Origin of the sequence: Povalibacter uvarum, from assembly GCF_014202975.1 — a bacterium.
Lineage (GTDB): Bacteria > Pseudomonadota > Gammaproteobacteria > Steroidobacterales > Steroidobacteraceae > Steroidobacter > Steroidobacter uvarum.
This window is the reverse complement of record NZ_JACHHZ010000001.1, coordinates 115343-173013: the sequence shown is the minus strand read 5'-3', so window position 1 is coordinate 173013 and position 57671 is coordinate 115343. Positions and strand designations below refer to the sequence as shown.

Annotated in this window: 52 protein-coding genes (2 of these 52 running past the window's edge); 8 read left to right on the top strand and 44 right to left on the bottom strand. The window is 62.9% G+C overall.

What is annotated here, in order from left to right; all coding sequences use genetic code 11:
• The 3 genes from HNQ60_RS00675 to HNQ60_RS00665 all read left to right on the top strand — a co-directional run.
• On the top strand, positions 1-924 hold the 3' portion of the coding sequence (locus tag HNQ60_RS00675) for a parallel beta-helix domain-containing protein (protein WP_184329097.1). It extends 594 nt beyond the left edge of the window; 924 of the gene's 1518 nt are visible here — the last part of the coding sequence; its start codon lies beyond the left edge, outside the window; it ends in the stop codon at positions 922-924.
• 23 nt (positions 925-947) lie between these two features.
• Positions 948-3368, top strand: a complete 2421-nt coding sequence (locus HNQ60_RS00670) for a TonB-dependent receptor (protein WP_184329096.1) — start codon at positions 948-950, stop codon at positions 3366-3368.
• A 129-nt stretch (positions 3369-3497) separates the two neighbouring features.
• Complete coding sequence (locus tag HNQ60_RS00665; protein WP_221303950.1) at positions 3498-4934, top strand: aldehyde dehydrogenase family protein; 1437 nt, start codon at positions 3498-3500, stop codon at positions 4932-4934.
• Positions 4935-4942: 8 nt separating this feature from the next.
• Here the strand turns inward: HNQ60_RS00665 and HNQ60_RS00660 are convergent, their stop codons facing one another.
• The 4 genes from HNQ60_RS00660 to HNQ60_RS00645 form a co-directional block, all read right to left on the bottom strand.
• Positions 4943-5752: an aspartate dehydrogenase gene (locus HNQ60_RS00660; RefSeq protein ID WP_184329095.1), complete on the bottom strand. Its 810-nt coding sequence runs from the start codon at positions 5750-5752 to the stop codon at positions 4943-4945.
• Between the two features lie 5 nt (positions 5753-5757).
• Positions 5758-6717: a dihydrodipicolinate synthase family protein gene (locus HNQ60_RS00655; RefSeq protein WP_184329094.1), complete on the bottom strand. Its 960-nt coding sequence runs from the start codon at positions 6715-6717 to the stop codon at positions 5758-5760.
• A 37-nt stretch (positions 6718-6754) separates the two neighbouring features.
• Positions 6755-8191, bottom strand: a complete 1437-nt coding sequence (locus tag HNQ60_RS00650; RefSeq protein WP_184329093.1) for an NAD-dependent succinate-semialdehyde dehydrogenase — start codon at positions 8189-8191, stop codon at positions 6755-6757.
• A 366-nt stretch (positions 8192-8557) separates the two neighbouring features.
• Entirely contained in the window at positions 8558-9706 is a 1149-nt protein-coding gene (locus HNQ60_RS00645; RefSeq protein WP_184329092.1) for a hypothetical protein, read from the bottom strand.
• A 220-nt stretch (positions 9707-9926) separates the two neighbouring features.
• Here HNQ60_RS00645 and nhaA point away from each other — a divergent pair, with 220 nt between their 5' ends.
• The 3 genes from nhaA (at position 9927) to HNQ60_RS28220 (ending at position 11767) form a co-directional block, all read left to right on the top strand.
• A complete protein-coding gene (gene nhaA, locus HNQ60_RS00640) occupies positions 9927-11156 on the top strand; it encodes a Na+/H+ antiporter NhaA (RefSeq protein ID WP_221303949.1) in 1230 nt (409 codons plus the stop codon).
• Between the two features lie 150 nt (positions 11157-11306).
• Positions 11307-11564, top strand: a complete 258-nt coding sequence (locus HNQ60_RS28225; protein ID WP_184330140.1) for a TlpA disulfide reductase family protein — start codon at positions 11307-11309, stop codon at positions 11562-11564.
• Positions 11495-11767 (top strand): FAD:protein FMN transferase, encoded by a 273-nt coding sequence (locus tag HNQ60_RS28220; protein WP_184330141.1) that lies wholly within the window; start codon positions 11495-11497, stop codon positions 11765-11767. The genes HNQ60_RS28225 and HNQ60_RS28220 overlap by 70 nt, the downstream gene beginning before the upstream one ends.
• A 26-nt stretch (positions 11768-11793) precedes the next feature.
• Here HNQ60_RS28220 and HNQ60_RS00625 read toward each other — a convergent pair whose 3' ends face one another.
• From HNQ60_RS00625 to HNQ60_RS00595, 7 genes are all read right to left on the bottom strand, one after another.
• Positions 11794-12690, bottom strand: a complete 897-nt coding sequence (locus tag HNQ60_RS00625) for an SDR family NAD(P)-dependent oxidoreductase (protein ID WP_184329091.1) — start codon at positions 12688-12690, stop codon at positions 11794-11796.
• 30 nt (positions 12691-12720) lie between these two features.
• A complete protein-coding gene (locus HNQ60_RS00620; RefSeq protein ID WP_184330139.1) occupies positions 12721-13338 on the bottom strand; it encodes a TetR/AcrR family transcriptional regulator in 618 nt (205 codons plus the stop codon).
• Between the two features lie 167 nt (positions 13339-13505).
• Entirely contained in the window at positions 13506-15092 is a 1587-nt protein-coding gene (locus tag HNQ60_RS00615) for an AMP-binding protein (RefSeq protein ID WP_184329090.1), read from the bottom strand.
• Complete coding sequence (locus tag HNQ60_RS00610; RefSeq protein WP_184329089.1) at positions 15089-16726, bottom strand: carboxylesterase/lipase family protein; 1638 nt, start codon at positions 16724-16726, stop codon at positions 15089-15091. Before HNQ60_RS00610 ends, HNQ60_RS00615 begins: the two co-directional genes overlap by 4 nt.
• A complete protein-coding gene (locus HNQ60_RS00605) occupies positions 16726-18069 on the bottom strand; it encodes a spinster family MFS transporter (RefSeq protein WP_184329088.1) in 1344 nt (447 codons plus the stop codon). The genes HNQ60_RS00610 and HNQ60_RS00605 overlap by 1 nt, the downstream gene beginning before the upstream one ends.
• Position 18070: 1 nt before the next feature.
• Positions 18071-20221, bottom strand: coding sequence for a TonB-dependent receptor (locus HNQ60_RS00600; RefSeq protein WP_184329087.1), 2151 nt, complete (start codon positions 20219-20221; stop codon positions 18071-18073).
• A gap of 215 nt (positions 20222-20436) precedes the next feature.
• A complete protein-coding gene (locus tag HNQ60_RS00595; RefSeq protein ID WP_221303947.1) occupies positions 20437-21816 on the bottom strand; it encodes an alkaline phosphatase PhoX in 1380 nt (459 codons plus the stop codon).
• A 351-nt stretch (positions 21817-22167) separates the two neighbouring features.
• Between HNQ60_RS00595 and HNQ60_RS00590 the strand changes: the two genes are divergently transcribed.
• The gene (locus HNQ60_RS00590) at positions 22168-22380 is read left to right on the top strand and encodes a hypothetical protein (RefSeq protein ID WP_184329086.1); all 213 of its coding nucleotides are present in this window, start codon (positions 22168-22170) and stop codon (positions 22378-22380) included.
• Positions 22381-22441: 61 nt separating this feature from the next.
• Here HNQ60_RS00590 and HNQ60_RS00585 read toward each other — a convergent pair whose 3' ends face one another.
• A complete protein-coding gene (locus tag HNQ60_RS00585; RefSeq protein WP_184329085.1) occupies positions 22442-22642 on the bottom strand; it encodes a DUF3562 domain-containing protein in 201 nt (66 codons plus the stop codon).
• A 265-nt stretch (positions 22643-22907) separates the two neighbouring features.
• Between HNQ60_RS00585 and HNQ60_RS00580 the strand changes: the two genes are divergently transcribed.
• On the top strand, positions 22908-23312 hold the full coding sequence (locus HNQ60_RS00580; protein ID WP_184329084.1) for a hypothetical protein: 405 nt from the start codon (positions 22908-22910) through the stop codon (positions 23310-23312).
• A 67-nt stretch (positions 23313-23379) separates the two neighbouring features.
• On the opposite strand, the gene HNQ60_RS00575 is transcribed toward HNQ60_RS00580, so the two are convergent.
• From HNQ60_RS00575 to HNQ60_RS00420, 32 genes are all read right to left on the bottom strand, one after another.
• Complete coding sequence (locus tag HNQ60_RS00575; protein WP_184329083.1) at positions 23380-23937, bottom strand: VPLPA-CTERM sorting domain-containing protein; 558 nt, start codon at positions 23935-23937, stop codon at positions 23380-23382.
• Between the two features lie 19 nt (positions 23938-23956).
• Positions 23957-25408: a PhoX family protein gene (locus tag HNQ60_RS00570; RefSeq protein WP_184329082.1), complete on the bottom strand. Its 1452-nt coding sequence runs from the start codon at positions 25406-25408 to the stop codon at positions 23957-23959.
• Between the two features lie 246 nt (positions 25409-25654).
• On the bottom strand, positions 25655-26071 hold the full coding sequence (locus HNQ60_RS00565; protein WP_184329081.1) for a hypothetical protein: 417 nt from the start codon (positions 26069-26071) through the stop codon (positions 25655-25657).
• Positions 26068-28056, bottom strand: coding sequence for a hypothetical protein (locus HNQ60_RS00560; RefSeq protein ID WP_184329080.1), 1989 nt, complete (start codon positions 28054-28056; stop codon positions 26068-26070). Before HNQ60_RS00560 ends, HNQ60_RS00565 begins: the two co-directional genes overlap by 4 nt.
• Positions 28057-28150: 94 nt before the next feature.
• Positions 28151-30553: a tetratricopeptide repeat protein gene (locus HNQ60_RS00555; RefSeq protein WP_184329079.1), complete on the bottom strand. Its 2403-nt coding sequence runs from the start codon at positions 30551-30553 to the stop codon at positions 28151-28153.
• Positions 30554-30688: 135 nt separating this feature from the next.
• Positions 30689-32332: an MraY family glycosyltransferase gene (locus tag HNQ60_RS00550; protein ID WP_184329078.1), complete on the bottom strand. Its 1644-nt coding sequence runs from the start codon at positions 32330-32332 to the stop codon at positions 30689-30691.
• A gap of 9 nt (positions 32333-32341) precedes the next feature.
• Positions 32342-33925 (bottom strand): VPLPA-CTERM-specific exosortase XrtD, encoded by a 1584-nt coding sequence (xrtD, locus tag HNQ60_RS00545; RefSeq protein WP_184329077.1) that lies wholly within the window; start codon positions 33923-33925, stop codon positions 32342-32344.
• A 49-nt stretch (positions 33926-33974) separates the two neighbouring features.
• A complete protein-coding gene (locus HNQ60_RS00540) occupies positions 33975-34937 on the bottom strand; it encodes a glycosyl hydrolase (protein ID WP_184329076.1) in 963 nt (320 codons plus the stop codon).
• Positions 34930-35640, bottom strand: coding sequence for a WecB/TagA/CpsF family glycosyltransferase (locus HNQ60_RS00535; RefSeq protein ID WP_184329075.1), 711 nt, complete (start codon positions 35638-35640; stop codon positions 34930-34932). The genes HNQ60_RS00540 and HNQ60_RS00535 overlap by 8 nt, the downstream gene beginning before the upstream one ends.
• Positions 35633-36814 carry a glycosyltransferase gene (locus HNQ60_RS00530; protein WP_184329074.1) on the bottom strand — a complete coding sequence of 394 codons (1182 nt, stop codon included), beginning with the start codon at positions 36812-36814 and terminating at the stop codon, positions 35633-35635. Before HNQ60_RS00530 ends, HNQ60_RS00535 begins: the two co-directional genes overlap by 8 nt.
• Complete coding sequence (locus HNQ60_RS00525) at positions 36811-38082, bottom strand: hypothetical protein (protein ID WP_184329073.1); 1272 nt, start codon at positions 38080-38082, stop codon at positions 36811-36813. The genes HNQ60_RS00530 and HNQ60_RS00525 overlap by 4 nt, the downstream gene beginning before the upstream one ends.
• On the bottom strand, positions 38079-38834 hold the full coding sequence (locus tag HNQ60_RS00520) for a glycosyltransferase family 2 protein (RefSeq protein ID WP_184329072.1): 756 nt from the start codon (positions 38832-38834) through the stop codon (positions 38079-38081). The genes HNQ60_RS00525 and HNQ60_RS00520 overlap by 4 nt, the downstream gene beginning before the upstream one ends.
• A complete protein-coding gene (locus HNQ60_RS00515; protein WP_184329071.1) occupies positions 38835-40256 on the bottom strand; it encodes a glycoside hydrolase family protein in 1422 nt (473 codons plus the stop codon).
• The gene (locus tag HNQ60_RS00510) at positions 40253-40816 is read right to left on the bottom strand and encodes an acyltransferase (protein WP_184329070.1); all 564 of its coding nucleotides are present in this window, start codon (positions 40814-40816) and stop codon (positions 40253-40255) included. The genes HNQ60_RS00515 and HNQ60_RS00510 overlap by 4 nt, the downstream gene beginning before the upstream one ends.
• A gap of 2 nt (positions 40817-40818) precedes the next feature.
• A complete protein-coding gene (locus HNQ60_RS00505; RefSeq protein ID WP_184329069.1) occupies positions 40819-42168 on the bottom strand; it encodes a lipopolysaccharide biosynthesis protein in 1350 nt (449 codons plus the stop codon).
• Positions 42165-42956 carry a hypothetical protein gene (locus HNQ60_RS00500; protein ID WP_184329068.1) on the bottom strand — a complete coding sequence of 264 codons (792 nt, stop codon included), beginning with the start codon at positions 42954-42956 and terminating at the stop codon, positions 42165-42167. Before HNQ60_RS00500 ends, HNQ60_RS00505 begins: the two co-directional genes overlap by 4 nt.
• The gene (locus HNQ60_RS00495) at positions 42950-43948 is read right to left on the bottom strand and encodes a glycosyltransferase family 4 protein (protein ID WP_184329067.1); all 999 of its coding nucleotides are present in this window, start codon (positions 43946-43948) and stop codon (positions 42950-42952) included. The genes HNQ60_RS00500 and HNQ60_RS00495 overlap by 7 nt, the downstream gene beginning before the upstream one ends.
• Entirely contained in the window at positions 43945-44853 is a 909-nt protein-coding gene (locus HNQ60_RS00490; RefSeq protein ID WP_184329066.1) for a glycosyltransferase family 2 protein, read from the bottom strand. Before HNQ60_RS00490 ends, HNQ60_RS00495 begins: the two co-directional genes overlap by 4 nt.
• A gap of 103 nt (positions 44854-44956) precedes the next feature.
• Positions 44957-45808 carry an ExeA family protein gene (locus tag HNQ60_RS00485; protein ID WP_184329065.1) on the bottom strand — a complete coding sequence of 284 codons (852 nt, stop codon included), beginning with the start codon at positions 45806-45808 and terminating at the stop codon, positions 44957-44959.
• A gap of 10 nt (positions 45809-45818) precedes the next feature.
• The gene (locus tag HNQ60_RS00480; protein ID WP_184329064.1) at positions 45819-46625 is read right to left on the bottom strand and encodes a CpsD/CapB family tyrosine-protein kinase; all 807 of its coding nucleotides are present in this window, start codon (positions 46623-46625) and stop codon (positions 45819-45821) included.
• A 10-nt stretch (positions 46626-46635) separates the two neighbouring features.
• Positions 46636-48405 carry a GumC family protein gene (locus HNQ60_RS00475; protein ID WP_184329063.1) on the bottom strand — a complete coding sequence of 590 codons (1770 nt, stop codon included), beginning with the start codon at positions 48403-48405 and terminating at the stop codon, positions 46636-46638.
• Positions 48378-49529 carry a hypothetical protein gene (locus tag HNQ60_RS00470; protein ID WP_184329062.1) on the bottom strand — a complete coding sequence of 384 codons (1152 nt, stop codon included), beginning with the start codon at positions 49527-49529 and terminating at the stop codon, positions 48378-48380. The genes HNQ60_RS00475 and HNQ60_RS00470 overlap by 28 nt, the downstream gene beginning before the upstream one ends.
• The gene (locus HNQ60_RS00465; RefSeq protein ID WP_184329061.1) at positions 49526-50113 is read right to left on the bottom strand and encodes a polysaccharide biosynthesis/export family protein; all 588 of its coding nucleotides are present in this window, start codon (positions 50111-50113) and stop codon (positions 49526-49528) included. Before HNQ60_RS00465 ends, HNQ60_RS00470 begins: the two co-directional genes overlap by 4 nt.
• A gap of 26 nt (positions 50114-50139) precedes the next feature.
• Positions 50140-50673 (bottom strand): VPLPA-CTERM sorting domain-containing protein, encoded by a 534-nt coding sequence (locus tag HNQ60_RS00460; RefSeq protein ID WP_184329060.1) that lies wholly within the window; start codon positions 50671-50673, stop codon positions 50140-50142.
• Positions 50670-51200: a HipA domain-containing protein gene (locus tag HNQ60_RS00455; protein WP_184329059.1), complete on the bottom strand. Its 531-nt coding sequence runs from the start codon at positions 51198-51200 to the stop codon at positions 50670-50672. Before HNQ60_RS00455 ends, HNQ60_RS00460 begins: the two co-directional genes overlap by 4 nt.
• A 257-nt stretch (positions 51201-51457) precedes the next feature.
• Positions 51458-52231, bottom strand: coding sequence for a DUF4114 domain-containing protein (locus tag HNQ60_RS00450; RefSeq protein ID WP_184329058.1), 774 nt, complete (start codon positions 52229-52231; stop codon positions 51458-51460).
• A 458-nt stretch (positions 52232-52689) separates the two neighbouring features.
• On the bottom strand, positions 52690-52983 hold the full coding sequence (locus tag HNQ60_RS00445) for a hypothetical protein (RefSeq protein ID WP_184329057.1): 294 nt from the start codon (positions 52981-52983) through the stop codon (positions 52690-52692).
• Between the two features lie 221 nt (positions 52984-53204).
• Positions 53205-53462 carry a hypothetical protein gene (locus tag HNQ60_RS00440; protein ID WP_184329056.1) on the bottom strand — a complete coding sequence of 86 codons (258 nt, stop codon included), beginning with the start codon at positions 53460-53462 and terminating at the stop codon, positions 53205-53207.
• 80 nt (positions 53463-53542) lie between these two features.
• Entirely contained in the window at positions 53543-54565 is a 1023-nt protein-coding gene (locus tag HNQ60_RS00435) for a CorA family divalent cation transporter (protein ID WP_184329055.1), read from the bottom strand.
• 167 nt (positions 54566-54732) lie between these two features.
• A complete protein-coding gene (locus HNQ60_RS00430) occupies positions 54733-56322 on the bottom strand; it encodes an alkaline phosphatase D family protein (RefSeq protein ID WP_184329054.1) in 1590 nt (529 codons plus the stop codon).
• Between the two features lie 106 nt (positions 56323-56428).
• Positions 56429-57334, bottom strand: a complete 906-nt coding sequence (locus HNQ60_RS00425) for an arginase family protein (RefSeq protein ID WP_184329053.1) — start codon at positions 57332-57334, stop codon at positions 56429-56431.
• A 92-nt stretch (positions 57335-57426) separates the two neighbouring features.
• Positions 57427-57671: the final stretch of a hypothetical protein gene (locus HNQ60_RS00420; protein WP_184329052.1), read on the bottom strand. Its footprint extends 400 nt past the window's final position; the window shows 245 of its 645 coding nt (coding positions 401-645); its start codon lies beyond the right edge, outside the window; it ends in the stop codon at positions 57427-57429.

The following is a 57671-nucleotide window of genomic DNA, read 5'->3' as shown; positions in this document are numbered from 1 at the left end:
GCGATTTACATCGGCATGAGCGACAACATCCTGGTTGCGCACAACGACGTGTTCGACAGCGTCGCCGGCATCGAGATCGAGAACAGCCGCCATGCGATCGTCGAGAACAACTACGTGCACAACAACTCGGGCGGCCTGCTCGCGTTCGTGACGCCGGGGCTGCCGATCAAGGACACCGTCGATGTGATCTTCCGCAACAACTTCGTCGTCGGAAACAATCACCCGAACTTTGGTGCTCCCGGCTCCACTGTGTCCGGCATTCCGGCCGGCACGGGCATCCTGATCATGGCGGCTGATGACGTCGTCGTCGAAAGCAACATCATCTCCGACAACAAGGTGGCCGGCATGATCATCACGGATCACGCCAACGCCTCGAACATCACTGCCGATCCCGAATCGGATCCGAACTCGGATCGCGTGAAGATCCTCGACAACGTGATGCTGAGGAACGGCTACGACACGATTCCGGAAGCGAAGGCGCTGCTGCTCGCGGATGGCAAAGTGGGTCGCAAGAATCTCGACATCGTGCGCGTTGGCCCGAGCCCGGGCAGCTGCATCGTCAATCGCCATCAGTACATCACTGCGGGCGTCGACGACTTCGCCGAGTGCGACTTCACCAATACCGCCGCCACGGTGAACTACCTGCTGCCGCCCGTACCGCCGCGCGAAATCAAGCCCGGCGAACGCGGCAAGGTCGTCTACCTCGGCATCTGCACCGGCTGTCACACGTACAACGGCCGCATGATCGGCCCGCCGGTGCAGGTGATCCAGGCGCTCTACATGGACAACCCCCAGGGCCTCGCCGACTTCATCGCGAAGCCGACCAAGAAGCGCGATGACTATCCCGAAATGCCGCCGCAGGACTATCTCGACCCCGAGACCCGTCTCGCGGTGGCGCAATACATGCTGCAAGTGACCAATTGACCTGACGACGGAGACGAAGACTCATGAATAATCGCAGGAACAGGCTCGCGTACGCGGTGATGACGGTGCTGACGGGCGCGGGCTTCGCGGCCACGACGCCCGGCGTCGTAGTGGCGCAGGAGACCAGCAACGAGATCGAGGAGATCCTGGTGACAGCGCAGCGGCGTACCCAATCGCTGCAGGATGTCCCGATCGCGATGCAGGTCGTGGACAGCAAGCTGATCGACGACGTCGCAGCGGAAAACCTTGGCGACCTGAACGGGTTCGTGCCCGGGCTGGTGATCTCTGATGGTAGCCCCACGCAACCGCGCTATGAGATCCGCGGCATTGCGACCGACGACTTCGGCATCGGCACCGATCCCGCGGTGGGCGTGTACGTCGATGGCATCTATGCAGCACGCTCCGGCGCTTCGCTGCTCGCCTTCAACGACATCGAGCGGATCGAAGTTCTGAAAGGGCCGCAAGGCACCTTGTTCGGCCGCAACAGCGCCGCCGGCGCAATCTCGATCGTCACTCGCCAGCCTGAAGACGAGTTCCACTCGTTGCTGCGCGTGCGCGTCGGTCAGTACGGCAAGCAGTACTACGAAGGCATGTTGAACACACCGATCGGCGACAGCCTCGCGCTGCGCATCAACGGCGTCTACAACAAGAGCGACGGCTGGATCCAGGATGCGGCCACCGGCCAGGACCTCCTGCCTGAGGAGAACTGGGCCGGTCGCGTCGCGCTGCGCTGGGCGCTTTCCGACAACACGAGCGCGACCCTCTCCTGGGATCATGACGATCTCGATCAGCTCGCGCGCCCGGCGATCGGCATCATCCCTGTAGCCGCGGGTCAGACGACGATCCCCTACCCTGCGGACCCTGCGACATACATCGACCCTCGCAACGCACCGGTCTACAACGACGTCGTCGGCAACGAGGAGTCGCGCAAGCTCGACCAGGTGAACCTGTTCATCGATCACACGTTCGGCTCGGCGGACTTCCGCTCCAGCACGTCGTGGCGTCAGTTCGATACCGTCAACCGTGAAGACGAAGACGGCACGAACCTGATCGGGGTGTACTTCGACACGGCGAACATCGAGAGCAACGAGAGCTTCTACCAGGAGTTCAAGTTCTCCGGCAGGACCGACCGGATCGACTGGGTCGCGGGCGTGAGCTATTACCAGGAGAAGGCCGACCAGATCAGCGATACGCACACGTACACGGATGGCATCGACACGCTCGGAACGAACCTGGGCATCTGGGACGGTCTGGGTATCCCCTTCCCGCTGTACGGCGGCACCACCGCCTTCCTCGCGGATCTGGGGATCCCGGTCTCTCTGCTCGGCATGCCGTGGCGCGAAGCGATGTACAACAACGGCGACTTCGAAGCGTACGCCGCATTCGGCGACGTGATCTGGCACCTCAACGACAAGACCAACCTGACGTTCGGCTTGCGCTTCACTCGCGACACCAAGAAGTTCACGTGGACCAATGGTCCGCATGAGACGCCGGAGCTCGATGAAGCCATCGCAGGACTCGAGCAGGCTGGCTTCTTCACGATGTGGCCAATCCCGGCGGAGGCCTACCGCTTCTCAGACATCATCTTCACTACGGACACGCCGCCGGGCGGCTACACGGACAAGGACTCCTGGGACGACGTCAGCCCGCGTTTCGTGCTCGACTACAAGATCAACCCGAACGTCATGGTGTTCGGCTCGCTCGCCAAGGGTTACAAGGCCGGCGGCTACAACAGCGTCGAGGTCGCATCGCAGTTCGAGAACGAGGACGTCTGGAACCTCGAAACGGGCATCAAGAGCGTGATCCCGGATGCGGGTGTGGTGCTGAATGCCTCCGTCTACTACTACATCTACGACAACAAGCAGGCGATCACGCTGGACGACGGTTCCTCCGGCGAAATTCCGCGGTATGTGATCGACACGAGCGACGAGGAAGCGTGGGGCATCGATGTCGACGCGCAATGGCGGCCGCTCGACCACTTCACGCTGTACGCGAACGTCGCGTATATCGACTCGACGTACAAGGAAAAGACGACGCTGGGCGACGATCCGATCGACCTTTCCGGCCAGCCGACGGGTGAGCCGCATCTCAGCGCTTCGCTGGGCGCGAGCTACGAGTGGCTGCTGGGCAATGCTGGCGATCTGCAGCTGTCGGGCCGTTACGCCTATCGCGGCGAATCGCGTTGCAATGCCGACTCCGAGCGCCAGGGAGACTGCTCGCTGCAGACTTCCTTCCAGGTCGGCGAAGATACGCAGCGTCTCGACATGCGGCTCGGCTGGACCAGCGCGAACAACACGTTCGGCCTCGCGGGCTACGTGACCAACGTGCTCGACGATCAGTACGTGACGGGCATCAACAACATCACGCGTGACACGTTCGGGACGCCGTTCGCGTCGATCTCCGAGCCCCGCATGTGGGGGCTGGAAGCGACATTCTCGTTCTGATGTAACCTGGGCGCGCCTGCGATTGCGCAGGCGCGCCCGATCTTGTCACTCCCGCGCACGCGGGAGTCCATGCCTTGATCCAGATGGATTCCCGCTTGCGCGGGAATGACTGACTCCCGGAGCCCGCCCATGAGTGCCATGCCCGACCGCGACCTCACCTCCGTGTCCGTCGACAGGCTGTTCGAGTCTCACGCCGCAACGGCATTGAGACTGAGGCAATCCACCGCGGCGGAGCGACGCCTCAAGCTCACGAAGCTGCTCGACGCCATTCTCGCGCGTAAGGACGCGATTGCTGAGGCGACGCAGCGAGACCTGGGCAAGCATCCGACTGAAACAAATCTGACGGAAGTGCTGCCTCTCGTCGGCGAACTGAAGCACTCCATCTCGAATCTGAAACGCTGGATGAAGCCGCACCGCATTCGCCCGACGATGGCGGCGCTCGGCACGACTTCCCGCGTGGTGTATCAGCCGAAGGGCCGATGCCTGATCATCAGCCCCTGGAACTATCCGCTGAGCCTGGCCCTGGGACCGCTGGTCTCGGCGGTAGCCGCGGGCAATACGGCGATTCTCAAACCGTCGGAGTTCACGCCGCACACGAATCGCGTCGTGCAGGACATCGTCAGCGCGGTATTCGCCGTCGACGAGGTCGCCGTCGTGGAAGGCGCGGCTGAAACGGCCACCGCCCTCCTCTCGCTCCCGTTTGATCACATCTTCTTCACCGGCTCCCCGGGCGTCGGCAAGAAGGTCATGGCCGCAGCCGCGACGCATCTCGCTTCGGTAACCCTCGAACTGGGAGGCAAGTCGCCAGTCGTCATCGACGCCACTGCGAACCTTCATAACGCTGCCGAACACGTCATGTGGGGCAAGCTGGTGAATGCCGGCCAGACCTGCATCGCCCCCGACTATGTGTACGTACATCGCGATGTCGCGGACCGCTTCGTCGAACTTTGCCGCAGCACGATCGCAGGGCGTTACGGCGCCACTGATGCAGCGATCAAGAGCAGTGCGGACTTTCCCCGGATGATCCACCGTCGACACGCTGAGCGCGTCGGCCGGCTCATCGACGACGCAGTGAAGTCGGGCGGCAAGGTTGCGTACGGCGGCACCTACGATGTCGATTCGCGCTACGTGGCGCCAACGCTGCTGCGCGATGTGCCGCCGAGTGCGTCGATTCGTGGAGAAGAAATCTTTGGACCGGTACTGCCGATCCTGACATTCGATTCGCTCGACGCAGTGATCGCGGAGATCAACGCGGGAACGAAGCCTCTGGCGCTCTACGCGTGGACGAAGAACGATCGCACCGTCGAAGCGCTCAGGACGAACACGAGCTCCGGCAGCCTGTGCGTCAACCTGTGCCTGCAGCAATTCGCCCAGCACAATCTGCCGTTCGGCGGCGTGAACAACTCGGGCATCGGCAATGCCCACGGCTTCTTCGGCTTCAAGGCGTTCTCTCACGAACGCGCAGTGATGTCCGCCGGGCCGCTGTCAGCGCTCGAAATGCTCTTCCCTCCCTACAACGAGCGGAAGCGCCGCCTGAGCGAGATGCTCATCAAGTACGTGACTTGAGCCTCGAGTCAGCGTACCAGCGCTCTTGCGTGATTCTCGACGATTCTGACGAGGCTTAGAGCCGCCATCTCCGAAGACTTCGGATTGGCGGCCAGCGGCTTGTTCTCGATGCGGATCTCGAGCTTGCCGAACGCACCGACTGCTTTGAGCACATGAATGTTGTCCTGGACGTCCGGGTCCGCGACAAGCTCAACGGTTGTTCTGTCGAGCCCGACTCCCGCGAGCGCCGAGATCACGGTGACATTCGCATTCTTGGGAAACTGCGCTGCCGCTTCTCTGGCGGTGCCTGAGTAGAACGTAGCGGCCCGCGTCAGACCATCGAGCGCGATCAGGGATTCCGCAGCTGTGCCGCGCCACGCAGCGGGTGGCTTGACGATGCGGTGAATCACGCTTTCGAGCGGCAGCGCAGATGCCGCGACGAGCGCATCGACCCCCGCGAGCGCTCCCGGCGGAATGATGAGCTGGCTGCCGTGCTCCTCTGCCGATCGGACCAATCCATCGAGCAGACTCGTGTCGCAGAACGCGCTCGTTGAAGCGACTACGAACGCTCTCGAACTCCGCAGCGCAGCCTCACCCCAAAGGGCGACAGCTTCACGGCTGGCGGCTTCCACGACCATATCGAGATCGAGTCCCGCGAGCTCTTCCGTCGTAGTCACGACGGCCGCGTTCGCAGGCAGCGACGTAGCCGCAGCCGCATCGCGTTTGGCGATCGCCACGATGGAGACCGAACCCGCCGAACGCAGCGACAACAGCTCCGCTACACGCCGGCTGATGGCACCCCAGCCAATCAAGGCGATCCGAAGGGATTTCCTGCGCATGGCCATCAAGTCAGCTTCAGTCCGCACGCTTCGAATGCGGCTCGCGTCGCGCGCTTCTCAGCGTCAGTCAGTTCCAGCAGCGGCGCCCTGACTCTTCCGCCCACCTGGCCGAGAAGCTCCTGCCAGTATTTCTGGTGCGAGTGAGGCTTCTCCGCCGGGCGCGTGGAACGCAAGGCCTCACGTACCGGATTCAGGCTGTCACGAACGAGGCGGGCCTGTTGAACCTTGCCGCTGAAAGCCAGCTCGGTGTACTCCTTCATCCTGCGATCCACGAGTGTCTGCGTCAGATACGGCGGCGACGAGCACAGGTAAACCTGCCAGTTCAGCTCGACGATGTTGTCCAGCCACTCTTCTTCCGAAGCGGTGCTGACGATGAGCCGATCGCCCGCAAGTCGCGTCAGCTCGGTGTACATGGGGCGCGGCACGCTGTACTTGATTGCAACCACGTTCTCGATGTCGGCGAGGCGATTGCAGAGTTGCGGCGAAAGCAGGTAGCCGCTGTCCGGATGGCTCCACAGCGCGATCCCGATGTCGACGGCCTTCGCGATGGCGTTGTAGTAAGCAAGAACCGTTTCATCCTGTGCTTTGTGGAAATGCAGGATCGGCGCGTGGACGACGATGAAATCAGCCCCGATCGCCTGCGCATGTCGGGCGAGGTCAATGACCGTATCCAGATTCTGATCCGAGCACGACAGGATCGTGTGATGCCCGCCCGGTGTGGCCTCGACCGCCAGCTCGAAAGTGCGCTTGCGCTCCTTGAGCGACATGGAGAAGAACTCTCCCTGCTTGCCCGCGATGAAGAGCCCATCGATGCCGAGGCCTTGTGTCCAGTGGCGGATGTTTTCGCGGAAGCCGTCTTCGTCCAGGTCGAGGGTCGCGGTGAAAGGCGTGAGCGCGGCAGCCCAGATGCCCTTCAGGTGAGCTCGCGCGTAGGCCTTTGCGTCTTTTCGTGCGTATTTGCTCATGGCTGCTTTCGCGGGAATGACGAAGCCGGCTTCTTCCCTAGACGATCGTCATGCTGTGCGAAATATTCTTCACCACAGTGTAGTTGAACAACCCCTCCGTCCCACCCTCTCTTCCGTAGCCGCTCTCCTTCACGCCTCCAAACGGGGTCTCGGCCACGGAGGCCTCGAGCGTATTGATGGAGAAGTTGCCCGCCTCGATACGCTCAGCCAGCTCATTGGCTCTTTGAGCCGAGTGCGTAAACGCGTAGGCAGCGAGGCCGAACGGCAGCGAGTTCGCTTTCTGGATTGCTTCGTCGATGGACGACACGGGGTTGATCACCGCAAGCGGCCCGAACGGCTCTTCACGCATCACGCGTGCGCAATCCGGTACGTCGGCCAGAACAGTCACCGGGAAAAAGTATCCAGGTCGATTGAGACGCTTGCCACCGGTCAGAACACGCGCGCCTTGCCCGTCGGCATCGGCAATCAGTGTTTCCATCGCCTTGATGCGTCGATCATTGGCGAGCGGTCCCATCTCGGTCGACGATTCGAAGCCGTCTCCAACGACCACCGCACGAGCTCTCTCGGCGAAGGCTTTGACGAACGCTTCGTAGATGCGCTCCTGAACGAAGAACCGCGTCGGTGAGGTGCACACCTGCCCTGCGTTGCGCGCCTTTCGCACAGCCGACACCACCGCAGCCTCGACTGGGTCGACGTCATCGCACACGATGACCGGCGCATGCCCGCCAAGCTCCATGAGCACAGGCTTCATGTACTCCGAGGCAATCCGGGTCAGCCGCTTTCCGACAACGGTCGACCCCGTGAACGCAACGAGCCGGATCGGCGCCTGCGGGATCAGATACTCGGAGATCTCCGAAGGAACTCCGAAGACGAGATTCATCACCCCGGGCGGCAAACCGGCATCGTGAAGTGCGCGAGCAATGTGCATCGCGCCAGCGGGCGTCTCCTCCGACGCCTTCATGATGATCGAACAACCTGCCGCGAGTGCGCCGGCAATCTTTCGCGCGGGCTGACTCAGAGGGAAGTTCCAGGGCGAGAACGCGGCCACCATGCCGATCGGCTGGTGATGCACGATGTACTTGATCCCCGGTTCGCTCGGGATGACGCGTCCATAGAGTCGCTGTCCTTCGGCCGCATCCCATTCGAAGAATTCGCAACCCCGGATCACTTCCAGCCGCGCGGCCTTGAACGGCTTGCCGTGTTCGAGCGTTATGGCGCGAGCTATCTCGTCGGAACGCTCGCGCATCAGCGCAGCGGCTTTGAGCATGATCTCGCCGCGCCTTCTCGGAGAGAACTGCGCCCATACTTTGAATCCGTGCTCTGCCGCCTCGAGAGCGTCGTCCAGATCCTGCCGCGTTGCGACCGGCACATGGCCGATGACAGCTTCCGACGAAGGATTCAGTACAGGCTGCGAAGACGCCGTCTTCTTCCAGGCGCCACCGATATGCAAATGAAGATCAGGATATTCCGTCACGGATGATCCCCCGATCGATGTCAGTAGGTATCTGCGCACCTTGCAGTCGCAGCACGAAGTGAGCGTTGCTTGCTGCGCGGGAATGTGTCGCGAATTGTAGCCGCATCCCCGGGTCGGCACTGCTGTATACCAGTGCGGGTTTACGCAGGTTTACTTCGCGTGCTGCATCAGCGAAGTGCTGCACGATCAGCGGCAATCGTCGTGAGTGTGCGCGGTGGATCGGGGCTGGCTTGTGGATGAGCCGCCCCCCGCGGCGGCGTTGCTCACATCGACGGGATACAAGCTCGTCCGGCTGGATTCGATTTACTGTTCGTGATCCTTCACCAGCGCGGACGCTCCATGCGCCGCGCGGTGACAAAGTCTCCGTTATTCCTTCTGCCCCGCCTTTGCCCGCTCTTCCTCACGCGCCCCCGCGAGGATGCCCGGAAGCGCGTAGTTGCCTTCGTGGCAGGCGTACTCGTAGATCGCTTCGTTGATGCGGTTGAAAGGCAGCTCGCCCGTGTAGGGCGCGGTAAACGTTCCTGGATCTTCGACCGTGAACTTGTAGAGCAGCACATCCGGACCCGTGCGCGTGAATCGCTCCGTCACCTTCATCTGGTCGGAGGCTCCGCGATAAGGGCCGAGCGGTGATGACTGCGCCAATTGCGTCGGATGGATATTCGTCGTCTCGACGACGAGCGTGTCGCCTTCCCAGTGGCCGATCGAATCGCCGTACCAGGGACGGATCTGCGCTGGAACGTGCTGCGTCGCTCCCAGACGGACGATGCGTACGTCATGGACCATCTCCGTCATGATCATGACGTGGTCCTTCGTCTGAACGATGGTGTAGTTGTTGTTGTAGAAGTAGTTCGGCAGCATCGGCGGACCGGCGTTCGATCCGAATGAAGAGAGACAGCGATCGGAGAGCGAGCGAACTTCGGGGCCGTCGAATTCACCGATGTTCTTCGCCCGCGCTGCACGCTCGGACGCACGTTGCTTGGCGGCTGCGGTCAACGGCGGAAGACGGCCGTTGGCCGGATCGACGATGATCGAGCTGCGCGCAACGCCATTGATACGCACGACCCGGTTGCCCGGATCGAGCCAGAAACCGTTGTAACCGCCGACTGCGCCGCCCGCCGCCTGGGCGAGCCGCTCGACGAACGTCGGTTCTCCCGGCACATCGGCCAGTTCGTTGCCCACGCCGCCTTTCTTCGCAACGTCCCCGGGTTCGGTGGGCCGATCGCGGAATTCCTCAACGTCCTGGGCGCGCCTTTCGAGCGCGATCGCCTGTTCTTCTGTCAGTGTGGCCCCCTGATTCCCCATCCGCTCGAAAGGTGTCTGGGTCTCGTTGCTCCAGTTGCCTTGCAGATCGGGCTTTCCCTCAGGAGTACGCGGCAGGACCCAGGGTTTGCTGGGCGCAGCGGCCGGCGTTTGCGCACCTGCGGAAGCGAGCGGGATCACCGAAAGACTCATCGCCAGGGCGAGTGCGCCCGCCGGAGAATGCTTAACAGATCGTGAGGATGATGTTGTTTTCATGGTGATGCGCCTGCATTGGCTTTCGCAGTCCTGATGCTAGTGCGCCTCGGGCTGACGAACAAGAACGCCCAGTGTCAAGCTTCGCAATGCAGAGATGAAATGCGATGCAGGTTGCTGCCGCAACCTCCCTCCTGTCTAATCGCACCGGGTGTCGCACTGCACTGCGCAGTTGGACAGGTAACGGACTGGTCGGGCCGCCAGTCGCGGAGTGCGTTCACCCGTGCGGTACCGTCCACGTCGTGCGGCGCTGCTTCCTGCCGAAGCAGTCGCCAGATTCTTCAGCGCGCTGGAGCGCTTTCTCCGCGTCGAAGCAGCGAGCGGCTTCATTCTGCTCGCCGCGACAGCAGCTGCCCTGCTCTGGGCCAACTCCCCTTTCACAGATTCCTACCATCGTCTCTGGGAAACGCGCCTGACAGCCGATGTCAGCGGAGTGTCCCTGAACTGGTCGCTGCGCTTCGTCGTGAACGATGTGCTGATGACCGTGTTTTTCCTCGTCGTCGGCATGGAGATACGCCGGGAGATGCACGCCGGCGCGCTCTCCGACACGCGGGTTGCGCTGCTGCCGCTTGCGGCCGCGGCCGGTGGGATAATCGTTCCAGCGTTGCTCTATCTTGCGATCGCCCACAAATCTTCACTCAGCAGCGGCTGGGCGATACCGACCGCGACCGATATCGCCTTCGCCGCGGGTGTGCTGGCGATCCTCGGCAGATCGATTCCGGCCGCAGCGCGCATCTTCCTCCTCGCGCTTGCCATCATCGATGACGTTGCCGCGGTGCTCATCATTGCACTGTTCTACTCCGATGGTCTGGACACCCGAGGCCTGCTCGTAAGCGGCGTGGCACTGGCGATCATCGCAAGCCTGCGGATGGCGGGCGTCGGGAAGGCGCGCGCTTATGTGATTCCGGGCGCCCTGCTTTGGGCGGGCATGCTGATCGGGGGCATCCATCCGACATTGGCCGGCGTCGTACTCGGCCTGCTCACTCCGGTCACGCCGATGAATGGCGCGTCGGTCGAGATCGCCCCCGTGATCCGACTGCAGGACCTGCTGCATCCCTGGGTCGCCTTCGCAATCATGCCGTTGTTCGCGCTGGCCAATGCCGGCGTTTCCTTCGCCGGCGTGACACTCGATGCCCCATCCTCGCGAACACTCATCATGAGCATCGCGGCCGGGCTCATCCTCGGCAAACCGCTGGGAATATTCCTGGGAACATGGTGCGCAGTGCGTCTTCGCTTGTGCGACTTGCCGCCGACGATCACCTGGCGCGCCGTGTGGCTCGTGGGTTGCCTCGGTGGCATCGGGTTCACGATGTCGATATTCATCGCGATGCTGGCCTTCGATGACGAGCAGCTTCTCGCTGCGGCAAAGGTCGGCGTCATCGGAGCCTCGGTGGTTGCCGGAGCGATGGGGCTGCTGCTTGGCCGACTGCAGACCCGTGAAAGCCAGACGTGAGGTATTGAGGTGCCATAACGACACCACTCCGGGAATCCCCCAAGCAAGGGCGAGTCGCCTGCTCCGCGACTGATTCCCTCTGTCCCGCCCGTCCAACAGTGCGATGAACCGAATGGCGGCGCCCGGAGGCTCTTGGTGCGACCTGTGTCGATGCTGATTCGTTCGCTGACCGCGTGTGCGGTCTTCGTCTGTCTCGCGGTTGCTTCGCAACCGACGCAAGCTTCCGACTCCCTTGATCTGTCCGCATACCGCGGCAAAGTCGTGCTGCTGGATTTCTGGGCGTCATGGTGCGAACCCTGTCGCCGCTCATTTCCATGGCTCAATGAGATGCGCGCGAAATATGGCGACCGCGGTCTGGTCGTGAGCGTGGAGCCATCGCGACGAGCGGAGATTCACGCCGCTTTCTGATCAGCAACGGACGCCGCTATTCGCACATTCTCGATGCACGTACGGGCTGGCCGGTGCGCAACGCGCCGCGCTCTGCAACAGTCGCCGCGGACACCTGCACGCAGGCAGGCAGCATGACGACATTGGCGATGCTTCAGGGCGCAAATGCAGAAGCGTTCTTGAAGGGCAGCGGCCTGCGCTTCTGGGTGCAGGCTGCGCGGTGACTGCATTCGTCGCAGTGAAAGCCTCTCTATGAATGAGCAACAGCCATCGCCGGCGCCGCGCACCCTGCACTGGCGAGTTCGCGCTCAGCCTGCCTGAACCCATACACCGGCACGATCTCTTCGGTGCGATCGCCGATTTCGTCCCAGAGCTCGATGACGCGCTCGCCCGCATCGGCACCGCCGCCGACATAGCGACCTTCGGTCAGCGTGACGTGTGCACGAGCGAAATGCCCCGCACCGGCGCACAAGATTGCTCGCGTGGGCGCTTCGTCTGCGACGAGTGCGAGCAGGCCGGGGCTCACCAGCTGCGGCGCAAGCTGCTGGAGCGCCTCTTTGGAAAGGACACCGTCCGTCATCTGGGTCGCCGCGGTGGGCGCAAGGCAATTGACGCGGACGTTGTACTTCTCGCCTTCGAGCGCGAGCGTCTGCATCAGTCCGACCAGCGCCATCTTCGCCGCGCCATAGTTCGCCTGGCCGAAGTTTCCGTAGAGACCGGACGACGATGTCGTCATGACCACGCGACCGAAGCGTTGCTGGCGCATGATTTCCCACACGGCCTTGGTGCAGATGACCGCGCCCATCAGGTGAACGTCGAGCACCTGGCGGAAATCAGCGAGGCTCATCTTCACGAAGCTCTTGTCACGAAGGATGCCCGCGTTGTTGATGAGAATATCGACGCGGCCCCACGTCTTCATCACATGGTCGATCATCGATGCAACCTGCGCCTCATCCGTGACCGAGGCAGCAATCGCCATTGCTTCGCCTCCCGCTGCGACGATCTCATCGGCGACACGTGCGGCAACGGTCTGATCCATGTCGTTCACGACCACTTTCGCGCCGTACGTTGCCAGCGCGAGCGCATGTGCCCGCCCCAAGCCGCCACCGGCTCCCGTCACGATCGCGACACGCGTCTTCAGGATCATTGGTCCTCGCCTCGATGATTGAACGAATCTCTATGGCTTCCCGCACACGGCGAGGAAGCCGCCCGCCATGAACTTCGCCATGCGCTTTTTGACGGCACTGAAGTCCTCCGACTTGCAGACGCCACCAGACAACTTGTCGATGCGGCCGGTGCGCGCGAGCGTCAACAGCAGCGCACCGGTCACGAAGTGATAGCCCCAGAAGATGTCCTCTTCCGAGCACTTCGGCAGCGCACGTTTCAACAGATCGATCAGTCGCAGCACGACCGGGTCGAAGTGCTTGTCCATGAGCTCCGCGCCCCACTCCGGCGTGTTGGCAACCTGTGCACCGAGTGCGCCGTAGTTCTTCCAGCGCTCGCCGCCCTGGATGTACAGATCGAGGTCGGTATCGAGAAACGCCCGCAGCGCGCCCTCGACCGTCGGCTTGCCGTTGGTCGCCTGGTCATACTCGTCCAGCGCGGTCATCCGGCGCGTGCTCGTCACCACCGCACGACGCGCGAACACTTCGTCGAAGAGCTTTTTCTTGTCTTCGAAGTAGTAGTTCATGAGCGTGTGGTGAACTCCGAGCCGTTTGGCGACGTCCTTCAACGTGACGCCATACAGCCCATGCTTCGAGAACAGTTCCTCGGAAACATCGAGGATCTGTTCCATCATCTCCGCTCGCTGCGCTGCCTTGGTCACGCGCTTCGACGGCGCGGCCTTCGGCGACTTCGCTTTGCCCGGTCGTTTGCGCCGGGGCTTCACATCTACAGGCACGATCGAACCTCCAGGGTCTTACCGGCGAGGCGGAGCGAAGGCTCCACCATGGAGCCCAGGGCTCAACCGCTGCCGTATTGTGTCCTGAGACGCATTTTGTCGATCTTTCCGGTAGATGCCAGAGGCATGTTGTCGAGCCGGATCACCGTGTCGGGGATCCACCAGGGAGCGACCCGCTGACGGAGGGCCGCGAACATCGCTTCGTCGCTGATCGCCTGCTGCTCGCGCAGTTCCACAAACAGTACCGGCCGCTCGCCCCATTTCGCGTCCGCCCGCCCGATCACGGCTGCCAGGGAGATTTCCGGCAATCCGCCCACGATGGCTTCGATTTCCGCCGGATTGATCCACTCGCCACCTGATTTGATCAGGTCCTTGGAACGCCCGGTGATGATCAGGTTGCCGTCCGAGTCGATGCGCGCCAGATCACCGGTGTTGAACCAGCCGTTCGGATCGGTCGCGGAACGCTCCTCGCCAAAGTACCGGTCGATGACACTCGAGCCGCGCACCCGCAGGTGCCCCTCGACGTTCCGCTGTTCAGGTAACGGGCGACCTTCGGCGTCCGTGAGCAGAAGATCGACCCCGACAGCGGGCCGACCCGATACCGCGGCGGAACGCTTCGGGTCGCCGGGCGCGGACATCGTTCCCGACGGCGACAACTCGGTCATTCCCCAGCTCGTCTGCACAGTGACGCCGAGGCGCCGTTCGATTCGCTGCATGAGCGCCGGCGGCAAAGGCGAACCGCCCACCAGTATCCGCTTGAGCGATGGCAGTTCGCCGCCAGTTGCATCGAGATGCTCGACGAGGCCGAGCCAGACAGTGGGCACACCGACTGCGATGGTCACAGCTTCATCGGCTATCAGGCGCGCGAGGCTTGCGCCATCGGTGTGACGTCCTGGCAGCACCAACTTCGCGCCAGCCGCCGGCACAGCGAAAGGCAAGCCCCAGGCATTCGCATGAAACATCGGTACGACCGGCAGCACGCTGTCGGCAGCGGTGATGCCTATCATGTCGGCCTGAAGAAGTCGCATCGCATGAAGAAAACTCGACCGATGCGTATACGTCACGCCCTTCGGCGCACCGGTCGTACCCGACGTGAAGCAAAGTCCGCAAGCCGTGCGTTCATCGAAGTCGCCCCAGACCGCCGGGTCGCGAACGACTTTCATCGCCTCTTCCAGTTCGACGACGCTCACATTGCCAACGCTCGGTGTGTCAGCCAGGCCATCGATGACCAGAATCCGCTCGATCGACGGCGCGCGTTCGACGATCTGCCTGGCGAGCTGCAGAAGATCCGCGCTGACAACCAGAATGCGGCACGAGGACTGAACGAGCATCGCAGCGGTCTGCACCGCTGTCAGTCGCGGGTTCAACGTGTGGCACACAGCGCCCATGCCCATGACGGCGTACCAGGTTTCGACGTGAGCCTGTGTGTTCCACGCGAGCGTCGCCACGCGATCGCCGAATCCAACACCGAAGCTCTTCAGCATCGCGGAAATGCGCTGGCTGCGCGCCCGCAATTCCGAATAGCCGACGCGATCTGTCCGAACACCGTCGCGCCCGGTCACGACCTCCGCCCGTGGGTGCCACTTGGCGGCGTGATCGAGAAACCTGTTCAGCGTCAGCGGGAAATCCTGCATCGCCCCATCGATCATCGTCGGCAATCCTCACGGGGCGGAAGAGCGGGCGAGACGATGCCGACGTTCCAGTTCCAGGGCTGCCCGCCTTTCGCGCGGCGCCTGCAGACCACTTCTTCGTTCAACTCGTACATGCCCGGGGACAAATGGGCGGCCGGCTGGGGCTTGTCCGCGAAGTGCATGTAAGTGCGAGTGGATCCGTAGGCAGGCCAGTCCGGCTGATTCGATGCCCGGGGATCGCCGGTGCGCGCGAAACTCGCCCAGTAGTCGATCATTGCGTTGGACAGCGAAGCCTCGGCCTCGGTCGCGGGAATCTTCGGCCAGAAGGCCGATGTTCGATCGGCGGTGCCAAAGACATACGGCAGCTCGGACGCGTGGAATGCATGCAGACCCGCGTCGTTCGCAGCGGGATAGCCGTGATCGAAAAGATAGAGGTAGCCCGGCCGTCCCATCGCTGTTTGTCTGGCGACGAGCCGCTCCGACGTCCATCCGTACAGCGCGTCCCGCGTCGTTGCGAGGATGCTCTCCTCCAGGGTTGATGCCGGATAGAGTTTCAGGAAATCGTCGGCGAGATCGTCATAGCGGCTGCGAATCGCGGACTCATACGTTGCTGCGTCGGCTGGCGCGGGCGGCGCTAGAAAGCGCAGCGATCGAATCTCGCCACTATTGAATCCCGCAATCATGGGTACTTTCGCCTGCTCGCCGCGATCGAACACTTCGACCAGCTGCCGCGGCAGGATTGCGCCGTCGATGGTGCCGAGCGGGAAATAGCCCAGGCGGCCTGCCCCCTCCACGAGCTTCGTCGCGTCCATCGAACGCAATGCGGCGACGTCCGGCGCACCCAATGCCGTTGCCAGCCGCGACCCGATTCCCTCCGCCGCCTGCTCGCCGAACTTCGGTCGCTTCAGCTCGGGCGTGGAAATCATGTACGCACTCTGGGCGATCGCCTTCGCGAACAGATTGTGCGCGGGCGGCGACGCCATCAGATACATCACGCTCAATGCGCCGGCCGATTCGCCCGCAATCGTGACGTTGGCAGGATCGCCACCGAACGCTGCGATGTTGCGATTCACCCAGCGCAGGGCTTCGATCTGATCGAGCAGCCCGTAGTTGCCCGAGACCTTCAGCGGTGACTCAGCGCTCAAGCCGGGATGCGCGAGATAGCCCAGGATGCCGAGCCTATAGTTGATCGACACCACGACGACGCCGCGTTCCGCGAGCTTCGTGCCGTTGTACAGCGTCTGGCTGCTGAAGCCGGTCGTCAGTGCGCCACCGTGAATCCAGACCAGCACGGGCGCGTTGCGGACTTCCTTCGGGGCCCAGACATTGAGCAAGAGGCAGTCCTCGCTCGTCGCGGCAGGTTCATCGGCATACAGGCTGCCGGGTCGCGACTTGGGTTGCATGCAGGCCGGACCAAACTGCAGCGCGTCGCGCACATCGTTCCATCGCGGCAACGCCACTGGCGGCTTCCAGCGTCCCATACCCACGGGCGGCACCGCATACGGAATGCCCTTGAACACCTGAACATCGCCGACGCTCTCACCGCGCAACTTGCCTGCGGGTGAATCGACGACGGCGTCAGCTTGCGCTGCGATCGGCAACATCATGGACAGGCCGGCGATCAGCACCGGTACGAATCGATACAGAGCCATCACAACGAACTCCGGTTCGCGCTCTCACGTCGCAGTGCACGCACGAGCCACAAGTGAGCGAGCACAGCGATGACGTAGAACGGAACGAGGGTATAGAACGCCATCTGCAGAGAATTTTCCGGATGTTCCGGGCGGAAGTAGTCGCTGACCGCGCCGAGATAAGTCGGCCCCAACCCCAGCCCAATCAGGTTCATCACCAGCAGCAGGAGCGCACCGGAGAGCACACGCTCGTTCGGCCGCACTTCTTCCTGCACGAGCGTTACCGCAGGCGAGAGATAGAAGTAGTTCAGGAACGTCGGCACTGCCAGGAACAGTAGTGCGAGCTGCCAGGTCGGAGCCCAGACGAAGCCGATGAAGAACGGGATGGCCAGTGCGAGCGCTACGGCCGGGAGATACCCATAAGCGCCCCTCGACTTAGGTGCGAAACGATCGATGAGCCGCCCGGAGACGTACATACCGCCGCCAATGGCGATGCCGATCAGCAGTGCGTAGTAGATGGCGACCTCCTGCAGCGTCATGCCCTTCTCTCGCATCAGGAACAGCGTCGTGAAATTGAGGAGTGCATACGTAACGAACTGGGTCGCACCGCTTGCGAGCGACACGCGCAGCAATACGGGATGCGAGAAGAACATGCGGCACGTTGGCCAGAACGCAGGCTGCTCGGACCTCACTGGCGCCGCGTCACCAATGGCGGTATCGAGACCGCCGCGCACCGGCTCGCGAACGCAAAGCACGACGACGAGTGCCGTAACGATACCGAGCGCACCGAGGAAGATGAACGCAGATCGCCAGCTATACGCGGCTGCAATCGATGCGCCGAATGCCACACCCAGAGCGAGTCCGATCGGCGGCCCGAGGTTGTAGATGCTGAGCGCCGTGCCACGCGTGCCGGGCGGGAAATAATCCGAAACGATCGCGTATGACGGCGGGACTCCGCCCGCCTCGCCTACGCCGACCGACATTCGCGCTATGGCCAACTGTGCGTAGCTCGATGAAAGTCCGCATGCCACCGTCGCCGCGCTCCATAGCGCGCACGAGAACGACAGCACCTTTACGCGATTGGTCCGATCGGCCAGCCAGCCGACAGGAATCGCCAGCACGCAATAGAACAGCGCGAAGTAAAGGCCGCTGATCATTCCGAGCTGGCCGTCGGTCACACCGAGCTCGTCCTGAATCGGCTTCGCGAGAATCGACAGCAATTGCCGATCGAGGAAGTTGAGCACGTACACGAAGCACAGGATCGCCAGTGCCGACCAGGCGCGCGCGTCCGGCCGCGCATGATGCGCGACCGGACTAGCTGCAACTGCCGAATGCAACGGCGAGGTCTCGTTGCTCGCGTGCATGTCAGAACGCTTTCAGGAGCCGCAGGCCGAACTGCCGGGGCGGTCCCATGAAGCGCAGGCCGGAGTTCAGTGCGCCGACGTACTGCTGATCCGTGAGATTGGTGCCGTACAGCGTCGTCACGAGATCGCCATGCCGCCACGCGATCTGCGCATTGAAGATGTTCCGCGCCTCGATGCGATCGCCGCGCGCTTCGTTCTGGAACAGCGTCGCCCACTGCTCGGACACGTGACCGTAGTTCACCCGCGGCGTCAGAATGTCGCCGCCCGCGAATGTGAACTCGTATTGAGCGCCGAGATTGAAAGTGAAGTCCGGAGCGTAGGTCTGGTCGTTGCCTTCCAGATCGATGCAGGACGGGCTCGCCGGTCCGGTCGCTGGATCGCAGGCGCCGAAGCTCGGCACGCGCGGATCGACGGCGAAGAACTGACCGAGCTCGCTTTTCATCCAGCCCACGCCGGCATCCATGGAGAACTGGCCGAAAACCGCTTCGATCTGCGCTTCGAGACCGTAGATCTCCGTCGCGTTGGGGTTGTTGAGCTCGAATCCGAATACCGGAATATCCGGGTAGCCGACCGTTACCTGGAAATTTTCGTACTCGTTGTAGAAGGCATTGAGCTGCGTGCGGAGATTTCCGTCCAGCCAGCCGGCCTTCCAGCCGATCTCGTAGTTCGTCACCTTCTCTTCATCGAACGGCGCGGGAATGCCGAGGCCCACCGGCACGTTCAGGCCACCGGGACGGAAGCCTGTCGCGACGAACGCATAGAGGAAGTTGTGCTCATCGACAGTCCAGTTGAGCGCCACTTTGCCGGAGAGATTCGAGTACTCCGCGCGCTGATCCTGAGTCAGCGGCAGGCCGTACTGATTCACGAAGATATGATTCTCGGTGCTGCTGTCGGAGTAGCGTGCGCCGACCTGAAGTTCGACGCTCTGTGTCACATGGAAACCGATCTGTCCGAAGAACGCCGTGGTCTCCTTGGGATTCGTGCCTTCGAGCAGGTACTGGCCCGTGGGAATTCCGATGTAGAACTCACCCGGAGGGAACTCGTACTCATCATGCTGGTAGTACGCGCCCAGGATCCAGTTGAACCGGCCCGTGTCCGTCGAGATGAGATTGATTTCCTGCGAGTAGATCTCTTCATCCACGGCGTCGCCGAAGATGTTGTTGCCGATGCTCGTCCCGTCGAGATCGGCGCGGTATTCCGTCCGGCCCTTCTGGTAGCCTGATACCGATCGCAGCGTGGTTCCGTTGTCGAACTCGTAGTCGATCCTGAGGACGGAGCGCCCGAAGCGGTCGAGCGCGTGAATGTCGGCGTTCGCCGTGATCTCGAACGGGTCGTTCGTCGCATTCACCGGATCGGCGGGGTAGCCGCTCAGGTCGAGATAGCTGTAGTCCGCCTTCAGCAGTACTGACAACTTCTCGCTCGGCTCCCAGAGCATGCCGAGACGGAAGCTGCCGGTCTGCACGCCGTCGTCGCCCGTGTATGGACCTTCGATGTCGTACAAGCTGTCGCGCTTCAAGCCGTTGAACGCAACGCGGGCGGCGAATGTATCGCTGACCGGCAGATTCAGTGCACCCTGTGCTCCGAACTCATCGTAGTTGCCCACGTGACCCTGCACGTAGCCGTGATGACCGCCGTTGATGATCGGATCATTCGACGTCACGAATACCGCGCCGCCAGTGGCGTTTTGTCCAACGAACGTGCCCTGCGGCCCGCGAAGGATTTCAACTCGGGCAATGTCGTAGTACGGCTCAGCGGTGAAGTAACCGGGGAATGTCGCCACGCCGTCGCGATACGTGATCACGCCTGTGGTGGTCTGAGTGTTGTGCTCGGCCTTGCCGATACCGCGAATGTTGAAGTCGATGCCCTGGCCGAAGTTGTTCACGGTGGCCGCGGGCGAGATGAACTGCAACTGGTCCACGGTAGTGACGCCACTGGCCGCCAGGCTCTCGCCCGTCATGACCGTTGCGGCGATGGGCGTGCGCTGCAGACTCGTGCGACGCCGTTCTGCCGTCACCACGATTTCTTCGAGCACCGATTCTTTCGGTGCGGCGGCTGACTCTCCGCTCTGCGGCGCCGCGGCCTGGGCGTGCACTGCCATGGATGTTGCGAGTTGCGCGGCGGCGCACCCGATCGCGAAAAGTTTCGTCTTCATCGCTCCCCCTCTCATGCCGATCATTGTTGTCGACGCTATGGGGCGGAGAATGAGCCGGCCGGAGTGACCTGTCAATACTCACTCACTCGCGTGTGAGTATCTTTGAGAATATGACCGGCAATGAGGACGGCCTGCCGTCAACGGACGCCGCCCTCGCGGCGGCGTCCTGTTTCGCCATCATGTTCGTGGCCGTTGCTTTCGGCCGCTCCCGCGAATCAAAGGCAACCGCGCTCCCACGGTCCCGTGATTGCGTATGTCGTCCCTGGGTACTGCAGGTGACAGAAGAGCCAGATACCCGCGGGCGAGAACTGAACACCGGTGAATTCGCTGCGACCGATGCCCGTTTCGCCGAAGGGCTCGAGATCGAGCGGTGTCGTGTTCTCCGCGAAGGGAAAGATCTCGCCGTCGAGCGACAGTCCGCGCAGTCCATTCGTGCCGCCATCGATGTCTTCGCCATCGCCGTCCTCAGCGATCAGCAGACCGGTGCCGCGCGGGCTTGCGCAGATGTTGTCGCCCTCATCGAAGATCACAGGGTCGCTCGACTCGAAGATCAGCGTGAGCTCGCCGCGATTCATGCCGCGCGGTCGAAAGCGCCAGACCTGACCGAGCTCTGCGTTACCGCCGCTCGAGCAGACGAAGTAGACGTCACCGCGCGCATCGATCGTCACACCCTCCCCTCCCAGGAACGCAGCACCGCCTTTCGCATAGCCCTGATTGAAGACCGCGGAAGGATCGCTCTCAGCATTCACAGGATCCGGATCCTCGATCGTCACCCAGCGCACCGGCAATTCCAGACCGATAGTCTGATCCGTCAGCGTCGAATACTGCGGGCAACCTTCGATCGCGAGCATCTGCAGCACCCCGCCGTTCGACAACCGTCCCGGCCGTTTCGGGACGAAACGATAGAAGCCGTCCAGAGGCTCTCCGTTGTCCTCGGTGAGATAGACGATGCCGCTCTTCGGATCGACTGCAGCTCCTTCGTGAACGAATCGCCCCATCGCCTTCAGCGGCTCGGCTTTCACGGGCCGCTGCGCGTCCGCGGGAACTTCGAAAACATAGCCGTGCGGTTTCTCGAGGCCAGCGAGCACGCCAGCCGTCGTTTCCTCGCAAGTGAGCCAGCTTCCCCACGGAGTCGCACCACCACTGCAATTGACGATCGTGCCTCCCAGCACCGGCCAGCTCTCGCCAAAGCGGCCGCGCCATGGATCGAACTCGAGGATGGTGCAGCCGCCATTCCCGAGTCGATCGTACGCAAGCGCACCGACATTCAGTGGCGGGACGAATGAGAAATCTTCCGGATCGAGCTCATGGTTGCGGACGAGATGCAGCCGGTTGCGCACCTGGAAGACGCCCATCGAGTCGTGGGCGGGCGGCGTGGCGGTGCCGTCCCGCATTGCGCTTCCTGCAACTCCGCCCTTCACATACGTGAAGCCGCGCGGCAGTGCCATGTCCGGCTGTGAGGTGAGCAACTGACCGTAGCCGCGTCTCACCGGACGATCGTGTGGCTTGCCGGCCAATGCCAGGCCGCTGAAAGGACCGAGACCGCCCAGGACCGCTGCTGAGCCGGAAATCATGCTGCGCCGTGAAATCGTCATGACACACCCTCTTGTAGTAGTTGCGACGATCGCTGGAGGCTGTCACTGCAACGTTGCGACTGTATTTCCGACGTCGTGCAACGACTATGCGACGGATGTCTTCGGCCTGTCACAGTCGTCCTTTAGCATCCTTCGCAGGTCTCATCCCCCTCTGCCCCGCTGCGTCGGGGCTTTTTTTATGCGCCCTGCTTCCCTTTGTACGCTTGAGATGTCGGCGGACTATGCCTACGATGTCGACCCCTCCAGCGTCGACAAAAAAGAATTCAGAAACGGGGAACTGCAATGCGCACGCGCCAGGCCCGGGCCCGAACTGATCGGAAAGTTCCACTCACCATCATGCTGGAACCGTCGATGCTGGCGTTCATCGAGCAATGCGCGCAGACGCGCCGCTTCCGCTCGGTCGATGCGTTCTTCGATTCAGCGCTGAATGTGTTTCGCAGGCACGTCGAAGCGCTGGACACCTACATCCAGCACGAGCAGGCCAAAGGTCATTCCCTGGAAGAGATCGTCAGTTCCACGCAGTGTGAGATCGTGGTGACGCGGCAGCTAGACGCCGCCGAGTAGTTGCGCGCCCGCGAGGCACGCGAATCGTTACGATTGAAGCGGAGCGCCGACTTGCGGCGTATCAGTGCTGCTGCAGTCGCAGCTTCACGCGACGACTCGCGATGACGCCGACGTACTGGGTGATCTTCGCGTTCGCGCTGATGGCGTCGAACTCTTCGTCGTAGATGAGCTTGACCACTTCGACCGGCGTGTCGGTTTCTTTCGCGATTGCTTCAGCCAGTCTCGAATCGGTCTTCAAAGAGACCTGGGTATTGCTCGCCATCGCCGACCTCCCGTACGCACTCATCCGGTCATTTGCGGCGGAGTGTAGCGCTATCACCCGCTCGCGGCAGCGCTTGTTTGACTATCGAAGGCCTTCCGGACGGCTACGCTGGATTCTTGATCGCACGGATGATATCCATTCGCTAGGTCACTGATCCTGCTCGCTTTGCAAGTATTCCAGGGTGCACCCCCCGCGCTTGGACCGCGGACGACGGCGCGGCTGTGAGCGTGTATGGTGGACGTCCGAATCAATCAGCGAGCGAACCATGGTCGCGAAGAAGAAAAAGAAGGATGAGAACGGCCGCGGTGCGCCGGCGCGAGGCAAGTTGGCTGAACTCGGCAAGGCGGTGGCCGCCGCCGAATCCGCATGGAAAGCACGCCGCAACGACGTCCGCGATGCCAAGGCCGCGGCGAAGACAGCAAAGAAGACGCTGAAGAAGCTGCGCAAAGAACTGAAGAAGCTCAAATCGGCAGCGAAGGCCGCCGCTCTTGCGCGGAAGGCGAAGCCGGCAGCGCCGGCTCGCAAGCCGCGCGTAGCAACACCGAAGCGGCCCGCGCCAAAGCGCCGACGCGCCGCACCGAAGAACGCTGATCCGGTAACCGTGCTCGTGGCAAACGAAACGGACCTGTCGCAAATCAGCTCATCACCTGACCCGACAGAATCGACCTGAACGCCCGTCGATTCCGAAGGAGGCTGCGCCCGCACGGCGCAGCCTCCTCACCTACCCTCTCTTCACTTCAAACGGCGCGTCGGCGCAGTGCACCCATTCCGAGTAACGCGGAACCGAGCAGCCACACCGCGGCCGGCAGCGGCACCGGTGCAACTGCGACGTCCATGTTGTACGCGTAGCTGGACTCGAAGCCGAACCCTTCACCGCCGACGGCAATCGTGTAGATCCCCGCGAAAGGCAGCGTGATGTTCAGCAGGCTCGTTCCCGCCGCACCGAACGACGGCGTGCCGGCGACGAACACGTTGTCGCCGAAGTCACCATCATTGGCGAAGCCCGGAATGAGAAGCTCCAGCGGCTCCACCACACCCTGGTAGACGCTGACGCCGAACTCGAGCTGCGACGACGACACGATGATCGACAACAGGTCGCCCGCATTGCCCGTGAGCGTCCAGAAGTTCACTTCGGTGCCGTCCACCGGGTTTGCCTGAACCCATGCACCAGCGCTCGTCACCGTGCCGGAGAATGAGCCGCCGCCCGTGACGTCGCCGCTCAGGTGCTGCGAGAACGCCGGGAAGGGTGCCGCAACGATGAGAAGCGCCGCTGCAAGACGCATGATCGTTTTCATAGTTGTGTCTCCTCGCTGGTTAGAGCGCGCCGTTGTCCCACGGACCAGTGATTGCGAACGTGATGCCGGGGGTCTGGATGTTCACGAACATCCAGCGCTCGTGGAAGCACGCACCCGCCCACTCGATGCCGGTGTAGTTGCCAGCGGGGAAGTTCGCAATGATGCTGCCGTTGGCGTTCAGAGCCGCATCTGCCTGCGCAACGTTGGCTGCCGACAGCTGCATGCGGTTCTCGGCGAAGATGAACGTGCCGCCGCTCTGCGTGAGTCCGCGCAGACGCTGGATGCTGTTGCCGCCGTCTTCGCACAGGACGATGCCCCCTCGCGGGCTGACTGCGATGTTGTCGGGGTTGTTGCACTCCTGGCTCGTCGTGCCAGCACCGAGCGAGTTGAAAACCATCGTCAGCACTTCGCGGCGCGGATCGTAGACGAACACCTGGCCCTGACGGGCGACACCGCCGCTGGTGCAGGTGAAGTAGATACGACCGCTGTCGTAGTACGCACCTTCCGGCCGGGCGAAGCTCGCGCGTCCCGGTGCCGAGTTGTAGGCACGGCCGTTGATCGCTTCCGGATCGGTGACAGTCACCCATTCCACATCCCAGGTCGAACCCGCGGCGAAATCCTGATACACGCCGTTCAGGCCGCTGAAGTTGAAGTCGTTGGTGCCGACCACGCGCAACGCCTGGAGCTGGCCGCCAGCCGCGAGGTTGCCGTACTGGTTCGGGACGAAGCGATAGAAACCACCGGGCGTCGCATCTTCGGTCTCGTAGACGATGCCTGTAGCAGGATCGACGGCGCAGGCTTCGTGTGAGAAGCGCCCCATGGCAGTGAGAGGCTGAGCCGAAGCAACGCCGTAGCCCGGCACTTCGAAGACCCAGCCGTGACGCACGCCGGCCGGCGAGGTGTAACCGGTTTCTTCGCAAGTAAGCCAGGTGCCCCACGGGGTGCGGCCGCCGGCGCAGTTCGTGACGGTGCCGCTGAGCGAGCCGTACGAGCTCTGCCACCGACCGGTCACAGCGTCGAACAGCACGTTCGTCGTACCGCCGCGGCCGTTGGCGTTGTCATAGCCAGCCGCTGCGATGAACGGGTTGATGCCCGAGCCGCTGCCCAGCTCGTGATTGCGCACCATGACGATCTGGTTGCCCTTGGAAGCCACGACATCCATGCCGTCGTGCGCGCCCGGCGTCACGCGACCGTCCGCCATCGGCTGTCCACGCCAGCCGAAGCTGCGATACGTGAAGCCAGCCGGCAGCGCAATGAGCGGCAAGCCTGTCGTGAGGTCATTGACCGGCGCGACGGGACCATAGTCATCCGAGTACGGAAGTTCGACGGCGCCCGCACGACGCGCAAGCAGCGCTCCGAAAGAAATCGACGCAGCGCCTGCAACGCTGCCCTTGATGAAGGAGCGGCGATCGACGATGGGCTTGGGAGACTCGGCGCCCTCTGCGGGGGCATTACGATCAATGATGCTCATTGCTGGCCTCTGGCTGGCTGAACTTGAAACAAATGCAGCGCAGCGACCTGCCGCGACTTACGCACTTGCAGCGTGAGCAGCGCCAATTGCATGTAAATGTAGCGACATCGACGCTTGGATGACGAAAACGTAAGGCAGCCGCAGCTGCGTGCTCGCATGCGCCTGCGTTTGTTGGTCGATGCGACTACAAGCGAATGACACGGCGCACTGCCGGAAATTCTCGCGCAGCGCGAGCCGAGGCAAGGCCTAGTCGGCGTACAACTCGAAGGCGTGCGTCACAGGATTCTCGCGTACCTCACCGCGGATGACGGCGGACGCAAAGTGCATGACCGACGGAAGCTCCGTCTCGTCGAACGGTTGGAGCAGCCGACCGAGTGCGCAATCGGCATGATGACGAGCGCGCTTCTCGTCGCTCGTCGCGAGAATGACCGGGACCGACAACTCGGACTGCAACTGGCGAGCGAGCCGCGCGCCCGCGCCTTCGGTTTCGAGATCGATGTCGATCAGCGCCAGCGCGGGGCGACGGCTGCGCGCGAGTACGATGGCTTCTCCAGAGGAACTGGTCGGTCCAACGACGGTGTGACCGTCCAGTTCCAGCTCCACAGCGGCGCGAAAAGCATCCAGGCGGCTCGACTGTGCGATCAGGATGATCATCTCGTTCACGCGCGCTGCTGACGAACTGCTCGCCGCGTCGCGACTGCGATGCCGAGCAGCACACAGAACAGCGCGCCGAACGCACCGCCACCGCCATCTCCGCCGCCGCCACCGCCCGAGCCCGGTTGCGTCACGCTGACGCTCGCCGATGCCGTCGCGCTGCCGCCAGCGCCTGTGCAGGTAATGGTGAACGTTGCTGCAGCAGTCAGTGCATCCGACGTCTGAGTGCCGTTCGTCGCTTTCGCACCGCTCCAGCCGCCGGAAGCAGTACAGGCAGTTGCGTTGGTGGCAGTCCATTGCAGCGAAGTCGTCTGACCCGACGTCACGGACGTCGGAGTCGCCGTAAGCGTGACCGTCGGAGTCGGCGCTGCATCGGCAACGCGCAAGCCGTAGAGCCCAAAGCCCGCGCCAAGCGCTGGCTGGCCGAGGAAATACAGAGCGTAGGTGCCCGCTGTGAGTTGCTGGCGTGGAATCACACCGTCACCCAACACCTGGCCGATGACCGTCGAGCCTTGAGTCACCGCAAGCGCGGCGCTTTGCAGCTCGCTCGGGAACTCCAGATCCGTAAGCGCGATGTCATATACACCAGTCGTCGCGACCGTGAGCGGGAGCGATTGGAACAATCCACCCACGCCCTGGGTCCCCTGCACGACTGCCTGCCCCGTGGGGGGCAGCAAGCGGACAGAGAACAATCCATTGCCACTCGCAGCCGGAGCACGTGTGGCGACCAGCACCTGACCGTCTCCCGCAGCGAGCGTGACGTTCGCAACTCCCGCCGCATTCTGTTCGTGAATCACGGTGGCGTTCTGAATGACCGCTGCCTTCAACAACGGCAGCGGCGCCGGGAATCGCAAGTCTTCCAGATTCAGCGAATGCACACCCGCGGCGACGGAAGCTGCATCAAAACGATAGATCGATGGCTTCGCCGGATCATCGCTGTTGTCCACCGTGCGCAGGCTGGAAGCGATCACTGTGCTTCCCTGCTTCACCGCCACAGCGAAGGCGCCGACCTCGTCGATCGCGGACGCAACGCCAATGGAGAAGAGCTGAGCAGTTCCAGCAGCCGCAGTGACCGTCTTGGGCAAATCATCCGTCACACGCCCGATGGCCGCCCCGGACTGAACGATCACCGCACCGAAACTTGCCAGGGCAGATGGAAAGCGCAGATCCGTTGCGCTCAACGTGTACTGGCCAACGGCCGGGAACGTCAGAGCCGAAGGAGCTCGCGTCCGGCCGACAGGCTGCACGGACTGGAAGATTGCCTGTGCCTGCGGGCCAGTGACACGGACGTTGTAGAGCCCCGCAAGATCGCCGCCGGTGGCCTTGGCCAGGATGATGAGTTCGTAGTCGCCTGAGACTGGCGCATCGAAGCCGCCGGCGTCGACGACGATCGGTTCCACGCCGGTCGGCACTTCGCGCAATACGAGCGCCTGCAGCGTCGTCTGGGTGGGAGCAAACGAAAGATCTGTCAGCGCAACGCTGTATCGGCCAGCGACCGGCAAGGACAACGCCTGGCGCAGCACCGCTTGATCCGCCGCGGGCTGCGATTCCACGGCGATGACATCGGCGGCGTCCAGGAGCGCAGCGCCTCCGTCAGTGGGCGCTACGACGACGCCGAACGCGCCGCCCGCCTCGCCCGTCGCTGGCGTACCAACGACGTGCACCTGGTACTCCCCGGCCTCTGCCGTGAAGCTCACGCTCGCAGGCTGCGGCGTCCCTCCAGTGACGGCCTGCACTTCAACAGCCGCGACCCTGACGAGATTCCGCGTCACAGCGGCTTCCAGCCGCGAGAGATTCTCAGGCGTCTGCAGATCGCGCAGCGTGATCGTGTAGCGACCCGCCTGTGTCACCGTAAAGCTCAGCGGCGCGGGTAGACTCGCCTGTGCCTCCTCGGTCGTTGCAACGAGCGATGTGGTTTCGAGCAGCACCGCAGCGGGTGCCTCGATCGCCAGAATGCACAGTGCTGCCGCCATCATCGAACGAATGATTCTCATACCGATGCCCAATGCCCGCGCGGGCATTGCTCCTGATAGTTCCTGGACGAATGCTTGCAGGCGGCAGCAACTGGCGCGCTGCCGCCTCGATTGGTCAGCCCGCGCGCTTCAGCTCCTCCAGAGCAAGCCGGGCTTCTTCCGAGCCCACGAACTTGCCGCCGGAGTTCAACGCGACTTCGAGATTCTCACGCGCCGCGTCACGATTGCCGGTGCGCAGCTGTGCCATGCCGAGGTGATAGCGCATCACCGGCGACTCCGGCGACTGCGCGACCGCCTGCTGCAGCAGGTTCAGCGATTCCTGGTACTCGCCGCGCTTGAACTTGACCCATCCGCGCGTGTTGAGCACTGCCGGCGCTGTCACGTGACTGAGCTTGCCAGTGAGCTGCTGTGCCCTATCCAGGCTCGGCTGGTCGCTGCGATAGCTCACCAGCAGCATCGCAAGGTTATTGGCCACCGCAACCGAGGCAGGATCCTGCGCCAGCATCTTGTCGTAAGTGCGGATCGCGTCATCCGGCCGGCCGAGACGCTCATACAGAGCCGCGAGCTCCGTGCCCAGCGACGCAGCACCATTCGTCTTCTGCATTCCCAACTCGAGCGCGCTGATCGCCGCATCGGTGTTCTTGCCGGCCAGATGCGCCAGCGCCAGGCCGCGGTACAGCATCCACCACTGCGGCGCACGATCGATCGCTGCCTGGAACGTGGCAGTGGCGGCTGCAATCTGCCCTTGGGCGGTGAGCACTTCGCCTTTGAGGTTTCTGGCGACGACGTTGTCGGGATTCGCTGCAATCGCCTGATCCAGTCGTGCCAGCGCCTGCGGCAGCCGCTTGCGCTGCACTTCGATGCGTACGATCCCCGCGAGCGGTTCGCCGGCATCGGGCTGAACTTTCAGTGCGGCTTCGTACAGGGCAATCGCAGCATCGAACTTCTTCTCGGACTCGTTGACGGCCCCTTCCAGGTACGCGCCGAGCGGCAGCTCGGGACGCAGGCGCTGGATCGACTGCGCCGTGGTCCGGGCCGCCGAGATGTCCTTCATCGATGCCTGCACACGGAACAGCGCCTCCAGCACGCCGACTTCGCCGGCGCCTTCGGTTGAGAGCTGCTCGAGAATCGGTCGGGCCTGCTCTGCCTTGCCTGTCTGCGCAAGCAACTGGGCCAGTTCGAGGCGTACCTGGCGATCCGTGGGATTCGCTTGTGCCGCGGAGCGCAGCGTTTCCTCTGCCAGCGCTATTTCGTCGTTCTGAAGATGTGCTCGCGCGAGCGCACGCGCCACCGATACCGAGTTCGGCTGATCGCGCAGCACGGCCCGCAGATCGGTGATTGCAGCCGCCGCATCGCCTCGCGTAAGGGCCATGTTTCCGCGAAGAACGAGTGCGTCATTGTCGCGTGCGTTCTCCTTCAGGACTTCATCGACCAGCTTGTTGGCGCCAGCCACATCATTCTTCTTCAGCAACAGGCCTGCGAGCCGCGTACGGGCCACGAGGCCTTCCGGCTGTGTCTTCTCCGTTTTGATGATCGCCTGGTAGACCGCTGCACTCTCGTCGGCTCGCCCACGGCTTTCGAGGAACATGCCCAGTGCCATCTGCAGCTTCGCATTGTCCGGTTCTGCTTTCGCGATAGCTGCCAGCTCTGCGATACCGGCGTCGAGCCCGCGCTGACCGACGATCAGATCCGCAAGCGCCACTTTGGCGTCGATGTTCTCGGGGACCACCTTGATGGCTTCGCGCAGAGTCTCCTCCGCGCCCGCCGGGTTCTTAGTCAGCAAGTAGAACCGCCCGAGCCGATAACGGTGGTTCAGTTCCTTCGGCTGCAGGCGAATGACTTCGCGCAGCTCCGTTTCTGCCTTGGCCGGATGATCCTGGTTGAGCTCCAGCTCGGCGAGCACTACGCGCAGGTCGACGCTCTCAGGCGCCCGCTCGATGCCGGCGCGAACAACTTCGATTGCGCGATCGCTGCGGGCGCTCTGGCGGTAGAGCGAGGCAAGCAACGCTACGGCGTATTCATCGTCCGGTGCTCGCTGGACGGCCAGCTCGGCGTCCTCGAACGCAGCTTCGGTGTTGCCCATCTGCGACCGCGCAGCGCCGCGCACCGTCAGCAGTGCTGCATTCTGCGGATCATCCACGAGCCCGGGCTCTGCAATCTCCAATGCCTTATCGGCGAGGCCGCCCATCAGGAACAGCCGGCCGAGGGCCGCACGCGCCCGCATGTGCTTCGGATCCAGCTCGATCGCTGCCTGGTACTGGCCGACAGCATCGCGGGGATTGTTCAGCTTCTCGGCCACCCGACCCACGTGGTACCGCACATCCGCATCCTTCGGATCGATCTGCAGCGCGTTGCGAAACTCGACGCCGGCCTTCTCGTAGTTCTGCTCGGTGAAAAAGCTTTCGCCCTTCTCGACGTAGCGCGCCTTGCGCTCCTGCGCGCCGCCGCAGCCGGTGAGCGCGACCGCGGCGACGGCCGACACGAGAACCATTGCGATAGCCGGGAACCTGGATTTCATTTCCTCACCGCATGTATCTGTTGGAATCGGTGCTGTTGGAGTCGGTGCTGTTGGAATCGATGCCGCGGAGACCACCGGTCCGGCGACGGGCATGATCGTAGGGTGGGCGTTTGACGACTGCGTGACAGATGCGCGTCAGATGAGACCGCGCAGCGTGCAGACAGCGAGAAATGCGAGCGCAACGATGCTCGGCAGCCGCCATTCCCTCGGCGCCGCCGCGAGCAATGTTTCGATTCCGTACATGAGCAGCAACAATTTGGCGATGTCGGCGCCGAATCCCGCGCCGCTGGCGATCGATCCCGGCAGGTTCGGGATCGTGATCGCGATGAAAATGACCAGCAGATCCAACGGGGTTACACGGAAACGCCGGTCGCTCGCGAGCCGGAACCGGATCACGATGGCCAGCGCCAGCGATCCGAACAGCAGCCAGTCCATCGATTCGACCCGGTCCAGCCACGTCGATGTATCACGATCGAAATACACGGCGATGACAACTGCGATATAGAGGGCAAGCTTGTCGATGAGACTGGCCTCGGGCGCACGCCACCGCAGGGCGAGTGATGCGCCGATGACGATCGCGAGCAGGATCGACATGATCCGTACGTCCGGACTTGGCGCCGGAACCACTACGCTCACGTTCAGCAGGTACAGCGAGATCGCGAGTGCGATGACGGTGAGGACCCAGCGCTGCAGGTGTTGCGGCTGACGCAACCATCGCAATGCGCGGCCGAGCGGCGAGACGGGCGACGTGCGGTCACCGAGCGCGGCGCGCAGCCGCCAGCGCGTCGAGGATGCCCATTGCAGCAATCCAATAGTGGTCAGCGAGCAGGCCGCGAACGTGATGACGATCGTGACGTCCGATTCATACCGCAGGCACCAGGCGATGAGAAAGAACGCACTCTGCAGCGCGTAGATCGTCATCACGGCCTCGTGATGATCGAAGCCCAGGGCGAGCAGCCGGTGATGGATGTGATTGCGGTCCGCGTGAAATGGCGACCGCCCTTCCAGGATGCGCTGAGTCATGACCATCAGCGTGTCGATGATCGGTACGCCCAGAATCAGAAGCGGCAGCGCCGCGCTCAACGGCGCCGTCGCATCTTGCGTCAGCACCACGGCAAGGACGCCCGCCGAGAAGCCGAGGATCTGACTGCCGCCATCGCCCATGAATACCCGTGCCGGATGGGTGTTGTAGCGCAGGAAGCCCAGGATGGCACCGATGATCGCGATCGCCACCCCGCCCACGAACGGATTCCCCGACGTGAGCGCGAGCAACGCAAGCGCCGACAGCGACAGCAACGTCGTACCGCCTGCAAGCCCGTCGAGGCCGTCGGCGAGATTGATCGCGTTTGTCACTCCCAGAAGGAACACGAAGGTGAGCGGCTGCGCCACCCACGACGGCAATGTGTAGCGCTCGTCGAACGTCAGCGTCGCGATGCTGACGTCGCCTCCCACCATCACGACCAGAACCGCGATGGCCTGGCCGACGAGCTTCGGAGTCGCGCTCAACGTCACGCGATCGTCCCAGACGCCGAAGAGCAGCAGCACAGTGATGCCGGCAAGGAAGGCAGGCATCGGCTGTGCGAACTCGCCCGAGAGCAGCAATGTGAGCAGCGTCGCAGCGCACATCGCGATGCCGCCGACGCGAGGCACGGGCGTGCTGTGAACTTTGCGCTCGCCCGGCGCATCGAGCACGTTGAAGCGCACTGCCAACTGCATCAGCGGCGGGATGAGCGCCATCGTGACGCTCATGGCGAGCACGAATCCCAGGATCAGGTCCACCCGGAAGCCTCAGTTCGGAATGTATCGAGGGAGCTGCTCCGCGACGTTCGCCGTGAAAGCAGCGAGACGCTGTTCGGCTGCGGCGACCTGCTCGCCCGGCCGCACCGGCGTGATGACCCTCACGAGCGCGCCGTCGGTCCGATGGCGCAGCAGCGAATCGAGGAACAGGTACCACTTCACCATGTACTCGTTCGTGATGATCCGACCGCGCTGCTGGAACCAGTAGTAGACGAGCTGCTTCTGGTCACCGAGCTCGATCTGCGCGCGATTGACCCGCAGTTCCCGTCCATTGACCCAGGCGTTGGCAATGCCGGCTTGATCGAGTCGCGTGATCCGCCAGCCGCCGCCCGGCAGGCACGAACGCGGCGAATGCGCGGACTGTCCCGCCTGCTGCGAGTCGTACCAGGCGACATACAGGTTCGTCACATCGCGACCATCGCGCACAAAGTCAGCCATGACGTAGTCGTCGAGCTTGAGGGTATCGAGATAGATCTGTTCCATGGGCGTGCGGCGTCCGTTCCATTCATCGATCTGCATCGGGAAGGCGGCAAACGACTGCCGCGCCTGCAAGGCTTCAACCCGTTCCGGCAACGCAGTGACAGCCGCCGCGAATGCCACGACCAGCAACATCGCTCCGACGAAGGGCTTGGGCAGCGGCAGCTCGACGCGTTGCGCGTCGCGCTCAGTCGATGCCGGCAGCTCCAGTCCGAATACTTCGCGCCATGGGCGACGATCGCTGCCGATCCGGGAAAGAAGGATCATTGCCACCAGCATCACGGCGGCGCTCACCATGAACACCACCCAGCCCTGGAAGTCGTGCAGGAATCCCTCCGCCATCGACGTTCCCCAGTGCTCCACCATCACGCCGATGATGCCTATGCGAATGCTGTTCATCAGGATCGTGACGGGAATGGCGAGCAGGAACAGCGTGATGCGCTTCCACAGCGCGACCTTGAAGAAATAGGCCATCAGGAAGCCCAGAGTCATCAACGGAAACAGATAGCGCAAACCGTCGCACGCCTCCGCCACCTGCAGTTTGTAGACGCCCAGATCGATGACGTTTCCTTCGACGAAGACGCTGATGCCGAACAGCCGCACGACCCAGACCCCGATCTGCGAAGACAGCAGCTGCAGCTCCGACGACATGTTGTGCAGCAGGAACGCCGGCAGCGGCACCATGAAGATCAGCATCAGCAACGGTGCCTGCAATGCTTTCGCGAGACTCCACCCGCCGAAGGCGACGACCAGGCCGTAGATAAGCAGAAGCAGCGCGTACTGCTGCAGTACGTAAAGAGTCGCGACTGCACCGAGAAACGACAGCAGCAACCCGGAAGAAACGAGAGCGACACCCCACCACGAGCCGCTGTACTGGTTGCGTTCCAGCACGTCGCGCTGCTGCCAGACGAGAAACGCAGCGATGATCGGGATCAGCACGCCGTGGCTGTACTCCTCGCGCGTCTGCCATGTCGTCCACATGTCGACCACGGCGTCGTAGGACGCAAAGCAGACACCGGCTGCAGCCAGAACGAAGGCGATCCACGCGACGGGCGGGAGCCGATAGACCGGGGCAAGTTGGGGTGCGTGCACACTCATTCGTTGTTTTCCGTGAAGGGTGCGCTACAACAATGCGCCGGCGCGCAGACTACTTCCCGTAGAAGTCACAGATGTTACGAGCGGGATTGTCGCGCCGTAACATATTCACACCCCACGGGACGACGTAGGCCCATGGCCGGCGCTCCAGTTCCTGCGCATTCGGCAATCGACTCACTTCCGACAGAGCCAGTGGCTTCGAAGGAGCCACCTCCCGCAGGGTTCGCCACGCGACGTCGAACGCGGGAATACCCTCCTTGGTAGGTGGATAAATATCGACACCCACGACGTCCACGACTTCGTCGCCGGGATAGTAGTCGTCGACGTGCGCCCAGTACTTCGGGTGATAGCTGACCGACCAGACCCACAGCAGGTTGTCGAGCCCGAGCGTCGCGCCAAAGTACTCGTGCAACTGCCGCCACAGCTCCTTGTGGTTCTGTGCATCCCCGCTCGCCCACCAGAATCCCGGAATATTGCCCTCGTGATAGGGACGGAGCATTACGGTCACACCGGCCGCCTTCAGCCTCTTGAGCTCGACGGCAAGCCTGTTCATCTGCTTCTGCCAGCGCCGATGAAGTGAGGTACCTTGCGTCAGCAGGTCTCGCCACTGTTCCTTTGTAAGCGGGGCCTGGACGCCGCCGGTGAAGGTGCAGGGCTCGTCGATCACGGGATTGCACTGGTGCCAGCTCAGCGTGATCAGCGTGCCGCCGCGCGCCAGCATGATTGCCTTGCCGATGGTCGCGTGTCGGTAGTCGACGTGATCGTTCGGATGCCGCGAGTAGCCAAAGTCGCCGCTCCACAACTGCGGGCGCTGGCCGCACGCGCGTTCGACGTATGCGAATCCCGTTGCCTGTTCTCCGCCGAGCGTGTCATGCATGCCGCGCAGGGTTGTGGAGGATTGCAACCGCTGGAGAACCTCAGCCGGCGAACCGTTGACATTCACCTGCGCCAGCGACGGCGATGACAGCGAGATGATCGCGGCGCTGAGGACCGATCGAAGCGCGGAACTACACATAGCGGAAGAATCTCGCGCTGGTGATCAGTCGCTTTACCCGAAACAGTTTCGGCTCCCGCACCAGCCGGTAGACACCTTCGAGGCCCAGCGTTTGCATCCATTTCGGCGCTCGACGCAGTTGCCCGCTCACCATGTCCAGCGTCCCGCCGATCCCCGCCGCCAGCCGAACGCCCATCGCGGCGAGTGCCTGGCGCTGGTCGTCGATCCAGAAATCCTGCTTGAGGGCACCGAACGCGACCATCAGATGGTGAGGAGCAAACGCCTCGATCCGCCGCAGGAGGTCGCGATTCACTTCCGGCGAGAAGGGATAGGCCATCTGTGCCGGCGAATGGCCTTCCACCTGCAGCCCCGGATACAGCTCACGCAGCTTGCGGGCCGCCGCCCGATTGCTCTGCTCCGATCCGCCCAGCAAGTAGATTCGCTCCGCATTCGCGGCCGCATGCGAACAAAGGTCATAGATCAGCTCCGACCCGGGGATCTTCTCGAACTTCGTACGCGGATGTCGCCAACGCGCGCACAGATAAGGCACCTGTCCGTCGAATGTCGCGATCGCATCGTCGATGATCTGCCGCAGTCGCGGATTCTCGTGCGCTCTCACGATGTACTCGGCATTCACGGTCACGACCTGCGTCAGGCCGGCGCGCGTCTCGAACACGTCCTCCAGCGTCAGTCCGCGAAACTTCAATCCTGCGAACTCAATCATGAAGAGCGGCCTCCGCGCGTCGCAGCGACGGTTCCCATCCATACTCGCGCCGGGCGAGATCGCGGCCCGCGTCGCGCATGACCGACCAGCGCAACGAGTCGTCGAGAAGCTCGAGAATTCCGCCTGACATCGCAGACGCGTCGTCCGAGATCAGCAAGTCCCGCCCCGATACCGCTGCCAATCCCTCGACTCCAACATCTGTGGTCACCACCGGCAGCCCGCGATACAACGCGTTGATCACCTTCACCTTGATGCCGCTGCCGAAACGCAGCGGCGCAATGAACACCCGCGACGTGGCATAGAGCGACTCCAGGTCCTCGACGAAGCCGAGCAACTGCACGCCGCGCGTCCGCGCCGCCTCCGCCGTCAGTTCCTCACCGGGGTTGCGCCCCGCGACTACGAGTTGCAGATCGCCGCGCCGCTCCAGCAACGTCGGCCAGACCTCGCGCAGGAACCAGAGCAATCCGTCCCGATTCGCTTCCCAATCAAGAGAGCCGACGTACAGCAAACGAGGCTGCGTATCCTCGAACTCGACGTCTGGCCGCGCCAGCAGTGCTTCGTCGCCAAGATGCAGCGTCTCGACGAAGCGCTCGCGCGGCACACCGATCGCCGCCAGTGCTTCCACGTCATTCGGCGCCGCCAGGACACGGCTGGCGCGCAGACCAATCGCACGTTCGTAGGCGCGGATCCGGCGGGACTCGGACTGTGCGGCCATGCGATACGGCACACTCGCATGGACCTGTGCATAGCGCTCCCACATGACGTACTCGGCGTTGTGCTGATGGAGCACGATGCGGCCGCCATAGGAGGCCGGCACGTACTGGAACATCAGGAAGTGATCGACGAACACGACGTCGAACGACGCGATGATCTTCGCGATGTGATCGCGCATCTGTGCGCAGCGATTCCGGAAGACGCTGAGCGGCACACCCGCCACGAAGCTGCGCAGCAGATTGATCGCCGACCGCGCCGAGTCGACCGGCGTGCTGTGGAAACCAGCGAGGGGCACGCGCGAGCGAAAATCATCGACGTGGTCCGCGTCCCGTCCCTTCAGCAGGCTGCAGACATGCACTTCGTGCCGATCCGCGAAGTGCTCGATGAGCTTGCGGCTCTTGATCACTCCACCGCTCACGACCGGATGCGGCAACTGGGGCGTGAGAAACAGCACTCTCATCGTCGTCCCCGCAGCTCGATCAGCGGCACGAACGCGAGGATGAGCGCGTACATATACAGCGTCTTCGGCATGAAGAACGTATTGCCGCCCTTGTAGTTCATGATGACCAGTGCGATCACGACAATCGCGACCATCCGGCTGACGGGCAGCGACGCGCGAAGCATCAACAGGACATAGGCGATGTACGCGATGGCACCGTAGATGCCGTAGCGGTAGAGTTCCTGCCCGTAGAAGCTGTCGGTGTAGACGCCGGGATCGGAGACTTCGGTCAGCAAATACGCGTGACGCGGCGCAAGCAGGGAGAATTCACCGCCGAAAGCTTGTCGAAACATCTGCTCGTGCCAGCTCTGCATGACCGACAATGACGAGGATTGATCCGCCCTATCAGGCGAGAAAACGATCAGCCCCTCCTTCGCCCAGCTCGCGTTGACCAGGCCGCTGCTCATCAGCCAACCGAGCGCGATCACTGCCAGCACGCCTGCCACGGCACCGGCGGGCATGAGACGCTTGAGCACGACGCCTGTGCCCCGCGGTGCGGCGAACAGAGCAATCGCCGCGAGCATCATCGGGGTCATGATCAGACTGGTCCGGGCAACGAAAAGCTGCGCGCCGTAGATCATCACGAGCAGGATCAGCAGGCAGGCGCGGTGCGCCATTCCGAGCTGCGTCCGCAGGAAGAAGTGAAACACGAACGCCGACAGCAGCGTGAAGTACACGGCGGCTGTGAAGAAGTCCTTGAAGACCGAGGTGTACCGGAACCCGGCGAAGTCCAGCGCGCCGAGAAAGAAGAACTGGGGCTTGTAGAGACTCACCACCAGCGAACGCATCGAGAAGAGATCGAATGCCTGCAGATAGACGACGAGCGCGGGTACGCTGAGCACGAGGATGGTGCGAAACACGATCGTCTCCGCCGCGGCGGATTCGATGCTGCGCAACCGGCCGCCCAGCAGCCAGACGCAGCAGAGCGCCTGAAGAATGTTGCGGAACATGAACACGTCGTAGTTGTTCACCGACTGCTCCGCCAGGAATGCGGTCAGCGCCGCGGCGCCGGCAAAAAGCGCCGCATACGCGATGTGCGCGTTGCGGATGCGCCGTCTGTAGCGTTCTGCATCGGTCCACGCGGCTTCGGGAAATCGCACCAGCAGGCGATAGCCGGCCATCAGATAGAGACAGGCCTCGGGCAGGTAGACGAAGTGCCCGCTGATATCGAGCACCGGGCAGAGGACGAGAAACGCCACCCACAGCGGAATGGACAACGTGCCGCTCATCCCTGCACCGCCATCCGCGCAAAGCGCACCAGATGTCGCCACTGGCGAAGTCTCACCAGCTTCCACAGATGCTTGCGGTAGTACATGACGTAGCCGGTCCTGGCACGCGGCGACGTACCGATCGAAGCTCCTTCCTGTTTGTGATACAGCGTCAGCGCTTCGCGTGCGACACGCACCTCGTAGCCACGATCGACGACGCGCGTCCACATGTCCCAGTCCTGACAGCTCGGCATCTGTTCGTCGAAGAGACCGGCATCCAGCAATGCGTTCTTGCGCAACATCACCGACGGCGATGGGATGAAGCATTCGGAGACGAGCTGCCGCAGGCACGCCCCTTCGATCGAAGAACGGTAGAACGGCGTGCGTTCGCCGCGTTCGACCACGTCGGTCCACGTATAGACGAGACCGACCCGCTCGGGCTCCTGCCCAAAGATCCGCAACTGCCGCTCGAGCTTCTGCGGCAGCCATTCATCGTCATCGTCGACCAGCGCGACGAGCTCATACCTGGCTTCGCGGATACCTCGATTGCGGCTGAACGGCGCCCCGCGATTGCCAGGATTGCGCAGGAAACTGAACTGCGCAAAGCGGCCGGAGTACTCCTTCCGCAGGTTCTCGTACTCATCCGTCTGCGGCGAGCAGTCGTCGACCACGATCACCTCGTAGGCCGGATGTGTCTGCAGCAGGATGCTGTCGAGCAGGCGGCGCAGCAGCGCTGGTCGCGCGAATGTCGGAATGACGATGCTGACGCTCACTTAAGGGAACTCCAGCACGATCCTGCCCACTCGATTGGACTCCACCGCTCGCAGCGGTCCACTCGCACAGTACTCGGTGCCGGCGGCGACGAGCGGGTACTCGGAATGCGCGACGCGTACGTCGTCTGACAACAGATACCGATCGCGCAGCTTGAACGGAGAGAACAACTGGTTGTCGATTTCGACGCGACCGTCGTGGATGCTGAAGCGGCGGATGAGCACGCCCAGCGGCGCGATCACGATCAGCCGATTGCCGAGAAAGCAGCTCCACGAGCGCCAGCGAAGCGATCGCCCGCCGCGCGAGATCGGCAGAGGAATGCCGCCAGTCGTGTAGATCCCGCCGCCGAACTGCTCGCCGCCGTAGCAACTCGTACGAACCCTGTCGCCGCGGTACACGTACGGCACCGGCAAATCGTTCGTCCAGTAGCCACCCGTCCGTCCCAGCACGGCGATCGTCGTACCGCTGACGATCTTGAGAAAGTCGCGATCCCGGTAGGACTTCGGCTCACTCTCGACCGCACGCCCCGCCGGGGCTTCATTCAGTACAGCCGCGGCCTTCGCGAGGAACACGCCGGCGAACGGCAAATAGTCGAAGTAATTGTTGTACGCGTACCAGCCGGGATACCGTTGATCGCGATGTGGCGCGTCCGGGTGCGGCAAAGGTTCATCGCCCGCTCTCATGACGAGCGGCAGAGAACCGTCGGCACGAACGAACGAACACACATAGGCGATCACCCTCTGCAGGTCACCGAGGATCGTGGCGTCGCCCGTCTTCGAGTAGGCCGCTGCGAGGATGTACGCCAGTGACGCATAGCCGAACGATTGCTGCTGTCCGCGCCCCACATAGAGCGCGTCGCCATTCGGCAGAATGAAATTGCGGATGAACGAGACGGCCGCCAGGAACGCCTGCAGGAAGCGCTCGCGTCCGGTTTCCCGATGCAGCTCGAACAACATCGCCGCCGAGAAGCAGTGATACTGGAATGAGCGCACGCCGCGATCGTCCAGGATCAGGCCCGACTCACACTGCATTCGCTCGATTTTTTCTTCAGCCTCCTCGGATCCACGCACGCCATCCTCGTCCGCGCGCACACGGACGTTGGCTCGCAGGAGTGTCCAGTTGGTGGCCGGCGTGTTACGAAACTCGAGAGGGGCACGCAGACGCCCCGCTTCGAGCATGCCGTAGTGGTTGAACTCCCAGTGATACTGCCAGTGGGTGCGGTCTTTCGCGTCGAAGGCGCGTAGCAGCTTTGCTTCCGTATCACTGGTCAACAATCCCGTCCGCTGCAGCAGTGCGAGCGAGAAAGCCTCGCCATAGAACGAACGCATCCCGAAGTCGTCGCGATCCTGCAGGTAACCGCTGATGAACCCCGCGATTCCATGCGCGAGCGACGACAGTCGTTCCGCCAGTTGGGTGCTGCTCATCGACGACATCGCGCAGGCACTCCGAGCAAGAGTGAATGATCGCCGAACTGACCTTTGACCACCGCGCCTGCACCAACGACCGAACAGCGTCCGATCGTAGCGCCGCCAAGCAGCTTGGCTCCGTGGCCAATCCACGCGCCGTCACCGACGACAATCGGACCGCTACGCTCATAGGGCTGATGCATCACTGCTCGATCGGCTCGCGCGTGTCCGTGATCACCGCTGGCCAGCAAACTGAACGGCGCGATCAGCACATCGTTGCCGAGCGTGATCCTCGAGAAAGCCAGCACGTGCGTGTGAGCATTGATGCGCGAACCATCCCCGATCTGGATGCCCTCGCCTTCCGAGTGACATTGCAGGTACACGCCTTCATCGATCTGGCAGTTGTTGCCGATGAAGATCTTCTCGGGACAGGAGATACGCACGCTCCGGGGAATGACGAGACGATGACCATGCGCGCCCCAGCGCACATTGCGCCCATACGCCCCGAACTTGCGCCGGTAGTGGCCGGCGAAGAACAGCCAGAAGGCGAGCCGGTCGAGCAGCAGCAGCAGCCGCATCCCTACTTCTCCGCCACGGCCGCCGGGGCTGGTTGCCAGCGTGAAGCGATCAACGAGCGCAGCCGCTGGAGGTCGCCGGCCCAGCCGCTCAGTCGGCTGATGCGGTAACCGTAGCGACGAACTTCCAGCAGCAGCAACCCGAGCCAGGCCAGCGCGACGACGAAGTTGCCAATGGCGAGCCCGAAGGGACCGAGGAACTTCGCGGTCACGCAGTAGCACGTCGCCGCGATCGCGAGAAGCGGCAACATCACGCGCACGAACAACGCGCGCACGTCGCCCGAAACATTGATGTAGGCCACGAGGGGCGATGCGACTGTCTTGACCAGCACGAGGCCGCTGACAATGCACAGCATCCACGTGAAGATCTCCGTGACACTGGGGTCTCCGGTCACTGCCTTTAGATACGGAATACCGAGCGCGAGGAAGCCGATGAGTGTCGCGAACCCCACGTACGCCGACAGCCGCAGGAAACCGTCGGTCAACCGGAACGCCTCGGTGCGATCACGGGCGTGAGAAAGCGCAACGCTGTTCTGATAGCCGAAGATGGCAGGCGCGACGTTTGCAACGTTGGCTGCGTTCTTCGCCACGCTGTAGCTGCCGACCACCGACAGCGGAGCGAAGAACGACAGCACCAGCGCGTCGATGCGATAAATGATCGCCGTGCCTACGCTGACCAGATGCACCCAGATCGAGTAACCACCCAACGTCCTCAGGATGAATCTCGGGTCAACATCCTTGCGCAGGCTCGTCCCGGCAAACGACAGATTCAGCGCCGGGCGCGCGAGGAACGCCCAGACGGCGACCACCACCACCGACACCATCAGGTCCTTGATGAACAGGTACTGCAAGGTCGGCTTCCACAACAGGCCGGTCAGCAGGATCAGGTTGACCGAGTAGCGCAGAACGTTCACTCGCGTCACGAGATACTGCTGATAGCGAGCACTTGCATAGACAGCGAGCGGCGAGATCAGGCATTCGGCGATAGTGATCACCGTCAGCGACAGAACAGCCCAGAGAAAGCCCGGCTGGCCATATACGCCAGGCAGTGTCCATGCGAGCACCATTCCCGCCGCAGCCATCGGCAACGCCTTCATGCAGTTGAATGCCATGAAGTTCAGGAGGAAGCGCGGCGCATCCGTGCCATACAGGCGATGGTCGCGCAGGATGATGCTCTCGATCGACAGATTGAGGATCTGCACGAGCGCGGTGAAACCGGCGACCACGCCCATGACGCCGTAGTCTTCGCGCGGCAGGAATCGCACGATCAATGCCATCGCAGCCATCTGCGCGACGATGATGAAGCCGCGATCCAGGAAGGCTGACGCGACGTTGCGCACCAGGGCGCGGTTCATACGAGACTCATCCTGACGTTCCAGGCCAGGGATTCCCCGCCGGAGAGCATCGCCATTGGGAACGCATTCGGATTGAACAGCCGCCCGATGATGCGCGGATAGGGTTTGCGTTCGTTGCGATAGCGAAGGAACGTTCGCAGGCCGGGAACAGCGAGAATCGGCCCCGACATCCAGGACGGCAGCGAGCGCGTGCCCGCCCAGCCGTTGCATACCTTGATGACCTCCTTGCGATGTTCGCTGGGAAGCATGCGGGCATGCACCACCCACTCGTCGGCGTGGTCGCGTACATACAGCATCGGCTGCATCACGCGACCGCAGGAAGCGTTCTCGATCTCGATGACGACGGACATCTCCGGCCCATCGAGCCGCGCCGAGCGAACTGCATACTGATGGTAAACGTCGCTGCGCCGGTGCTGTATCGTCTTTCCCGCGATCTGCGCCGTGCTGAAGAACTCGCGCCGGAAGCGGAAGCGCATGACGAAGTCCATGAGGATCGTGTCCTCGAGACTGTGCAGCGTCGCTTGGCGATGCAGGACGGTTCCTTCCACGCGTGCAGCCGTGCGCAAGGACCAGTAGCCCTCTGGCATCCGCACGACGTGACGACTGGCCGACCGAGTGTGATCGCCCTCGTACTCTTCGACCTCGCGCTCATGCCTGTACCCGATGCCTGGCTCGAGCGAGAAAAAGCCCGATGAGTCCGCAGTCTCGATTCCCCATGGGCGAATCAGATTGCGACCCGCGTGATGCAGTTCGGCAATGACGCCGCGATCGACGCGCCACGTCAGCATGCGATCCTCTCACGCACGCATTCACGCCACTGGCTGCTGAACCGCTCCCATGAGTGATTCTCGGTAACGTATCGCCGGGCCGCGGATGCGTAGTAGTCGTAGTCGTTTTCGATGTCGGCGATGCGGCGCAGGATGTCGTCAGCCACATTCTCCCCCGACTGGTCGAACACGAATGCAGGAAGGTGGCACCGCAGCTCCGGCCCGACGCCGACGTTGCTCATCACAACAGGCGTTCCGCAACTCATCGCCTCGAGCGGCACGAGACCGACGGACTCGAAGCGGCTCGGAAAGATCACGAGCCGGTAACGCCTGTAGACATCGGGCATCCGTTCCCGGTCCACGACACCGAGATAGCCCAGATCGACGCCCGGATCGGCGTTCGTCACGCAATCGATCGGCAGGCCGCGGCGTGCGAGCGACTCGAGGATGTCGAAGCCCTTGCCGTATCGATGGTAGGAACCTACGAACAGGTAGCGGCTACGAGCCCGGTCATGCACCGGCCGGAACTGTTGCGTGTCGATGCCATTCACGATGACGCGACTGACTTCGATGCCCTGGCGCTTCAGGATCTCCGCCAGAAATCCCGACACGGCAACGACCTTTCTCCCTTTCGCTGCCCGCTGCTGCACGAACGCGTGCCACGACAGCGACCAGTACTGGCGGCGCGACAGATGAGCCCGCAGATGGTCGCGAAATCCAAGGTACGACCCATGGAACACACAGAGTACGTTCGGGTGATCGATCCCCCAGGCGAACTCCCCGTTCGCGATCACCATGTCGTAGTCGCGCGGATCGAGTTTGCGAAATCTCGCACTTGTCACGGCGGGCAAGCCCACCAGGCGCCGCACGACGCTGCGCGCTCCACCCTCGTCGTCGGCCGTCAGCAGGCTCACGTTGTGACCGTCCGCTTCGAGAACGGACCGCAGCATTGCGTTCACGGATTCGACACCGCCATTGAAGCTCGCGTACGGCGTGACGATGAGGACGTTCATCGCCGCAGCGCCTGCACGACCCGGCCCGGCAGAATGACGAACGGCCGGATGAAAAAGATGTAGCCTTCGATCAGCGCGTAGAGAACCATCGCTGTCGACTGCCCGTACGGAATACCGAGCTTCTTCCGGGAAGCATCGAAGTACTTCTTGAAGAAGTACCGCGTGTAGTAAACGGTCCAGTAGTACCGGCTGAAGCGGTCGACACGCTGGCCACCTGTCGCGACCTCCGACGGATGCAGATGCACGGCGTGCGCTTCATTCGTCACGAGCACACGATGTCCGTCCAGGAAGGCGCGCATCTGGACGTCGCTCTCCTCGCGGAATCCGTTGCCCTTCGAATAGAAGGCATCGAGGCCGTAGCCGAGCAGCAGCGAGCGCCGTGTCATGAAGATGCCGTGAGTGAACGGCATCTGCACATCCCCTTCGAAACGTGCGTCCGTATTGACCTTGAACCGCAGCCGGTCGAATGGTCGCTGTACCAGCAACCCGTTGCCGAAACGATGAATCGCCGCCTCGATCTCCTCGTCCGGCAATCGATAGAAATGGCGGCCCGACACCACTTCCGCGGCGCCCTCCTCCAGCTTGCGACGACAGGTGGCGGAGTAGCCCGGCCCGAGAAAGTCGTCGTCGTCGCAGAACAGGACGAACTCGTTGGCCGCCTCGCGAACTCCGCGCATTCTCGAGTACGCCGCTCCCTGGCGTTGCTCGTTGCGCAAATAGGTGATCGCCAGATGCGGAGCGCGTTCACGCAATCCTTCGACGACGGTCCGCGTATCGTCGGTGCCGGCATCGTCGACGACAATCAGCTCCGTCACTCCCTCCTGCGGAAGCCACGACGACACGACACGCCGAAGCGTGTAAGCGCGGTTGCGCGTGGGGACGACGATGGAGATATTCGGTGACACCGCTGCAATGCCGTCGGCCTGTGGGAAATTTCACTCTCGGTCGCGTGTGGCGACGCACACTAGAGCCGGAGCGTTAAAGCACGATGACGATCCGGCGCCCGCGTCAGGCCGGTACCGGAAGCGGCAACGCGGTCGCAGCGCCCGGGAAGATGCCTCCCGCACTGCGCTCCTCCACGACCTGCTCCATGAGCGTCAGATCGATGCGGGAACGCTGGTCGGCGAATCCATGGATGAGCGCGGTTTCGCATAGCTGATTCACCAGTCGCGGGATTCCGCACCCGCGCGACCAGGCGAGGTCGATGGCCTCCGTCTCGATCAGATCTGGAGCGCCACCGGCGACTTTGAGCCGATGCCGCACGTACATCCGCGCTTCCTGCAGCGTCAACGCCGGCAGGTGATAGTCGATCCCGATGCGCTGCGCGAACTGCCGCAGATCCGTGCGGCGCAGCGTCTCGCGCAACTCGGGCTGGCCGACGAGGATCGTCTGCAACACCAGGTGGCGATCAGCGTTGACGTTCGACAGCACGCGCAGCTCCTCGAGCATCTGAGGGTCCAGATTCTGCGCTTCGTCGACGATGAGCAGCACCCGCTGGCCGGCTGCGTAACGCTCGACGAGGAAGTCCACGAAGGTCTGGTACAGCTCCGCATCGTCCTTCTTCTGATACGGCAAGTCGAAGGCGAGACACACCCACTGCAGCAATTTGCCGAAGCTCGCGTTGGTGTTCGCAATCATGCCGACGCAGACCTCGGGTCCGAGCCGGGACAACAGCCGGCGCAGCAACATGGTCTTTCCCGATCCCACCTCGCCCGTAAGCAGGGCGAACCCCGTGCGGTTCATAACGGCATATTCGAGCATCATCGCCGCGAACTGGTGGTGCCGCGACGGATACAGGAAGGCCGGATCCGGCACCAGCGCGAATGGCTTCTCCCGCAGACCGTAGTAGGACTCGTACATGGTGCGGTTCTCAGTAACGCGGGATGCGCTCGCGCGAACCGTTCAGCACGGTGCCTACGAACGGCAGGCCCTTGAGCAGTTCGAGCGTGTGAGTCACGTCCTCGCGACGCGTCTTGCCTTCGCTCATCACCAGCAGGCCCGCCTGGAGATTGCGCGAGAAAGCGAGCGCGTCGTCGGCCTGCAGCACAGGTGGCAGATCGAAGATCACGATTCGATTCGCATAACGCGCACGTATCTCTGCAACGAGCTCGGCTGTACGCGACGATGCGAGCAACTCCGACGACGTCTCCTGCGCGGCGCGGGCGGGCAGCACGGTCAGGCGCTCGTATCCCGTGACCTTGAACATGGCGTCGCGGCTCGCGCGGCGATCGATGAGGCAGTCATCGACCCCGACGGTGGGCTCATGGTGGAAGCGACGATGAATCGACGGATTTCGCAGGTCGAAGTCGACGAGAAGAACGGTTCGTGCGGGATCCGCCGCGATGGCAATCGCGAGATTGATCGCAGTCAGCGTCTTGCCCTCGCCTGACGCTGCACTCATGACACCCAAGGTCGTCGCGCCGAGCGTATCGAGTTCGCGCAGCACGCGGGTGCGCAGCATCTTGTACGCGCCGCCATAGGGACCGGCTGCGTTGGGTGGCAGGATGCGTTCGTTCTCGCGCACCTGCGGATCGAGCTCGATCGCAGGCGTTCGGAACATCACCGTGTCGGTGAACTCGACCGAGTCATCCTGCGGGGGCACGACAGTGAAGCGGCCGTCGGCCAGCGATGAACGCTGCGCGAACGCGCGCTCCAGAGCCCTTGTTATCTTCTCCACGCTCGCCCCCTCAACCGGTCAACCGTCGCAGCGCGACGAGCCACAGCACGTCGAGCGGGCGATACAGGAAGTGCGCAGCCGTGACCGCAAGCACCACGGCTCCCGCGGCACTCGCCATCGATATGCGACGGACTTTCGTACGCTGTATTGCTGCCGCAGGCGTATCGAGCCACGGCAGCACCGCAAGCGGCATGGAAGGCGGCAGCAGCGCTTCTACATCACGGCGGCCGCGGATGCTCGTATCGAGACCTTCGAGCACGACGACTGTGCCGACGGCCATTCCCGAAGCAGCGATGAATCCAAGGACGAGGATCGCAAGCCGGTTGGGGCTCACCGGCTCTTCCGGCGGCAGCGGCGGCTCGATCAGCGTGAAGCGTTCGCCCTTGCGCTCGACTTCCAGGTTCTTGGCGAGCGTCGCTTCCATCTGCTTCTGCCGCACTTCGCGATACTTGAGCTGCGCATTCTCGAGGTCGCGCAGCATCGCCCCGTACTCACGCTCGACTTGCGGCGACTGGGCCAACTGACCTTCCAGCTCGGTGACCCGCTGTCGGATCGCCCGCGCCTTGCCGCGCAACGATTCGCGCTCAGCCAGCGACGCCTGATGCTGGGCGCTCACCTGAATGTAGGCGGGATTGTCCGGCTTGTCCGTCACTGCGGTCGTCGTCAGAGGCGCAGCGCGCATGGCCGCTTCGATGGAATCCACAAGCCGCTGCAGCTGTTGCACGTCGGGATGATCCGGCGCGTATCGCTCGCGAGCCTGCGCGAGCTGGCCTTTCGTGTCCTCCAGCTGGCGTGCCAGTTCGTTGCCATCCTGAACCTTGCCGACCTCGCGCTCGAGACCTTCGATCTCACGCTTCATGCGAGTGATGTCGGGATGATCCGGCGAATAGACCGCGCTGGCGCGCGCGTACTCGGAACGCAGGATCTTCAAGCGGTCCGACGGCGAAAGGACGCGCTCGCCGGTCGACGAGAACATCTGTGACGACGGCTCCAGCTGAGCGAGCTGCGCTTCGAGATAGAGCACCTGCTGATCGAGGGAGCGAATGCGTGTCTCCGTCTCCCGCAGTTCATCCTCGGCCCGCGTGATGAACTGCAGATTGAGCGCCATCCGCTCAGGCAAAGCGCCGACGTGCTTCTCCTTGAACTCCGCCACGCGGCTTTCTGTTTCGCCGATCTGCTCGCTCAGACGCTGCGCTTCGGCGGACAGGAAGGTGGCCGTATCGTCCGCAAGCTGCTTGCGACTCTCGATATTCTCGTTGAGATACAGCGTCGTAAGCTCGTTCGCGACTCGCGCTGCGAGCATCGGAGAACGGCTGTCGAAGCTCACGGAGAAAGCGATCGTGGCCTTGGTCGCGCGACCCAGGCGAGGATCGACCACGTCCGCGCTGATCATCGAGAAGCGGATGTCGTCGCGCATGCGCTGCATCAGCACTTCGCGCGGTTCGCTCTCGCGCTCGCTCGGATACAGGTTGTAGCGATCGATGATCCGCATCAGGTTCTCGGTCGTCATGACCCGCTGGCTGATCGTCTGGATTCGCTGGTCTGCATAGCTCGACACCATCGAGCGCACCAGATCCGATGGCACTTCCTGCTGCTCGATCAGGATCGTCGCAGTTGAGCGGTACATGGCCGGCCACAGGAATGCCGCCGCAATCGCGAGCACCAGCACCGCCGCAGCGACGATGATGGCGGGCTTGCGGCGCCGGTGCAGCGCCGCGATCTGGTCCGCCAGCGAAGGAGGACGCGGTGCAGCTATGGATTCTGTGCTTGTCCGTTCCATACCAGACTCAACAATGCTCGGTAACTCTCGGCGCGCCCGGAGCGGGTGTCATATTCCTGGGTCGATCCGCTCAGGGACAACGCCACGCTCCAGCTCTGGGCCAGGCGCCAGTCTGCCCGCAGATCAAGACGGCCGTATGTCACTTCAGAAAAAGCTGTTCCCGGCTGCGGCAACAGGTCCTGGTTGCGGATCCAGCTGGCCGTCAGCCCCGTTTTGAACCGCTCGGTCAGGCGACGATCGGTACCGAACGAGATCTGGTCCCGCCGCGTCAGCACGCCACGACCGGTGGGGGTCAGGTCCCGCCCCACTCTCGTGAAGACATTCCAGGTTTCGTCGCGGCGCGAGATGTCGACCGAGAAGACACCACCGACATCGTCGCCATACACGTTGCGAACCAGCGCCGGGCCGGCCGACAGCTCCGTGCTCCAGAGCGAATCGATCTGATAGTTCCAGGCAGTGCGCAGACTCACATCGCGCGTGGATTCTGTCTGATGATCGACATCGAGCACCGATCCCTGGGCTGTCACCGTGAGCGAACTGCGCTCGGTCATGCTGAACCGCGAGAACAGCGACATGGCGCTGTATGTGTAGTCCACCAGCCCGGTGAAGTCGGCGTCGACATAGTGATTGCCGAGCCAGTAGAGCTGAGCACCGGTCTGCACTCTTTCGCTCATGATCCACGTCGGCCCGGCCGAGGCGCTGACGCCCTCATGGCGCCGGTTGGCCTGCACGATGCCAGTGGAGCCGATTTCACTGGTCAGCGTCGAGTCATGAGTCAGGTTCAGCGACGCATCCCATCGCGACCGCTCTGCCGTATGGGCAAAGCGCGCGACGAGATATTGATCGTCGCTGTTGAGCGATTCCTCGGTTTGATAGCGCGAACTGCGCAGTCGCGGCTGAACGGAGAAAGTCGTCCGGTCCGTTCGACGCACGATATCCGCCCGCAGCTCGGCGACGGCACCCGAATCGCTGCCGGAGTTTTCGAACAGCATGCGCGGATTGTCGGTGTAGTCTGCAGCGACGTGCGCGTCGGGCTTGATCAGCCATTCGGCTGCGTGCGCACCGCCGCCCGCAAGCAGCCCTGCGCAAGCGACTGCGACATGGCTGCGCAGCCCGGTGTTCACGGAACGACGACCGTATCGCCGCTCTTCAGCAGGATGTTCTGCTCGAGCTTCCGGCCGGCCTGGACATCGCTATAGCGAAAGCGCAGTGCCGTCTGCTTGCCCTGCTCGCGCCTGAGGATCTGAATGTCATCGAGCGCTGCGAAGGGCGTTGCGCCGCCCGCGAGGCTGAGCGCCTGCATGACGTCGACGGGCTGACTGAACGTGAACTCCCCGGCCCGATTCACCTTGCCGAGCACGTAGACGCGATTGCCGCCGATCTGCTTCACCGCAACGGTCACGACGGGATCCGGAATGTATTTGACGAGGCGTTCCTGCAACTGCGTGCGCACCTGCTCGACGCTCTTGCCGGCGGCTGCCAGATCTCCGACGAGCGGAAAGGACAGTCCGCCGTCAGGGCGTACGAGCACTTCGCTCTGTAGATCCGTTTCCTTCCAGACCGAAACGATCAGGATATCGCCCGGCTGCAATCGATACGCGCCCGCTTCGTCTGCGTGCGCGTTCGATCCCGAGAAGAAACTGGTTCCCAACGTGAACGCCGCGGTGATCGCTAACCAGGACGGAAGAAAGCTTCGTGCGGCATTCATGATGAGCTGTTCGAACTGCCTGGAAGTTACTGTGCAGGTGCCAACCGGTTGCGCCGGCCGAAGAAGCCGAGCGCGCCCATGCCCGACAGCAGCAGCCACACGGCAGCCGGCAGCGGAACCGGGGCAAAGCTTGCGTTGAGGTTGTAGAGACCCATCGTGCCGTCGGCGCTACGTGCGTACACCGCCGTGAACAGCCGCGTCGGTCCCGCGAGGAACAGGCTGAACGACTGACTGCCCTCGTACGTCTGCCACAACCCGTTGAAATCGGTCACGAGCAGCTGAAGCGACTGCAGCGACTCGGGCCAGCCGAGATCCTTCAGGCGGACACTCACCGTGCCGGCGGTATCGACCGTCAGCGTGTGCGCGCTCAAGCTCGAACCCCACACGAGCTGCGTGTTGTTCAGCGAGCTGCTGCCGCTGCCCTGCATGAGCGCCGTGAGCGGCGCGCCCTGAAAAGGCGACGTGCCCGACGAAACGAAATCGGCACGCGCCTGGATCGACAGCGCGAGACCGAACATCAACGCGACTGAAGCCGCGAGCCTGCGAAAACTGACGTTCATGGTTGGGACTCCATTTCAAGGGAAGAGCGTGGCTCATCGACGGATCTCAGATTGGGTGCGCGGTACACGTACTTTTCGTACAGGTACCGTCGCAGGCTGTTGCCCAGCTCTTCTTCCTCCTCGGCGATGCCCGCCCGCACGGACACGCTTTCAGGATCGTTCTTGCGAATGCTCGACAGACGCAGTCGGGCATACGAGCGCTGGATGCCGCTCATCGCAATCAATTGAATATCGTCAGGATCGACGCGGTACGGTTCGTCCGCGCCTTCGTTGATGATCGAATCGAGCCGCATCGCGTCCAGCTCGAAGTGACGAAACAGCTCGGTACCGGATTCGACGAACACCGGGACCAGGTTCTTGCCCCGCACCTGCAGGTCGTAGAGCGGCGCGAGGCGCCCGAGCATGACCTTGATGGCGAAGCGGATGATGTCGGAGTCGCGGACGCCGAGGCGTCGGGCAAGCTTCTTCACGTTGCGAATGTCCGCTGCATTCATGCGGATAGAGACAGCCTGCTTGCGCGTATCCATCGAAGCCTCCCATTCGTCGTTATCAGTTCTGATCGGGACGGCGATGCCGTGCGACCCGCGGACGGCATGCTCTGGGAAGCAAATGACAAGACTTTGACAATTGGGTTACGGCGACGCGCCAGCACCCCCGGCGGAGTGACCTGGACGGCCTCCGCTCTCCCGTGAACCGGGCATTTCGATTTTTGCGGCCGCTTCAATTCAATTTGCAGCGGCCGGTCGAACTATCCGTTGCGATTCAAGAATTCGTCTTTCGCGCTCTATTCCTGTACGCGTCGGGCAACGCCCGCGAGTCCAATCAGTCCAGATGCGAACAACCATACTGCGGTCGGCAGTGGCACCGGCGTGACGTCCTGCACGATAGCCACAAAATCCTGATAGTCGCGGTCGCCTGCTCCGAGCAGGTCTTCCCACGCGAGAATGTAGTCCTGCAGACCGAACACCTCGCCCTGCAGCGGACCCGAAAGGAATTCCGCGCCGGACCCGCCGTAGGCGTACATGTGATCGGCGCCATCTGCGTTGAGTTGAGTCCCGCTGTAGAACGTGCCGTTCGCCAGCGTGCTGAGATAGAAACCGAACGACGAGGTGGCGAGCGTCATGTGCGTCCACCCGATCGGATCTTCGGTGTTGTTGATCTCGCGGACGCTGACGCGCCAGCCGCCCGCGGCGAGCGGCGCCAGCCGGATCGTTGCGTAGCTGCTGATCGCATCGTTGCCTTCGAACACGGACAAGCGGCGGGTGGGATCGGCGAGGTCGTAGATGCCGAAGCCGTTGGACGCTGCATTCCCTGCGAGCTCGATGAGGATGCTGGCACCGCCCGTCGCGCCGACGGTGGTCCAGGCGGCATCAGAACCTTCATCGACGCAGCTCGAAACTGCGTTCGGAGCAGCGCCACCCAGCAACGTCGTCAGACTGTTCTGCAGCGTCGGTTCACCGGACGCGCCGAACGTGCACTGCGCCTGAGACTGTTGTGCCGCGAGCGAAATGACGCCGAGTGCCGCAACGTGCGTGAGATGACGGATGGACCTGCGCATCGAACTGCCTCTCCCCTGTGGTGCTGGGCAGCATCGTGCGTGTCGGCCGTGATTCAGACATGAACCGTCATTGACATCTTTACGGCAATCTTGCAGTACGGTTGCGCCACGATATCGCGACGCTGTGTCCTGCCGTTGTCTGACAGAGAGTTAGCGCAAGGTCTTACTGTGAGCGCGTACCTACTGACGCGCAGCTGCAATGCGTCCCGTGACGGTCATGATTGCGCGCGATGAAAGAAGAATGTGGCCGTTGGCCCGAGAGCACTGTGTCACTCCCGCGAACGCGGGAGTCCTCCGAAGCTCGGTGCTGCCACGGAAAGGTGAATTCCCGCTTAGCGGGAATGACAGAGTCGGGAATCTGGCTGGCGACTGATCTGGCGGTCTGCCGGAAAGATGGATTCCCGCGTTCGCGGGAATGACGGAGTCGGAAACCTGGCTGGCGGCTAGTAGCTGGCCGGCTAAGAAATCGCCGGCGCTCCGTTCGCCGACGGATCATCCGCGGCTTCGTCGAGGTCGATCCGGCAGTGATCGAGAAAGATGCCGAGCTTCGCGAGCGCGTCGATGGCCACGGCGACGTGACGGCGATGCTCGTCGCGCATCGCTTGCTGGGTTGCGGCATCGCAGCTCATGAGCGCACCGACCAGCAGACTGTGATGCTGGTTCAGTGTCTGCAGCGACGTCGCCACCGCTCGATGCAATTCCGCGAGTCTCAGCTGGCTGCGCCCGCTGAGCAATGATCGCCTCACCGCCATTCCCACCTGCTCCCGATTTCTCTCTTTAGGGTGGCATGGCGAGACTAGGTCCGGGACGTTGCGAATTGGTGTCCAACTTGAACGACAACTGCAATCGCGCGTGTGACTGAGGCGGATGTCCACAGAGACTGTGGATAAGCTGCGGACAACGGGGCATTGACATGCGCGGTTTCGCGTCGATTCGCCTGCGCACGTTGGATTGATCAAAGTTTGAACAGCACTCAGCGAGCCACGGTCCGGGGTCGCGTCGGGCGCTTCGGCGGCTCCGATTTCGCGAGCAGCTTCGTCAGCTTCTTGCTGAGCGCCCGCAACTCGGCCTTCGCGCGCTTCGCCACCCGCTTCGCTTCCTTGAGAAGCTTGCGTGCCTCCTTGGCCCGCAGCTTCGCCAGGCGACGGCGTTCGCTTGCCTGCTGGCGCCGCTCCTCGAGGAGCGTCATCTTCTTGGTAATGCGTACCCGCTTCTTGGCCAGCTTCCCCACGATGTCATCCTCGTTGTTGATGTCGTCTCGCCATTACCGCCCGGCACGAAGCTTACTCCTGCGCACCGGCCCAGGCAGCGTCACAGCAACCGCCGCCAGATCAGCCCGAGCAGTGTCACGACGCCGCTCGCCACCACCAGCAGCATGACGCGCCAGAACGCGCCGGGCTCGTGCAGCCCCGGCATGCCGGCGACGTTCATGCCGAATACTCCCGTGATGAGCGTCATCGGGAGCAGCACCGCCGTCAGGATCGACAGCACGTAGAGATTCCGGCCGGTGCTTTCCGCGAGCCGGGAAGCCAGCTCTTCCTGCAGCAGTTTGGCGCGCTCATAGAGCTCCGCCACTTCCTCGATGGCGAACCCCAACGAGTCCACCTCGGCCTGCAGGCTCTCGGCATCCTTCGGATTGAACTGGGATGCCTGGCGGTGCAGGAACTTCGCCAGGTCCGTTCGCTCGGGAGAGAACTCACGACGCCACCGCGCACAGACACGTCGAGTGCGTCCGAGGTGCTCACGTTGCTCGCGGATGTCGCCTGCCAGGATCTCGTCTTCGATGTCATCGAGCCTGTCGATCATGCGCTGCGCGCGACGGCGCAGATGCAGCGTTCGCAGTTCCAGAACCTGCGCGACGAGCTCGAAACCCGACGCAGCCTGCGATGGGCCGCGCATCGCCAGGCGCAGGTCATCGATGCTCTTCAATGGGTGCATGCGCGCCGTGATCAGATGGCTCGCAGTCGCGTAGCACCACAGGGGCGCAACCTCCGAAGGATCAGAGGCCTCGTCGTACGAGAAATCATTCATCACCAGCAGGAGTCCATCATCGACCAGCTCGACGTGGCGATTGCCGTCGTGCTCCCGCAGTACCTCGCGCATCTCGTTCGGCACGAGCTGCGCTTCCAGCAGCCATCGGCGAGCGCGGCTCTCGCTCAGGTTGAAATGCAGCCAGGTGATGCTGTCCGGCTTCTCGAGCGACTCGAGCATCGTGTCCGCGGTGATTTCACGCGGCACGGCATCGCCGCCGAACTGGAATCCGCAGATCAGGCCGCGATCGGCGCCGACGCCTTCGGTCAGGAAGGCGGGGATGGGCCGCAGAGGTTCGCTCATGAGCAAATAGTGTTGCGACGGTTCTTTTTGGGTTGTGCGTCCGCCAGATGTCCGACATCTGACTGACATGCTCCGTGAACCGAAACGCTTAAGGGGCGTCGGATCGACGCCCACGATCTACCCTCTGTGTGACAGTTTGATGTCGATGCGCGATGGCCGCCCCCGGCTCACGCCTGCTGCAGTGCGTTGTTACCCGCCTCGCTCACCAACCTGGCCGCCAGCGACTCGGTGCCGTCCGGCGTATCGATCGTCGCCACGTGATAGAACTCGCCAGTGACGCGCTGCGGCGTCAGGTGCAGCACGCCATAGCCGCGGCGATAGAGATCGATGTACTTCATGTGCGGTGAAATGAATCGCAGCTGGCCCGCCAGTACGGCGGCCGTCGCCGCATCGGGCGCGGGTCCGGGCGATGTCACTGCCGGAGCCACGAACTCGACGCCCGCCACACCGCTCCCCGTGGCCGGGTTGTAGACCGACGGGTCCCAGGGGTTCGCCGTGAGATCGTTTGCCCAGCTCGAGTGAATGTCGCCGGTCAGCACGACGTTGTTCCCGATGCCGTTCGTGCTGAGGAAGTCGTACAGCCGTGCGCGCGCCGGAGCATATCCATCCCACTGGTCGGCGTTGAGCATCGTCGTGCCGAACGAAGTGCTCAGCTGGGCCATCATCACCTGCTGGCCCAGCACGCGCCAACGCGCACCACGCGTCTTGGACGACCACAACTGCTGTTCGAGCCACTGCTCCTGATCGAGACCCAGCAGCGAGCGCGACGGATCCGTGACGACCGGATCGTTCGTCGGCAGCTGCGATTCTCCCGTCTTGAACGCAGCCTGCAGGTCGCGGCCATGCAGGCGCGTGTCGAGCATGATGAGATCGGCGAGGTTGCCGATGCGGAAGCGGCGATAGATCTTGTCGTCGTTGCGCGAGGTCGAACGGATCGGCATGTACTCGTTGTACGCGCGAACAGCGTTGCGCTTGCGGATGTGCCACTCGCCCTCGCCTTCATGGGGGTTGTGATTCTCCGCGCCGTCCTTCCATGCATCGTTCGCGCTTTCATGGTCGTCCCAGACACAGATGAACGGATGCAGCCGATGCGCTTCCTGCAGATCCCGATCGGATTTGTAGAGCGCATGACGCAGCCGGTAGTCGGACAGCGTCAGGATTTCGTTCACAGGCACCACGTCGCGGATGCCGACCAGCGCCGGGTTTACATAACCCCCGAGCGGGTACTCATATATATAGTCCCCGAGGTGCAGGACCAGGTCGAGGTCCTGCCGCTCGGCAATCCGGCCGTAGGCATTGAAGTAGCCGTAAGGGAAATTCGAGCACGAGGCAAAAGCCAGCTTGAGCGAATTCACGCCGCCGACCGGCAGTGTCTTCGTGCGGCCGATCGGTGAACGGGCACCGCGGGCTTCGAACTGGTAGTAGTACGTCGCACCGGCTTCGAGATGAGTGACGTCGATCTTCACCGTGAAGTCGCAGGTGATATCCGTGGTGAACCATCCGGAACTGCACACCTGCTTCATCGTCGGGTCCGACGACAACCGCCAGCGCCCTTCGATCACATCATCGAGTTTGCGCGGAGTGACACGAGTCCAGAGGATTACGCGGTCGTGCAAAGGGTCGCCGCTCGCGACACCGTGGGAGAACGCTGCGTCGCGATCGACGGCATCCCGCCCCTGTGCAGCGAGCCATGGACTGGCGGCGAGACCTGTAGCAGACAAGGCGGCGACGAATTCGCGGCGGCTGATCGAGCGCATGGGTTGTTCTCCGGGTGCAGGTGCTGCGCCACTTTCATGCAGTCTCGTCCGCAATCTTTTCAGCGATGTGGCAGTTGGATTGCCGGGCCGCGCTCGAAGCAGTGTTCTATCGCTGCTCCGCCGGCGCCGCCGTGCCAAGTGCTGCGACCAATACCTCGACTAGCCCTCGCCCCGCACGGCCATCCTCGTCCAGCCCGGGATTGTAGATGGCCACTTCCAGACCCGTGGCCTTCCCACTCGCAAGGGCAATCCGAAGCGTCGCCGACAGTTCCTCGTATGACAGCCCGCCCGGCACGCGAAAGTCGACGGCGGGCATCAGTTCATCATCGAGACAATCCGCATCGATGTGGATGAAGAAGCCATCCAGCTCCGCTCGCGTGAGATGAGCAATCGCTGCACGGGCGGCATTCTCGACGCCCATGCGGCGCACGGCTGGCAGATCGAAGGTCCGCAGTTCCACGGGCAGCGGCTGACTGCCGAACTCGGCCTGATCTTCGTGATCACGATAGGCGAACGCCACTGTGTCTTCTGCACGCACCAGCGGTCGGCGACCTTCGATGTCGGTGAGCAGTGGCGGTCCGAAGCCCGTAACGAACGCCAGATCCATGGATGCGCCCTCTCCGTTCGGTTCGGCCTCAGGCTGGAAGAAATCCGCGTTCCCATCGATGAACAGCAGTCCGTAGCGGCCACGACGCCTCAACGCAAGCATCGTTCCCAGCACGATGGTGCAATCGCCGCCGAGCACGACGGGGAAGTCGCCCTCATCCAGTACCGTCCTTACGGCATCGGCGAGCCTGGGAGACCATTCAGCGATGGTCTTGCCGTGGAGCACCCGCGTTTCGGGATCGCGCATTCCATCCTTGGGCGGCGAGGAAAGCCGTCCGGCGTGGCGTGCCCGAATGCGTTCTGCAAGACCGAGATCGAGGAGTCGACTCGCCAAGCCTTCGACGCCGTCGCTCGACACGCCTAGCGCGGAAGGTGCTTCGAGGATGGCATACGGACGCGTGGCCATGATGACTCCTGTTGCTACGTAAGGAATCCGCGCCGTACCTCAAGGTTCCATGCACAATTCAGTTGGAGAACGGCGTCGTCGCCCGGCTTCGACTAGTTCGCGGCGCTCGCCTGCTTCTGCTGCGCCTGCAATCTCAGTTCATCAGCGCGATACCGATAGTCTTCGATCAGGTTCTCCTGCTCGACGCGCTTCAGCTTCAGGAACGGTTCCTTCTCCGCGAGGCTCGACCAGAACCCGCGGTCCTCGAAGCGGTCGAGCACTTCGGTGTTGAGGTTGTAGAGCGCGGCGTTACGATCGACACAAGTCTTGAACTCACGCTCACGCATCGCGAGCTGCG

Bases quoted from the DNA above. Each gene is read 5' to 3' on its own strand.
- HNQ60_RS00435 (WP_184329055.1), bottom strand. From the start codon at position 54,565: ATGAGCGAACCTCTGCGGCCCATCCCCGCCTTCCTGACCGAAGGCGTC.
- HNQ60_RS00515 (WP_184329071.1), bottom strand. From the start codon at position 40,256: ATGAGCAGCACCCAACTGGCGGAACGACTGTCGTCGCTCGCGCATGGA.
- HNQ60_RS00530 (WP_184329074.1), bottom strand. From the start codon at position 36,814: ATGAGAGTGCTGTTTCTCACGCCCCAGTTGCCGCATCCGGTCGTGAGC.
- HNQ60_RS00485 (WP_184329065.1), bottom strand. From the start codon at position 45,808: ATGTACGAGTCCTACTACGGTCTGCGGGAGAAGCCATTCGCGCTGGTG.
- HNQ60_RS00620 (WP_184330139.1), bottom strand. From the start codon at position 13,338: ATGGAACAGATCCTCGATGTTTCCGAGGAACTGTTCTCGAAGCATGGG.
- HNQ60_RS00425 (WP_184329053.1), bottom strand. From the start codon at position 57,334: ATGGCCACGCGTCCGTATGCCATCCTCGAAGCACCTTCCGCGCTAGGC.
- HNQ60_RS00655 (WP_184329094.1), bottom strand. From the start codon at position 6,717: ATGAGCAAATACGCACGAAAAGACGCAAAGGCCTACGCGCGAGCTCAC.
- HNQ60_RS00600 (WP_184329087.1), bottom strand. From the start codon at position 20,221: ATGAAGACGAAACTTTTCGCGATCGGGTGCGCCGCCGCGCAACTCGCA.
- HNQ60_RS00585 (WP_184329085.1), bottom strand. From the start codon at position 22,642: ATGGCGAGCAATACCCAGGTCTCTTTGAAGACCGATTCGAGACTGGCT.
- HNQ60_RS00670 (WP_184329096.1), top strand. From the start codon at position 948: ATGAATAATCGCAGGAACAGGCTCGCGTACGCGGTGATGACGGTGCTG.
- HNQ60_RS00430 (WP_184329054.1), bottom strand. From the start codon at position 56,322: ATGCGCTCGATCAGCCGCCGCGAATTCGTCGCCGCCTTGTCTGCTACA.
- HNQ60_RS28225 (WP_184330140.1), top strand. From the start codon at position 11,307: ATGCTGATTCGTTCGCTGACCGCGTGTGCGGTCTTCGTCTGTCTCGCG.
- HNQ60_RS00500 (WP_184329068.1), bottom strand. From the start codon at position 42,956: ATGCTGACGTGGCGCGTCGATCGCGGCGTCATTGCCGAACTGCATCAC.
- HNQ60_RS00495 (WP_184329067.1), bottom strand. From the start codon at position 43,948: ATGAACGTCCTCATCGTCACGCCGTACGCGAGCTTCAATGGCGGTGTC.
- HNQ60_RS00575 (WP_184329083.1), bottom strand. From the start codon at position 23,937: ATGAAAACGATCATGCGTCTTGCAGCGGCGCTTCTCATCGTTGCGGCA.
- HNQ60_RS00465 (WP_184329061.1), bottom strand. From the start codon at position 50,113: ATGAATGCCGCACGAAGCTTTCTTCCGTCCTGGTTAGCGATCACCGCG.
- HNQ60_RS00505 (WP_184329069.1), bottom strand. From the start codon at position 42,168: ATGAACCGCGCCCTGGTGCGCAACGTCGCGTCAGCCTTCCTGGATCGC.
- HNQ60_RS00595 (WP_221303947.1), bottom strand. From the start codon at position 21,816: ATGACGATTTCACGGCGCAGCATGATTTCCGGCTCAGCAGCGGTCCTG.
- HNQ60_RS00455 (WP_184329059.1), bottom strand. From the start codon at position 51,200: ATGGATACGCGCAAGCAGGCTGTCTCTATCCGCATGAATGCAGCGGAC.
- HNQ60_RS00535 (WP_184329075.1), bottom strand. From the start codon at position 35,640: ATGATTGAGTTCGCAGGATTGAAGTTTCGCGGACTGACGCTGGAGGAC.
- HNQ60_RS00460 (WP_184329060.1), bottom strand. From the start codon at position 50,673: ATGAACGTCAGTTTTCGCAGGCTCGCGGCTTCAGTCGCGTTGATGTTC.
- HNQ60_RS00580 (WP_184329084.1), top strand. From the start codon at position 22,908: ATGGTCGCGAAGAAGAAAAAGAAGGATGAGAACGGCCGCGGTGCGCCG.
- HNQ60_RS00450 (WP_184329058.1), bottom strand. From the start codon at position 52,231: ATGCGCAGGTCCATCCGTCATCTCACGCACGTTGCGGCACTCGGCGTC.
- HNQ60_RS00665 (WP_221303950.1), top strand. From the start codon at position 3,498: ATGAGTGCCATGCCCGACCGCGACCTCACCTCCGTGTCCGTCGACAGG.
- HNQ60_RS00615 (WP_184329090.1), bottom strand. From the start codon at position 15,092: ATGATCGATGGGGCGATGCAGGATTTCCCGCTGACGCTGAACAGGTTT.
- xrtD (WP_184329077.1), bottom strand. From the start codon at position 33,925: ATGAGTGTGCACGCACCCCAACTTGCCCCGGTCTATCGGCTCCCGCCC.
- HNQ60_RS00570 (WP_184329082.1), bottom strand. From the start codon at position 25,408: ATGAGCATCATTGATCGTAATGCCCCCGCAGAGGGCGCCGAGTCTCCC.
- HNQ60_RS00555 (WP_184329079.1), bottom strand. From the start codon at position 30,553: ATGAAATCCAGGTTCCCGGCTATCGCAATGGTTCTCGTGTCGGCCGTC.
- HNQ60_RS00605 (WP_184329088.1), bottom strand. From the start codon at position 18,069: ATGCACGCGAGCAACGAGACCTCGCCGTTGCATTCGGCAGTTGCAGCT.
- HNQ60_RS00590 (WP_184329086.1), top strand. From the start codon at position 22,168: ATGCTGGCGTTCATCGAGCAATGCGCGCAGACGCGCCGCTTCCGCTCG.
- HNQ60_RS00610 (WP_184329089.1), bottom strand. From the start codon at position 16,726: ATGGCTCTGTATCGATTCGTACCGGTGCTGATCGCCGGCCTGTCCATG.
- HNQ60_RS00475 (WP_184329063.1), bottom strand. From the start codon at position 48,405: ATGGAACGGACAAGCACAGAATCCATAGCTGCACCGCGTCCTCCTTCG.
- HNQ60_RS00525 (WP_184329073.1), bottom strand. From the start codon at position 38,082: ATGAGCGGCACGTTGTCCATTCCGCTGTGGGTGGCGTTTCTCGTCCTC.
- HNQ60_RS00540 (WP_184329076.1), bottom strand. From the start codon at position 34,937: ATGTGTAGTTCCGCGCTTCGATCGGTCCTCAGCGCCGCGATCATCTCG.
- HNQ60_RS00445 (WP_184329057.1), bottom strand. From the start codon at position 52,983: ATGGCGGTGAGGCGATCATTGCTCAGCGGGCGCAGCCAGCTGAGACTC.
- HNQ60_RS00560 (WP_184329080.1), bottom strand. From the start codon at position 28,056: ATGAGAATCATTCGTTCGATGATGGCGGCAGCACTGTGCATTCTGGCG.
- HNQ60_RS00645 (WP_184329092.1), bottom strand. From the start codon at position 9,706: ATGAAAACAACATCATCCTCACGATCTGTTAAGCATTCTCCGGCGGGC.
- HNQ60_RS00625 (WP_184329091.1), bottom strand. From the start codon at position 12,690: ATGATCCTGAAGACGCGTGTCGCGATCGTGACGGGAGCCGGTGGCGGC.
- HNQ60_RS00660 (WP_184329095.1), bottom strand. From the start codon at position 5,752: ATGCGCAGGAAATCCCTTCGGATCGCCTTGATTGGCTGGGGTGCCATC.
- HNQ60_RS00510 (WP_184329070.1), bottom strand. From the start codon at position 40,816: ATGCGGCTGCTGCTGCTGCTCGACCGGCTCGCCTTCTGGCTGTTCTTC.